At 44.0% G+C, this 52,164-nt stretch carries 50 protein-coding genes and 1 pseudogene; 38 read left to right on the forward strand and 13 right to left on the reverse strand.

Translation table 11 applies throughout. From position 1 onward, the window contains the following. Positions 1 to 285 precede the first annotated feature (285 nt). The 7 genes from gyrA to dnaA all read right to left on the reverse strand — a co-directional run bounded on the left by gyrA (position 286) and on the right by dnaA (position 9,223). The gene (gene gyrA, locus FS666_RS09225) at positions 286 to 2,781 is read right to left on the reverse strand and encodes a DNA gyrase subunit A (protein WP_144461606.1); all 2,496 of its coding nucleotides are present in this window, start codon (positions 2,779 to 2,781) and stop codon (positions 286 to 288) included. A gap of 81 nt (positions 2,782 to 2,862) precedes the next feature. Then, on the reverse strand, positions 2,863 to 4,788 hold the full coding sequence (gene gyrB, locus FS666_RS09230; protein WP_144461611.1) for a DNA topoisomerase (ATP-hydrolyzing) subunit B: 1,926 nt from the start codon (positions 4,786 to 4,788) through the stop codon (positions 2,863 to 2,865). A 47-nt stretch (positions 4,789 to 4,835) separates the two neighbouring features. Further along, positions 4,836 to 5,084 (reverse strand): extracellular matrix regulator RemB, encoded by a 249-nt coding sequence (gene remB, locus FS666_RS09235; protein ID WP_120073484.1) that lies wholly within the window; start codon positions 5,082 to 5,084, stop codon positions 4,836 to 4,838. 11 nt (positions 5,085 to 5,095) lie between these two features. Beyond that, positions 5,096 to 6,214 (reverse strand): DNA replication/repair protein RecF, encoded by a 1,119-nt coding sequence (gene recF, locus FS666_RS09240; protein WP_120073486.1) that lies wholly within the window; start codon positions 6,212 to 6,214, stop codon positions 5,096 to 5,098. Between the two features lie 14 nt (positions 6,215 to 6,228). Beyond that, positions 6,229 to 6,444 carry a ribosome maturation protein RlbA gene (yaaA, locus tag FS666_RS09245; protein WP_120073489.1) on the reverse strand — a complete coding sequence of 72 codons (216 nt, stop codon included), beginning with the start codon at positions 6,442 to 6,444 and terminating at the stop codon, positions 6,229 to 6,231. A gap of 119 nt (positions 6,445 to 6,563) precedes the next feature. After that, positions 6,564 to 7,700: a DNA polymerase III subunit beta gene (dnaN, locus tag FS666_RS09250; protein WP_120073491.1), complete on the reverse strand. Its 1,137-nt coding sequence runs from the start codon at positions 7,698 to 7,700 to the stop codon at positions 6,564 to 6,566. 173 nt (positions 7,701 to 7,873) lie between these two features. Further along, positions 7,874 to 9,223: a chromosomal replication initiator protein DnaA gene (gene dnaA / locus FS666_RS09255; RefSeq protein ID WP_144461604.1), complete on the reverse strand. Its 1,350-nt coding sequence runs from the start codon at positions 9,221 to 9,223 to the stop codon at positions 7,874 to 7,876. Positions 9,224 to 9,741: 518 nt separating this feature from the next. On the opposite strand from dnaA, the gene rpmH reads away from it, so the two are divergent. From rpmH to FS666_RS09310, 12 genes are all read left to right on the forward strand, one after another. After that, entirely contained in the window at positions 9,742 to 9,876 is a 135-nt protein-coding gene (gene rpmH, locus FS666_RS09260; protein ID WP_120073498.1) for a 50S ribosomal protein L34, read from the forward strand. A gap of 378 nt (positions 9,877 to 10,254) precedes the next feature. Beyond that, positions 10,255 to 10,389 carry a hypothetical protein gene (locus FS666_RS20470; protein WP_260842233.1) on the forward strand — a complete coding sequence of 45 codons (135 nt, stop codon included), beginning with the start codon at positions 10,255 to 10,257 and terminating at the stop codon, positions 10,387 to 10,389. Beyond that, complete coding sequence (rnpA, locus tag FS666_RS09265; RefSeq protein WP_144461601.1) at positions 10,386 to 10,772, forward strand: ribonuclease P protein component; 387 nt, start codon at positions 10,386 to 10,388, stop codon at positions 10,770 to 10,772. The genes FS666_RS20470 and rnpA overlap by 4 nt, the downstream gene beginning before the upstream one ends. Before the next feature lie 79 nt (positions 10,773 to 10,851). Next, positions 10,852 to 11,640 (forward strand): YidC family membrane integrase SpoIIIJ, encoded by a 789-nt coding sequence (gene spoIIIJ / locus FS666_RS09270; RefSeq protein WP_120073505.1) that lies wholly within the window; start codon positions 10,852 to 10,854, stop codon positions 11,638 to 11,640. Further along, positions 11,637 to 12,257 carry an RNA-binding cell elongation regulator Jag/EloR gene (gene jag, locus FS666_RS09275; protein WP_144461598.1) on the forward strand — a complete coding sequence of 207 codons (621 nt, stop codon included), beginning with the start codon at positions 11,637 to 11,639 and terminating at the stop codon, positions 12,255 to 12,257. The genes spoIIIJ and jag overlap by 4 nt, the downstream gene beginning before the upstream one ends. Before the next feature lie 777 nt (positions 12,258 to 13,034). Beyond that, positions 13,035 to 14,420: a tRNA uridine-5-carboxymethylaminomethyl(34) synthesis GTPase MnmE gene (mnmE, locus tag FS666_RS09280; RefSeq protein ID WP_144461595.1), complete on the forward strand. Its 1,386-nt coding sequence runs from the start codon at positions 13,035 to 13,037 to the stop codon at positions 14,418 to 14,420. Positions 14,421 to 14,439: 19 nt separating this feature from the next. Further along, positions 14,440 to 16,335 carry a tRNA uridine-5-carboxymethylaminomethyl(34) synthesis enzyme MnmG gene (gene mnmG, locus FS666_RS09285; RefSeq protein ID WP_144461592.1) on the forward strand — a complete coding sequence of 632 codons (1,896 nt, stop codon included), beginning with the start codon at positions 14,440 to 14,442 and terminating at the stop codon, positions 16,333 to 16,335. Positions 16,336 to 16,365: 30 nt separating this feature from the next. Further along, entirely contained in the window at positions 16,366 to 17,082 is a 717-nt protein-coding gene (gene rsmG, locus FS666_RS09290) for a 16S rRNA (guanine(527)-N(7))-methyltransferase RsmG (protein ID WP_144461589.1), read from the forward strand. Positions 17,083 to 17,179: 97 nt separating this feature from the next. Next, a complete protein-coding gene (gene noc, locus FS666_RS09295) occupies positions 17,180 to 18,055 on the forward strand; it encodes a nucleoid occlusion protein (protein ID WP_120073516.1) in 876 nt (291 codons plus the stop codon). 139 nt (positions 18,056 to 18,194) lie between these two features. Continuing rightward, positions 18,195 to 18,956, forward strand: coding sequence for a ParA family protein (locus FS666_RS09300; RefSeq protein ID WP_120073600.1), 762 nt, complete (start codon positions 18,195 to 18,197; stop codon positions 18,954 to 18,956). After that, a complete protein-coding gene (locus FS666_RS09305; RefSeq protein WP_144461586.1) occupies positions 18,949 to 19,803 on the forward strand; it encodes a ParB/RepB/Spo0J family partition protein in 855 nt (284 codons plus the stop codon). The genes FS666_RS09300 and FS666_RS09305 overlap by 8 nt, the downstream gene beginning before the upstream one ends. A 33-nt stretch (positions 19,804 to 19,836) precedes the next feature. After that, positions 19,837 to 20,556: a DUF554 domain-containing protein gene (locus tag FS666_RS09310; RefSeq protein ID WP_144461583.1), complete on the forward strand. Its 720-nt coding sequence runs from the start codon at positions 19,837 to 19,839 to the stop codon at positions 20,554 to 20,556. Positions 20,557 to 20,628: 72 nt separating this feature from the next. On the opposite strand, the gene yyaC is transcribed toward FS666_RS09310, so the two are convergent. Beyond that, positions 20,629 to 21,237: a spore protease YyaC gene (yyaC, locus tag FS666_RS09315; RefSeq protein WP_144461580.1), complete on the reverse strand. Its 609-nt coding sequence runs from the start codon at positions 21,235 to 21,237 to the stop codon at positions 20,629 to 20,631. A 178-nt stretch (positions 21,238 to 21,415) separates the two neighbouring features. Here yyaC and FS666_RS09320 point away from each other — a divergent pair, with 178 nt between their 5' ends. The 24 genes from FS666_RS09320 to rlmH all read left to right on the forward strand — a co-directional run bounded on the left by FS666_RS09320 (position 21,416) and on the right by rlmH (position 45,855). Then, positions 21,416 to 22,336 (forward strand): mechanosensitive ion channel family protein, encoded by a 921-nt coding sequence (locus FS666_RS09320; protein ID WP_144461578.1) that lies wholly within the window; start codon positions 21,416 to 21,418, stop codon positions 22,334 to 22,336. Continuing rightward, positions 22,333 to 22,536 (forward strand): DUF951 domain-containing protein, encoded by a 204-nt coding sequence (locus FS666_RS09325; RefSeq protein ID WP_425326480.1) that lies wholly within the window; start codon positions 22,333 to 22,335, stop codon positions 22,534 to 22,536. Before FS666_RS09320 ends, FS666_RS09325 begins: the two co-directional genes overlap by 4 nt. A gap of 160 nt (positions 22,537 to 22,696) precedes the next feature. Next, positions 22,697 to 23,797: a redox-regulated ATPase YchF gene (gene ychF, locus FS666_RS09330; RefSeq protein WP_144461575.1), complete on the forward strand. Its 1,101-nt coding sequence runs from the start codon at positions 22,697 to 22,699 to the stop codon at positions 23,795 to 23,797. Between the two features lie 120 nt (positions 23,798 to 23,917). Then, entirely contained in the window at positions 23,918 to 25,057 is a 1,140-nt protein-coding gene (locus FS666_RS09335; protein ID WP_120073530.1) for a thiolase family protein, read from the forward strand. A 24-nt stretch (positions 25,058 to 25,081) separates the two neighbouring features. Then, positions 25,082 to 26,635, forward strand: coding sequence for a fatty acid--CoA ligase (locus FS666_RS09340; RefSeq protein ID WP_120073532.1), 1,554 nt, complete (start codon positions 25,082 to 25,084; stop codon positions 26,633 to 26,635). A 112-nt stretch (positions 26,636 to 26,747) separates the two neighbouring features. After that, positions 26,748 to 27,092: a DUF378 domain-containing protein gene (locus FS666_RS09345; RefSeq protein ID WP_120073534.1), complete on the forward strand. Its 345-nt coding sequence runs from the start codon at positions 26,748 to 26,750 to the stop codon at positions 27,090 to 27,092. A gap of 251 nt (positions 27,093 to 27,343) precedes the next feature. Next, entirely contained in the window at positions 27,344 to 27,634 is a 291-nt protein-coding gene (gene rpsF, locus FS666_RS09350; RefSeq protein WP_120073536.1) for a 30S ribosomal protein S6, read from the forward strand. A gap of 62 nt (positions 27,635 to 27,696) precedes the next feature. Further along, complete coding sequence (ssb, locus tag FS666_RS09355; RefSeq protein ID WP_120073539.1) at positions 27,697 to 28,197, forward strand: single-stranded DNA-binding protein; 501 nt, start codon at positions 27,697 to 27,699, stop codon at positions 28,195 to 28,197. A gap of 24 nt (positions 28,198 to 28,221) precedes the next feature. Continuing rightward, a complete protein-coding gene (gene rpsR / locus FS666_RS09360; protein ID WP_120073541.1) occupies positions 28,222 to 28,458 on the forward strand; it encodes a 30S ribosomal protein S18 in 237 nt (78 codons plus the stop codon). Between the two features lie 332 nt (positions 28,459 to 28,790). Then, positions 28,791 to 29,729, forward strand: a complete 939-nt coding sequence (locus FS666_RS09365) for a YybS family protein (RefSeq protein ID WP_120073543.1) — start codon at positions 28,791 to 28,793, stop codon at positions 29,727 to 29,729. Positions 29,730 to 29,769: 40 nt separating this feature from the next. Then, a complete protein-coding gene (locus tag FS666_RS09370) occupies positions 29,770 to 31,743 on the forward strand; it encodes a DHH family phosphoesterase (protein WP_120073545.1) in 1,974 nt (657 codons plus the stop codon). After that, positions 31,740 to 32,189: a 50S ribosomal protein L9 gene (rplI, locus tag FS666_RS09375; protein WP_120073548.1), complete on the forward strand. Its 450-nt coding sequence runs from the start codon at positions 31,740 to 31,742 to the stop codon at positions 32,187 to 32,189. The genes FS666_RS09370 and rplI overlap by 4 nt, the downstream gene beginning before the upstream one ends. Positions 32,190 to 32,325: 136 nt before the next feature. After that, positions 32,326 to 33,678 (forward strand): replicative DNA helicase, encoded by a 1,353-nt coding sequence (gene dnaB, locus FS666_RS09380; RefSeq protein WP_390615258.1) that lies wholly within the window; start codon positions 32,326 to 32,328, stop codon positions 33,676 to 33,678. Between the two features lie 87 nt (positions 33,679 to 33,765). Further along, entirely contained in the window at positions 33,766 to 34,119 is a 354-nt protein-coding gene (locus tag FS666_RS09385) for a hypothetical protein (RefSeq protein WP_120073553.1), read from the forward strand. Positions 34,120 to 34,307: 188 nt separating this feature from the next. After that, positions 34,308 to 35,594: an adenylosuccinate synthase gene (locus FS666_RS09390; RefSeq protein ID WP_120073555.1), complete on the forward strand. Its 1,287-nt coding sequence runs from the start codon at positions 34,308 to 34,310 to the stop codon at positions 35,592 to 35,594. Positions 35,595 to 36,196: 602 nt separating this feature from the next. Next, positions 36,197 to 37,570: a vWA domain-containing protein gene (locus FS666_RS09395; protein ID WP_164876345.1), complete on the forward strand. Its 1,374-nt coding sequence runs from the start codon at positions 36,197 to 36,199 to the stop codon at positions 37,568 to 37,570. A gap of 349 nt (positions 37,571 to 37,919) precedes the next feature. Next, entirely contained in the window at positions 37,920 to 38,645 is a 726-nt protein-coding gene (gene yycF, locus FS666_RS09400) for a response regulator YycF (RefSeq protein ID WP_120073602.1), read from the forward strand. Between the two features lie 6 nt (positions 38,646 to 38,651). Further along, on the forward strand, positions 38,652 to 40,478 hold the full coding sequence (gene walK / locus FS666_RS09405; RefSeq protein ID WP_144461573.1) for a cell wall metabolism sensor histidine kinase WalK: 1,827 nt from the start codon (positions 38,652 to 38,654) through the stop codon (positions 40,476 to 40,478). Beyond that, complete coding sequence (locus FS666_RS09410; protein WP_186306556.1) at positions 40,475 to 41,800, forward strand: YycH family regulatory protein; 1,326 nt, start codon at positions 40,475 to 40,477, stop codon at positions 41,798 to 41,800. Before walK ends, FS666_RS09410 begins: the two co-directional genes overlap by 4 nt. Next, on the forward strand, positions 41,787 to 42,602 hold the full coding sequence (locus tag FS666_RS09415) for a two-component system regulatory protein YycI (protein ID WP_186306557.1): 816 nt from the start codon (positions 41,787 to 41,789) through the stop codon (positions 42,600 to 42,602). The genes FS666_RS09410 and FS666_RS09415 overlap by 14 nt, the downstream gene beginning before the upstream one ends. Beyond that, a complete protein-coding gene (locus FS666_RS09420; RefSeq protein WP_144461566.1) occupies positions 42,603 to 43,397 on the forward strand; it encodes an MBL fold metallo-hydrolase in 795 nt (264 codons plus the stop codon). It abuts the gene before it with no gap. A gap of 194 nt (positions 43,398 to 43,591) precedes the next feature. Next, complete coding sequence (locus tag FS666_RS09425; RefSeq protein ID WP_144461564.1) at positions 43,592 to 44,803, forward strand: S1C family serine protease; 1,212 nt, start codon at positions 43,592 to 43,594, stop codon at positions 44,801 to 44,803. A 299-nt stretch (positions 44,804 to 45,102) separates the two neighbouring features. Beyond that, positions 45,103 to 45,261, forward strand: coding sequence for a CxxH/CxxC protein (locus FS666_RS09430; RefSeq protein ID WP_144461561.1), 159 nt, complete (start codon positions 45,103 to 45,105; stop codon positions 45,259 to 45,261). A gap of 114 nt (positions 45,262 to 45,375) precedes the next feature. Next, positions 45,376 to 45,855: a 23S rRNA (pseudouridine(1915)-N(3))-methyltransferase RlmH gene (gene rlmH, locus FS666_RS09435; RefSeq protein ID WP_144461558.1), complete on the forward strand. Its 480-nt coding sequence runs from the start codon at positions 45,376 to 45,378 to the stop codon at positions 45,853 to 45,855. Positions 45,856 to 46,458: 603 nt separating this feature from the next. Here rlmH and FS666_RS20265 read toward each other — a convergent pair. From FS666_RS20265 to FS666_RS09455, 5 genes and pseudogenes are all read right to left on the reverse strand, one after another. Next, positions 46,459 to 47,580: pseudogene (locus FS666_RS20265) on the reverse strand (recombinase family protein); the annotation flags it as partial. Beyond that, on the reverse strand, positions 47,580 to 49,061 hold the full coding sequence (locus tag FS666_RS09445; RefSeq protein ID WP_244943885.1) for a recombinase family protein: 1,482 nt from the start codon (positions 49,059 to 49,061) through the stop codon (positions 47,580 to 47,582). The gene FS666_RS09445 and the pseudogene FS666_RS20265, both read right to left, overlap by 1 nt. Before the next feature lie 19 nt (positions 49,062 to 49,080). Further along, a complete protein-coding gene (locus tag FS666_RS19780; RefSeq protein ID WP_186306558.1) occupies positions 49,081 to 49,236 on the reverse strand; it encodes a hypothetical protein in 156 nt (51 codons plus the stop codon). Positions 49,237 to 49,790: 554 nt separating this feature from the next. Continuing rightward, a complete protein-coding gene (locus FS666_RS09450; RefSeq protein WP_144461554.1) occupies positions 49,791 to 50,531 on the reverse strand; it encodes a hypothetical protein in 741 nt (246 codons plus the stop codon). Then, positions 50,515 to 50,760, reverse strand: a complete 246-nt coding sequence (locus tag FS666_RS09455) for a helix-turn-helix domain-containing protein (protein ID WP_306463601.1) — start codon at positions 50,758 to 50,760, stop codon at positions 50,515 to 50,517. The genes FS666_RS09450 and FS666_RS09455 overlap by 17 nt, the downstream gene beginning before the upstream one ends. A 418-nt stretch (positions 50,761 to 51,178) precedes the next feature. Between FS666_RS09455 and FS666_RS20645 the strand changes: the two genes are divergently transcribed. Both FS666_RS20645 and FS666_RS09460 read left to right on the forward strand, forming a co-directional pair. Continuing rightward, on the forward strand, positions 51,179 to 51,688 hold the full coding sequence (locus tag FS666_RS20645; protein WP_390615260.1) for a DUF6431 domain-containing protein: 510 nt from the start codon (positions 51,179 to 51,181) through the stop codon (positions 51,686 to 51,688). Positions 51,689 to 51,774: 86 nt separating this feature from the next. After that, on the forward strand, positions 51,775 to 52,164 hold a 390-nt coding region (locus FS666_RS09460; protein WP_144461551.1), incomplete at its 3' end, for a helix-turn-helix domain-containing protein.

Here is a 52,164-nt window from a genome sequence, read left to right on the forward strand (position 1 = left end):
AATGGTTCAAAACCATTGTTACATCAAAATTATTGACGTTTCGTTTCGTTCAGTTTTCAAAGATCAAACTTGCTTTTGCTTTCAGTCGCTCTCTTGGGCGACTTTTATATCATATCAAACTATCTTTTAGGTGTCAACTGTTTTTTTGAAAAACTTTTTTCGGTTACACCCTGTTTGGACAGCGATTAATAATATATCACCTTTTACTTGCTCTGGCAATGCTTTTTTGAAACTTTTTTTCTCAATCAAAAAATAAGAAGCGCCGGTACTCCCGACGCTCCAAATTTAAGATTCATATAACTCTTCGCCTGTGATTTCTTCGTCACTTGGGGTAGTTGAAATTTCTTCGAGCCCTTCCGTTTTTTCCACTTTCGCCACGGTAGCGACGGATTCCTCATCATCCAGCCTGATCAATATGACCCCCTGAGTATTTCTCCCAAGTATCGAAATATCTTCAACAGACATTCTGATCAGGACACCGCCTGCTGTGATAAGCATGAGGTCCTCATCGCCTTTTACCGTTTCAAGGGCAACGACTGTTCCGGTCTTTTCCGTAATATTGCACGTAATGATTCCTTTTCCGCCGCGCGATTGAATCCGGTAATCCGCTGCAGGCGTCCGCTTTCCGTAACCATTTTTAGTTACGACGAGGACAGCATGATCTTCTTCAAGAATCTCCATTCCAATGACTTCATCATCTTTGGACAAGTTGATGCCCCGCACGCCCGTTGCCGTTCTTCCCATTGACCGCACGTCAGTTTCGTGGAAACGGATAAGAAGGCCGTCTTTTGTTCCTATGACGATATTTTTGCTGTTGTCCGTCAATTTAACAGAGATCAATTCGTCATGCTCTCTAAGATTAAGGGCGATTAACCCGTTTGTTCTAATATTGGCAAAGGCGGATACAGGCGTCCGCTTCACAATGCCATGCTTTGTTGCAAAGAACAAATACCAATCTTCAAGGAACTCTTCGACACAGATGATCGTGTTGATCCATTCGCCTTTTTCGATGCCAAGCAGGTTAATGATCGGCAGCCCTTTGGCTGTTCTGCTGAATTCAGGAATTTCATACCCTTTCGCCCGATACACCTTCCCTTTGTTTGTAAAAAACAAAATCGTATCGTGGGTCGATGTTGTGATCAGATGCTCGACAAAATCATCTTCATTCGTGCCCATTCCCTGCACGCCGCGGCCGCCGCGCCGCTGGCTCCTATATGTTGAAATCGGAAGCCGTTTAATATAACCATTATGGGTGAGCGTCACAACGATATTCTCTCTTGGAATGAGATCCTCGTCTTCCAATTCGCCGAGTCCGCCGGCGACAATTTCAGTTCGGCGGCCATCATCAAAGCGCTCTTTGATTTCAAGCAGCTCTTCCCTGATGATTTCAAGAATTTTTTCCTCGTCAGCCAAAATCGCCTTTAGTTCAGCAATTAGCTTCATAAGGTTTTGATATTCTTCTTCTATCTTTTCTCTTTCCAGTCCGGTTAAGCGCTGGAGCCTCATATCAAGGATGGCTTGCGCCTGCTTTTCGCTCAGGCTGAATTGCTCCATCAAGCCCGCCCGCGCGATATCTGTAGTCTTTGATCCCCTGATCAGGCTGATGATCTCATCAATATGATCCAAAGCGATCCGGAGGCCTTCAAGAATATGGGCACGCGCTTCCGCCCTGCGCAGTTCAAATTCGGTTCGCCTTCTGATAATGACCTTTTGATGCTCCAAATAATAGTAAAGGCATTGTTTAAGATTTAAAACCTTCGGCTGGCCATCTACCAATGCAAGCATGTTAATGCCGAAACTTGTTTGCAGGGCTGTCATTTTATACAGGTTGTTTAAAATGACATTGGCATTTGCATCTCTTCGGACTTCCATGACAATCCGCATGCCGGTACGGTCCGACTCATCCCGAAGTTCTGTAATTCCGTCGATTTTTTTCTCACGGACAAGCTCGGCGATCCGCTCGATGAGCCTTGCCTTATTGACCTGGTAAGGAAGCTCATTGACAATGATTGTCTCCCTGCCGTTCGCTTTTGTTTCAATTTCGGCTTTGCCACGCATCATGATGGATCCGCGGCCGGTTTCATAGGCCCGTCTGATCCCGCTTCTGCCGACAATCAAGCCGGCGGTCGGAAAATCAGGCCCTTGAACATGCTCCATCAATTCCTGGATGGTAATATCAGGATCCTTGCTCAATGAAATGATGGCATCAATCACTTCGCCAAGCTGATGGGGAGGAATGTTTGTTGCCATTCCGACAGCGATTCCCGATGAACCGTTGACAAGCAGATTCGGAAAACGAGAAGGCAAAACTATCGGTTCTTTTTCCGAACCATCGTAATTGGGTTTATAATCAATCGTGTCCTTATTCAAGTCTCTAACAAGTTCCATTGAAATCTTTGACATTCTCGCTTCCGTATACCGCATGGCGGCTGCCGAGTCACCGTCAATCGAACCGAAATTCCCGTGACCGTCCACAAGCAAATACCGGTAGCTGAAATCCTGGGCCATCCGCACCATTGTTTCATATACAGGAGAGTCTCCGTGCGGATGATACTTCCCGATTACCTCACCGACAATCCTTGCCGATTTCTTATACGCTTTGTCACTCGTCATTCCAAGGTCATTCATGGCATATATAATTCGGCGGTGAACCGGCTTCAGGCCGTCCCGGACATCGGGAAGGGCACGAGAAACAATAACACTCATCGCATAGTCTAAGAACGACGAACGCATCTCCTGGCTTAAATTTATTTCTTTAACGTTATCAGGCATATCTGTCATAAACTCACAACCTTCCTTCTTTAAAAAAAGCGAGTGAAGCAGCAAATTTTATTTCTGCATCACTTGCTTTCAACCGACCGGTTATATATCCAGATTTTTGACATTCAAGGCATTTTCTTCAATGAACAGGCGCCGCGGCTCCACTTTTTCACCCATCAGCATGTCAAACGTTTCATCCGCGTCAATGGCGTCCTCAAGGCCCACTTGTAAAAGTGTCCTTGATTCGGGATTCATTGTTGTTTCCCATAACTGCTCCGGATTCATCTCTCCCAAGCCCTTATAACGCTGCACACCCGGTGCCGGCTGTTTCGGCAGTTCCGCCAGGGCGGCCTCCAATTCATCTTCGGAATAGGTGTAGATATCTTTTTTGCCTTGGCTGATTTTAAACAGAGGCGGCTGTGCAATGTAGATAAAACCCGCTTCAACAAGCGGCCGCATGTAGCGGTAGAACAGCGTCAGCAGCAAAGTCCGGATATGGGCGCCGTCCACGTCTGCATCCGTCATAATGATGACTTTATGATATCTCGCTTTAGAGATGTCAAACTCTTCACCGATCCCGGTGCCAAGTGCCGTGATGATTGCCCGAACCTCGGCATTGGAGAAAATCCGGTCCAACCTTGCCTTTTCAACGTTGATGATTTTACCCTTCAACGGCAAGATCGCTTGGAAATGCCGATCGCGTCCCTGCTTGGCTGAACCGCCGGCGGAATCCCCCTCAACGATATATAATTCGCTGATCGATGCATCCCTAGAGGAACAGTCTGCCAATTTGCCGGGAAGATGGGAAACTTCCAGGGCGTTTTTACGGCGCGTCAATTCCCGCGCTTTCCTGGCCGCTAAGCGCGCTCTGGCCGCCATGGAGCCTTTTTCAACAATTTTCCTGGCCAAAGACGGGTTTTCCAGTAAAAATTTCTCAAAGTGTTCAGAGAACAGCGCATCGGTTATGGTGCGTGCTTCAGAGTTCCCGAGTTTCGTTTTCGTCTGTCCTTCAAACTGGGGGTCCGGATGTTTGATGGAAATGATGGCTGTCAATCCTTCCCGGACATCTTCCCCGGAGAGATTGCTGTCATTTTCTTTAAAAATTTGATTTTTACGCGCATAGTCGTTGATGACTCTTGTCAACGCAGCCTTAAACCCGGATTCATGCGTTCCGCCCTCATACGTATGGATATTGTTCGCAAAAGAGTAAATATTGCTCGCATATCCATCGTTATATTGCATCGCGATTTCAATCGATATGTCTTCACGCTCTCCCTCAATGTAGATGGGCTCTTCATGAAGCACTTCTTTGGACCTGTTCAAATGTTCAACATAAGAAATGAGTCCGCCTTCGTAATGGTACTCCTTCCTGACCGGCTCTTCCCCGCGCTTATCTTCAATGACCAATTTCAGCCCTTTGTTTAAAAAAGCCAGCTCCCGGGTACGGGAAGAAAGAACTTCAAAATCATATACCACTGTTTCCGTAAATATTTCAGGATCAGGCTTGAAATGAATCGTTGTTCCTGTTCGATCAGTGTCCCCGATGACTTTCAAATCAAAAAGAGGGACCCCGCGTTCATATTTTTGGTAATGGATTTTTCCATTCAAATGGACATATACTTCCAGTTCGCTGGACAGCGCGTTAACGACGGAGGCACCAACACCATGTAGGCCGCCGGATACTTTATAACCGCCGCCGCCAAACTTACCGCCCGCATGAAGTACCGTCAGGATGACTTCCACAGCGGGGCGGCCCATTTTTTCCTGGATGCCGACAGGGATTCCGCGTCCATTGTCCTCGACTGTGATACTGTTATCAGCTTCGATGGTAAGCACTATTTCATCACAATAGCCCGCCATGGCTTCATCGATACTGTTATCGACAATTTCCCACACGAGATGGTGAAGCCCTTTGGCACTCGTGGAGCCGATATACATTCCAGGACGCTTGCGGACTGCTTCGAGTCCTTCCAGCACCTGGATTTGATGTTCATCATACGTTTGTTCCTGCAATGCTCTATGTTCCATTGACATTGAGGATTCACCTGCACTTTCCATCTATTTCATCATGAACCTTAACCGTTTATCGGTACGCCGTTCAGCGCTTTTTTCTTTAAAGTGGCAATCGCAATGGGTGAGAGATACATACGGGTGGGAGTAATGACTAGAGATTTAAAGATGCCGTTTGAAATATTCACCGATTCGGACTTTCTTCTTTGGAGCATCTCCTGCATTCCTTCAGAATCCAGGATCGTCTGCTTATCTAAAATAGCAATGATTTCACTGGAGCGAATCATCACATCATCTCCCACATGGACATACACTGGTGTTCACCTCACTGCATTTTTGTAATAGTTCCGTTTTGCACAAAAAAACTGTCCGCTTCTTTGATTGTCTGATGGTCAATTCCGCTTGTCGTCGTTGTTGTGACAAACGTCTGGACTTTCCCCTGGATCGTGTTAAGCAAATGTGATTGGCGGTAGTCGTCCAGTTCTGAAAGTACATCATCCAATAGAAGAATCGGATATTCTCCAATTTCCGAATGAATCAATTCTATTTCGGCCAGCTTCACGGAAAGGGCGGTTGTCCGCTGTTGGCCCTGTGAACCAAATGTGTGAACATCGCGCCCGTTCACAAAAAAATTCACGTCGTCCCGATGAGGGCCGATAAGGCTGATTCCCCGTTCAATTTCCCTTTCCCTGATTGACGAAAGTTTTTCTTCAAATACGGTAATCATTTTGGACGAATCGAAAGTTTCTGATACGTCCAGAGAGGGTTTATATTGAATGCCCAGCGTTTCCAGACTTCGGGAAATGCCAGCATGAATTGGTTTGGCCCATCCTTGCAGCAGATGGATGAATTCAAATCTTTTTTGAATGATTTTGATGGCTGCACTGATAAATTGCTCATCCAAAATATCCAAAAACGTCCGGTCTGTCTGCCGTTTTGTCTGCAGCTGTTTCAAATAATGATTCCGCTGCTGCAGGATTTTTTGAAACTGTCCGATATCATAGAGATAAACCGGAGATACCTGGCCGATCTCCATATCAATAAAACGACGCCTTGTTTGGGGACTCCCTTTGACAAGACGGAGATCTTCAGGCGCAAACATGACGACATTCATATTTCCAACATAATGGCTTAATTTTCGCTGTTCTATATGATTAAATTTTGCCTTTTTCCCTTTTTTGGAAATAATTAACTGCAAAGGGACAGATCCGTTTGTCTTTTGGACCCTACCATCTATTTTAGCATAATCCTCATCCCAGCGTATCAATTCTTTATCATTGGACGTTCTGTGGGATTTCGCCATTCCCAGCACGTAGATCGCTTCCATGACATTTGTTTTGCCCTGGGCATTTTCTCCGACAAAGACATTTACTTTATTTTCAAAAGACAGTGAGAGGTGTTCATAATTCCGGTAATTTTCCAGTTCCAGTTCTACAATATACATCGGGTCAACAACCTCTAGCGGACAACAAGGAAACTTCCAACTCCTGTGATTTCAAGCAGATCGCCCTCTGCAAGCTTCCTTCCTCTTCTCTGCTCCTGCTCTCCATTCACGAGGACTGTATGCTCGCTTAAAAACCACTTGGCCATCCCTCCGGATTGAATCAGATCAGCAAGCTTCAGAAACTGTCCCAACGTAATGGTATCCGTTTCAATTTTGATTTTCGTTTCCACGTTCTCACTCTTTTCATATAAAGTAATCTGCTATCTTTATTTTACTAAAGATTTGCCTGTATGACAAAGTTTAGAAGGATTCACAATAGGAAAAAACCTGCCGAAAGCGGCAGGTTTTTTCAGGCAGTTCTTACAGGCAGAATCAGCTGCAGTACTGACGGATCTTCTTCCGAACGGATGATAAACGGCCTCATCGCACCTGTAAAACTGATCGTAATCTCTGTTCCATCCACCGCCCTTAGGGCTTCCATCATGTATTTTGCACTGAACGAAATCATCAGTTCTTCGCCTTCAAGGGATTCAATTGGAATCTCCTCTGAAACGTGGCCGATTTCAGGGGTGTTGGATGAAATCTCCAAAACATTTCTCCCTTGGGAAGTGAGTTTAACAACATTGTTTCTTTCTTCCCTTGCTAACAAAGAGGCACGGTCAATCGCATCGTTGAACAATTTTCCATCAAGGGTGATATTCGTTTTGTAATCGGTCGGAATCAGGCGGGAAGTATCAGGGTAATTTCCTTCCAGCCTCCTTGTGAAGAAATGGATGTTCTTCGTTTTAAAAAGTATTTGGTTTTCAGTAATAACAATATTCACGGGACGGTCGCTGTCATCCAATATTTTACTTAGCTCTATAAGGCTTTTTCCCGGAATGACCGTTTGATAGCTGACATCCCCAGGAACATCTATTGGCGAAGACTTTCTTGAAAGCCTATGACTGTCCGTTGCTACGCAAGTGAGATTCCCATTTTCTATTTGCCAGTTGACACCTGTCAAGATGGGGCGTATTTCTGAGGTGGACACCGCAAAAACGGTCTGCCTGATCATCGTTTTCAAAAGGTCACCAGGCATGGAAAATACATCCTCTTCCGATATTTGAGGAAGAAGCGGATATTCCGAAGGGTCGAACCCGTTCAAATTGAATTCCGCTTTTCCTGATTTAATCAGTATATGCTGGGAATCCTCCGCAACTATTTCCACTGTATCCATTGGGAGTTTCCTCACAATATCCCCGAAAAATCTTGCATTAAGGACGATGCTTCCCGTTTGTTTCATTTCGATTAGTTGATCGCCGTCTTCTTCAACAGGTATGAACGATTCGATTGATATATCGGAGTCACTTCCTGTAAATGTGATTCCGTTATTGTCGGCAACAATTTTTATTCCAGTCAAAATGGGTATTGTCGTTCTTGAAGAAACAGCCCTCATGACATGTTGAACACTATTGGTCAGCCGATTTCGCTGAATGGTAAATTGCATGATTCCTTCCCTCATTTCAGCCTTAATTTATTTATCTTTTTTAAAAAAAATCGTAGTAATAGTAGTAGGGGCTGTGGATATGTTGATAAGTATGTGAATGAGTCAAAATTTCGGGTTATTCACATGTGGGCAACATGTGAAGCAAAGAGACACACTTATACACACCGTCCCCATCACGGATTTTTTAATGAATCGCGGATGCCGTTCACGATGTTTTGGAATTCTGTATCGGATTCCATCATTTTTGATATTTTTTCATAGGCGTGAATGACTGTTGTATGGTCCCGCCCTCCAAATTCTTCCCCGATTTTTGGCAGGGAGAGATCTGTCAGTTCCCTGGAAAGGAACATGGCAATCTGCCTCGGAAAAGCGATTGATTTCGTTCTTTTTTTTGCTTTGAAGTCCTCCAGCCTGACATTAAATTCTGCACCGACTGTTTTTTGAATATCCAAAACGGTAATGGCCTTCGGCTTGGAACTGGGAATGATATCTTTTAATGCTTCGGCTGCCAGATCAGCGTTAATATCCTTATTGATCAGCGATGAATAGGCGACAACCCGGATCAGTGCCCCTTCGAGCTCCCTGATATTCGTATCGATCTGATTCGCTATGTACAGCATGGCTTCATTCGGGATGTCCAGGCCGTCCGCTTTTGCCTTTTTCCGTAAGATGGCGATTCTGGTCTCCAAATCAGGCGGGGTGATATCTGTAATCAATCCCCATTCAAACCGTGATCTCAGCCTGTCCTCCAAAGTCGGTATCTCTTTTGGAGGCCTGTCGCTTGAAATGATGATTTGCTTGCTTTCTTCATGAAGGGTGTTGAATGTATGGAAAAATTCTTCCTGTGTTTGTTCTTTTCCGGCTATAAATTGAATATCGTCTATTAAAAGCACATCCACATTTCGATATTTATCTCTGAAATCAACTGCTTTATTATCCCGGATCGAGTTAATAAACTCGTTTGTAAATTTTTCGGAAGATAAATAAACCACTTTTGCCGACGGATTGTGTTCGAGTACATAATGCCCGATCGCATGAAGCAGATGGGTTTTTCCCAGACCGACGCCTCCGTATATGAAAAGCGGATTATAAGCGTTTGCGGGCGCTTCGGCGACCGCAAGCGATGCAGCATGGGCAAAGCGATTGCCTGCACCGATGACAAATGTGTCAAATGTATATTTTGGGTTGAGCATGTTCTGATATGTTTCTTCCCTTTTTATTTTCTGGATGGCGCTTGTGCTGGGTGCCGGTTCCTTTTTCAACTCTTCTTCCGCATCAGGAGGAATAATGAATTTTATATTTAAGTTTTCTCCGATCAGTTCATATAAAATTTTGGAGATTAAATCTGTATAGCGGCCTTCAAGCCAGTCTCTGGCAAATTCGTTGGGAACAGCGATTGTCATTATATCGCCTTGAAGCTCATATGCTTCAGTAGATTTCAACCATGTATCAAAACTGGGCTTACTAATCTTCTTTTCTATTTTTTCAAGCACTTTCTCCCAAAGATCAGACAGGTTTTCCAATACTTTACCTCCTTTGCTTCACATTCATATGGGACATTGGATTTCCTTTTGAGGGTCTGGTAAATGTGGAAAAGTATATATATAGTAGAAAGGGTCCTTTTCGACAATATCCACTAAATGTGGACAATAGTATCCATAGCGGGTGAATAAACAATCCACATGTTATTCACAATATGTGGATAAACCAATGAATAAGAAATGCTTTCCACAGTAAAAACAATTTTATCATACCAAATAAAACATAGGACTGCAATGAACGGAGGGCATTATCCACATTATTAAATATTGCCATAAAATAAATTATCAACAGCTGCAGAATATGTGAAAAACTTGTCGATAATTGCTGTGAATATAAAAAAATGATTTCACAAATAATCCACAGGGAAAAATGAATCGGGTTCAGCAAGAGAATCGGCCAAAAAATAAAAATGAGAGGTTGACAATCAATGAATCGCATCTTTATAATTAGAAAGACTGTCTAACCTGTGATTGTTCAAATCCTCGAGGAGGTGTCATAAATGAAAAGAACATTCCAACCAAATAGAAGAAAAAGAAGCAAAGTTCATGGCTTCCGTGCAAGAATGAGCTCAAAAACCGGCCGTAGAGTTTTGGCAGCTCGCCGTCGTAAAGGAAGAAAAGTATTGTCAGCGTAGACCACTGAAACGTCTCAGTGGTCTTTTTTCTAATTAGAAAAGCACTGAATAACTGTCTAGCTCCAGCGCCTATCGACTAGCAGACTTCGCGCCTAATGTGCTCCTGCGGCGTAGCGTATTCGAGGATGTTAATCTCACCTCGTCGCAAAGCTGCACGAAGCTTACTCAAAGATGCTTCTCACGAGGTAATCAGAGTAAGCTGCTTTCCTACGATAAGTCAACATCGGCTCGCCTGCGGCTTCGCCGTGTTTCCTTTATCTCGTCAGAGGCACTCCAGTGTCTAGCTTCAGACGGCAGGGGCTCGAGGTCGCTTCGGTCAATCCAATGAAGTCAAAGAACGACTTCACTGGACTGCCCTCCGACGGACAGGATGTCCTAGTGCCACCGATGCCACAGGATGTGGCGTTTGTCGGCGGCCAGCGCTTGTCGCCCCTAAACGGCCGTCTTCCGCATTTCAGTCTGTACGTCGATGGACAGGCGCTTGCGCTTTTCTATGTTGAGGTGGATATATGAAAAAGGAATTTAGGATCAAGGAAAATGCAGAGTTTCAAATAGTTTTTAAAAAAGGGAAATCGGTGGCGAACAGGCAGTTTATCATATATATGCTGGAAAAAGAGGGACAGGCCCATTTCAGGATCGGTCTGTCTGTAAGCAAAAAGATTGGAAATGCGGTAACGAGAAATAGGGTCAAGCGCTATATCCGCCAAGTATTCCATGAGCTTGAGGAGCAAGTGAGCCACAATAAGGATTTTGTTATTATCGCCAGGAAACCGGCGGCCGAAATGGATTATCATTCAGTGAAAAAAAGCCTGGAACATGTCCTCCGGCTTGGAAAAAGTCTGAAAAAGACAAAGCATGCGAAAAATAAACATGATTTTAATCAACAGCGACTATGAAAAGTGTTAAAATAACCGTTAGACCATATCTAATTGCCCATACAGGGGTTATTTTCATACACAGGGAGGATATGAAGTTTTGAAAAAAAGAATATTACTCATGGCAGCTGTGCTTGCGCTTGTCGTAATTGCAGCCGGTTGTTCTACGTACAATAACCCTGTGCCGATTACATCTGAAAGCACTGGATTTTGGAGCAAGTATATTGTATATCCTTTATCATGGCTGATTACAACAATTGCCGAATTTTTTGGCAATAGCTATGGTTTGGGGATTGTTATCGCTACGTTATTGATTCGTCTTGCCATCCTGCCGCTCATGATTAAACAAACAAAGAATTCAAAGGCGATGCAGGTACTCCAGCCGGAAATGCAAAAATTAAGAGAGAAGTACAGCTCTAAAGACGCTCAAACCCAGCAAAAATTGCAGCAAGAAATGATGCAGCTTTTTCAAAAACACGGCGTTAACCCCTTGGCAGGATGTTTTCCATTATTAATTCAAATGCCGATCATCATCGGGTTTTACCAGGCAATTATCAGAACAGAAGCAATTGCTACCCATAGATTTCTTTGGTTTGATTTGGGTGCACCGGATCCTTTCTATATATTACCGGTCGTTGCGGGGATTACGACTTTTCTGCAGCAAAAGCTGATGATGGCAGGTACTGAAGGCGCCAATCCGCAAATGCAGATGATGCTTTATATCATGCCGGTCATGATTATGGTTTTTGCAATCAACTTTCCAGCAGCGCTTTCTTTATACTGGGTAGTCGGTAATATTTTCATGATCGTTCAGACGTATTTTATTAAGCCGCCGGTCGTTGAAGGGACAGCGGCCAACGATGGAAAGGTGAGGGGAGCTAAAAAGTGAGACAAGTCACTGCAACCGGATCAACCGTGGAAGAAGCAGTACAATCGGCTTTGGCTCAACTAGAGACTACAGAAGATCAAGTAGAAATCAAAATTGTTGACGAAGGAAAAAAAGGACTATTCGGGCTGTTTGGGTCGCGCCCGGTTGTCGTTGAAGTGACGGCAAAGCCGGGCGCTGTCGAATCAGCGGAACAGTTTTTACAAAACATCGTGAAAAATATGGGAATTGAAGCGGAGATCGACATTGTCGAAAAAGACGGGCGAAATGTCATGTTCAATATTTCAGGAGAAAAAATGGGGCTGCTGATCGGAAAGCGGGGGCAGACCCTCAATGCCCTACAATATTTGACGCAGCTTGTAGCCAACCGCCATTCATCCCATTACATAAGAGTGATACTGAATCCGGAAGATTATCGGGACAGGCGGAAAGAAACGCTCATACGTCTTGCCGAAAGGCTTGCATCCAAAGCAACTCAGCTGGGAGAGCCCGTTTCATTGGAGCCCATGCCCAATTACGAACGAAAAATCATACATACAGTGCTTGCTGAAAACGAAGATGTCGAAACGATTTCCAGAGGGGAAGAGCCGAATCGATATGTCGTCATCCAGCCGAAATGACATCTCCCATATGCGGGAGGTGTTTTTTTGTTGTTAGGAAATTATAAAATGCTCAGGTTGTAAGTAACTTATTTGTCACTTAGTGCTGCGTCCGGCTCCAGCGCCTATCGACTAGCAGACTTCACGCTTCTTCCTACGATAAGTCAACATCGCTCCGCTCCGCTGCGCGTGTTTCCTTTATCTCGTCAGAAGCGCTCCAGTCTGTACGTCGATAAACAGGCGCTTACGCATTTGTTCTGTTTGAGGGAACCCAATAAGTCCGGGCAAGCTTGGGAATGATGAAAGTTTAGAAGGGTGCCGTCCAGCAGAAAGAGGAGATCAATATAGGATATACGGAGATTATGACTGTCAGAGTGGCTGAACGCTGCTCTTAGTAAGGAATTGGAGGCAATTGGGCCTGAAAGAAAATAAGGCCCCCATCAATATGATGCTATTTTTTTGCTAAAACGTAACCGTGCTGCATTGTTATTCACATGTGGATAAGCTAAAATAAAGAGTACGGCTTTTTGGCTTGTGGATAAAACCTGATGTTTTGGACGAAAATTTTATTGTGGATTAAAGAAAAGCGCAAGCGCCCGTTTAGCGACGTACAAACTGGAGTACTCCGCAATGAGATAAAGGAAACACGGCGACGAAGGAGCCGATGTTGACTTATCGTAGTGGAGGAGTGCGAAGTTTGCTAGTCGCTGGGCGCTGGAGCTGGACAAAGCACAATAATTTTATACGAATATCTTTAAAAAAATTTGTACTTATTTTTTAAAAAAAGTGGTGAGCAAGATGGATTTTGATACGATAGCAGCCATTTCCACGCCGCTCGGCGAAGGCGGAATCGCCATCGTCCGGATCAGCGGGGAAGAAGCGGTTGATATAGCGGAAAAAATCTTTCGAAGCGCAAGCGGAAAGAGCTTGAAAGAAGCTGCCTCCCATACGATTCATTATGGCCGGCTCATCCAGCCGAAAACAGAGGAAACGATAGAGGAAGTAATGGTAAGCGTCATGAGGGCACCGCGGACTTATACGAAAGAGGATGTAGTGGAAATCAACTGCCACGGCGGGATGGTGTCCGTCAACCGCGTACTTCAATTAGTTTTAAACAATGGGGCCAGTCTTGCTGAACCTGGGGAATTCACCAAAAGGGCATTTCTTAATGGAAGAATCGATTTATCCCAGGCAGAAGCTGTCATGGATCTGATCCGGGCGAAAACGGATAAGGCGATGAATGTTGCACTTGATCAAATGGAAGGACGCCTTTCCAAATTGATTACTGCATTGCGCCAGGAAATTCTCGAAACCCTGGCACATGTGGAAGTGAACATTGATTATCCTGAATATGATGATGTGGAAGAAATGACGCACCGCATGCTGACGGAAAAAGCGGATCATATTCAAAAAGAGATAAACAAATTACTAAAAACGGCTGAACAAGGTAAAATATTGCGTGAAGGGCTCTCGACGGTCATTATCGGCCGCCCGAATGTCGGAAAGTCATCATTGCTGAACAGCCTCGTTCAGGAAAATAAAGCCATTGTTACGGATGTTCCCGGAACAACAAGGGATGTCATTGAAGAATATGTGAATGTTCGCGGAGTACCTTTGCGCCTGGTGGATACAGCGGGTATTAGGGAAACGGAAGATATAGTGGAAAGAATCGGTGTCGAGCGGTCAAGGAAGGTCCTCAAGGAAGCGGATCTTATTTTGCTTGTGTTGAATTCGGCAGAGCCGTTCACTCCGGAGGATAAGCAGCTGTTTGCAGCCGTTGAGGGCATGGATGTCATTGTCATCGTCAATAAGACGGACCTACCGCGGAAAATAGATATGGATCAGGTAAAACAAGCTGCCGGAAAGCATAAGATCATTACCACTTCATTGCTTCAGGAAGAAGGGATTGACGATCTGGAGCAGGGAATAGCCGATATGTTTTTCCATGGGGAATTGGAAGCCGGCGATATCACGTATGTTTCAAACAGCCGCCATATCGCCCTTTTGCATCAAGCGCTTCAGGCGATCGAAGATGTGCAGGCAGGCATTGCGGCGGGCACTCCGATTGACATTGTCCAAATCGATATGACGAGAACGTGGGAACTGCTTGGTGAAATCATTGGTGACACGGTACAGGATAGTTTGATCGATCAGCTATTCTCGCAATTTTGCTTAGGGAAATAATTTAAAGGAGGTAAGACGCATGCAGCAATATGAAGCAGGCCAGTATGACATCATTGTAGTTGGAGCGGGTCATGCCGGATGCGAAGCGGGCCTGGCGGCCGCCAGAATGGGTGCGAAAACTTTGATGATCACCATCAACCTGGACATGGTCGCTTTCATGCCATGCAACCCGTCCATCGGCGGACCGGCTAAAGGTGTTGTCGTCAGGGAGATTGATGCGCTGGGCGGCGAGATGGGAAAGAACATCGATAAAACTGCCATTCAAATCAGAATGCTGAATACCGGAAAAGGACCGGCAGTCCAAGCTTTGCGCGCACAGGCCGACAAGTTCCAGTACCAGCATGAAATGAAAAATACACTTGAAAATGAACCGAATCTGACATTGCATCAGGGAATGGTCGACAAGCTGCTTGTAGAAGACGGAGTATGCCATGGCGTTGTCACGATGACAGGCGCCGTTTACCGTTCAAAAGCTGTTGTCATCACAACAGGAACGTTCCTTCGTGGTGAAATTATTTTGGGTGAACTGAAATATTCGAGCGGCCCGAACAATCAGCAGCCATCCATCAAGCTTTCGGAACATCTGCAGGAGCTTGGATTTGACATGGAACGTTTCAAAACAGGGACACCGCCTAGAATTAACAGCCAGACAATTGACTACAGCCTGACGGAAATCCAGCCCGGCGACGAAGAGCCAAGGGCATTCAGCTATGAAACAACGAAAATGATCACAGACCAGCTGCCATGCTGGCTGACGTATACGAATGAACGTACACACAGGCTGATCGATGAAAATCTGCACCGTTCCCCGATGTTTTCAGGAATGATTAAAGGAACCGGCGCCCGCTACTGTCCTTCCATTGAAGATAAGGTCGTCCGTTTCAATGATAAACCGCGCCATCAGATTTTTCTTGAGCCGGAAGGACGGCATACGAACGAAGTATATGTTCAGGGACTGTCAACCAGCTTGCCGGAAGAAGTCCAGCATGAACTGCTCAAAACAATCCCTGCACTTGAAAATGCCCGCATGATGAGACCGGGATATGCCATTGAGTATGATGCCATCGTACCTACCCAGCTGTGGCCGACACTGGAAACAAAAAAGATCAAAAATCTTTACACTGCCGGACAGATCAACGGAACGTCCGGTTACGAGGAAGCGGCCGCCCAAGGTTTGATGGCGGGAATTAACGCGGCGAGAAATATTTTTGGAAAAGAGGAAGTCATCCTAAGCCGTTCCGATGCATATATCGGTGTCCTGATTGATGACCTTGTCACAAAGGGAACGAACGAGCCGTATCGCCTGCTGACTTCACGTGCAGAATACCGGCTTTTGCTTCGCCAGGACAACTGTGATCTCCGTTTGACGGATCTCGGTTATGAAATCGGATTAATTTCCCAGGAAAGATATGAGAAATTCACGAAGAAAAAAGCGGATATAGAAGCAGAAATCAAACGCCTGCAAAAGACAATTTTAAAACCGAATGAGCAAACACAGGCACTCATCCGCGAAGCAGGCGGAAGCGAATTGAAGGACGGGATCCGTGCATCCGATCTATTGAAGCGCCCGGAAATGAAATACTCCCATATTGTCCAGTTGATACCCCCGGAAAAAGAACTGTCTGAAGATGTGATCGACCAGGTGGAAATTCAGATCAAATATGAGGGGTATATCGAAAAATCACTGCAGCAGGTGGAAAAGCTGAAAAAGCTTGAGAATAAGAAAATCCCTGAAGATATTGATTATGATGCCATCCATGGCATTGCGACAGAAGCACGCCAGAAGCTGAACAAAGTGCGCCCGCTGTCCATCGCCCAGGCATCCCGCATTTCAGGAGTTAATCCGGCGGATATTTCCATCCTGTTGGTATATATTGAACATGGAAAAATTGCCAGAGTATCGGGAGATAACTGATTTAGTTAGTTCTTAAGAAAGGGTTAACCAATGAATATTGAGCAATTTACAGAGCAGCTGAAAAACAAAGGAATTGAGTTAAGCGCCCGCCAGCTGGAGCAATTCGAGCTTTATTACAAAATCCTTGTAGAGTGGAATGAAAAAATGAACCTGACAGCGATCACCGATCATGATGAAGTGTATTTGAAGCACTTCTATGATTCGGTGAGCGCCGCTTTTTTTCTCGATTTGAGTCAGCCACTGTCGCTTTGTGATGTGGGAGCGGGAGCCGGATTTCCGAGCATTCCGCTGAAAATCTGTTTTCCGGAAATCAAAGTGACGATCGTAGATTCGTTGAAAAAGCGGATCACTTTTTTGCATGAGCTTGCAAAAGAATTGAAACTTGATGATACATTCTTTTACCATGACAGGGCGGAAACTTTTGCAAAAAAAGAAGAGTTCCGGGAGCAGTTTGATATCGTGACGGCGCGTGCTGTTGCAAGAATGTCCGTTTTGGCTGAACTTTGCCTGCCGCTCGTCAAAGAGGGCGGATTGTTCGTTGCTTTAAAAGCAGCCAATGCTAAAGAGGAGCTTGCTGCAGGTGAAAAAGCGGTCAAGCTGCTTGGCGGAAAATTGGCGGATATCCATTCTTTCCAACTGCCGATCGAAGAAAGCGAACGGAACATCGTTATTGTGGAAAAGGTGAAAAAAACACCCAAAAAATATCCGCGCAAGCCGGGCACTCCGAATAAATTGCCGTTAGAATAATTTTATAGAAGATAGAGCAAAAGTTCGGCAGGAAAAATAGAAGAAAAAATAGTATGATGTATAAAAGGGAGTTACTATTTCAAGGTGGTGTAGAAGGATGAAACATCCTTTCTCGCGTTTTTTTGGGTTGGGTGATAAAGAGCTGCCGGCAGAGAATGAGATAGAGGCAGAAGCAGAGGATCTGGCAGAACGGGAAGAAGTAAGAAATATTTCTGTTTCCGCCATTTTTCCAAACCGGTTCCAGCCGCGGACTATTTTTGATGATTCAAAGATAGAAGAACTGGCCCGTACGATCCATACACATGGAATCATCCAGCCGATTGTTGTCAGGGAAGCAGGGAATGAACAATTTGAAATCATAGCAGGCGAACGAAGATTCCGCGCTGTCCAGATGCTTGGCTGGGAAGAAATACCCGCTATCATTAAAAATCTGAATGATACCGAGACAGCTTCCGTCGCTTTGATTGAAAACCTGCAAAGGGAGGAACTGACTCCGATTGAGGAAGCCATGGCATACGGAAAACTGCTGGAACTTCATAATTTGACGCAGGAAGCGTTGGCCCAGAGGCTTGGAAAAGGCCAATCCACTGTGGCAAACAAACTTCGCCTTCTTAAACTTCCGGAAGAGATACAGGAAGGCCTTCTAAAAAAGGAAATTACCGAGCGCCATGCCCGTGCTTTGATTCCATTAAAAGAATCCGATAAACAGATAAAATTAATGGAAATGATCATCGAAAAGAATTTAAATGTCAAACAGACGGAAGAACAAGTGGCCAGGATGCTTTCGGATGAAAAGCCCAAGCCGGCCAAAAGGCGGAAAGCCGTCAGCAAAGATATGCGGATTGCCGTCAACACCATCCGCCAGTCGCTTTCAATGGTGGCTGACACAGGAATTAAGCTGGATTCCACGGAAGAAGATTTCGACCATTACTATCAAATCACTATTAAAATTCCAAAAAACAAAGAAAAATAGATTATTTAACCTGGCCATGGGAAGCTTGAAAAAACAAGTTTCCCATTTTTTTAGATTACGATAAAATAATTGTTCATTATTTGATAAAATGGATGAGGTGCGAACAATCTTCGTAGGAAGTAAGGGGTAGGTGAAATTGTTGGGAAAGATTATTTCCATAGCCAACCAAAAAGGGGGCGTCGGAAAAACGACAACCTCCATCAATTTAGGGGCCTGTTTGGCTTACATCGGAAAAAAAGTATTAATTGTAGATATAGATCCGCAAGGGAATGCGACAAGCGGAGCGGGGATTGATAAAGGGGAGGTCAATGAATGCGTCTATGACGTGCTCGTTGATGATACAGATATTAAAAAAGTGATTCAGGAGACGGCAGTGGAAAATCTGTCGGTAGTCCCTTCGACCATTCAACTGGCGGGTGCCGAAATTGAGCTTGTTCCGACCATCTCAAGGGAAGTCCGTTTGAAACGTGCTTTGGACGAAGTAAGGGATCAATATGATTTTATTTTGATAGACTGCCCTCCGTCGCTCGGATTGCTGACAATCAACGCCTTAACGGCGTCTGATTCGGTATTGATCCCTGTTCAATGCGAATATTATGCACTGGAAGGGCTCAGCCAGCTGTTAAATACAGTCCGGCTTGTACAGAAACATTTGAATCAGGAACTGATGATAGAGGGTGTGCTCCTGACGATGCTGGATGCCCGGACAAATCTCGGTCTCCAAGTCATTCAGGAAGTGAAGAAATACTTTCAAAATAAGGTTTATCAAACGGTGATTCCAAGAAATATCCGGCTGAGTGAAGCGCCGAGTCACGGGCAGCCGATCATCATTTACGATCCCAGATCAAGGGGAGCGGAAGTTTATTTAGAACTCGCAAAGGAAGTGGCTGAAGTTGGCTAAAGGACTGGGAAAAGGCATTAATGCTTTGTTTGCGAACATAGATGTGGATGTGGGAACAGAGGAGACGGTACGGGAAATCCAATTGACTGAAATCAAGCCTAATCCCTATCAACCAAGGAAAAATTTTTCCGCCGAAGCGATTGCCGAGCTCAAGGAATCTATTAAAGAGCACGGGATTTTACAGCCGATCATTGTGAGAAAAAACGGGAAAAGTTACGAAATTGTTGCCGGGGAAAGGCGGTTCCGAGCGGCTAAAGCGGCCCATTTAAAAAGAATTCCTGCGGTTGTCAGAGAATTTAATGATTCTCAAATGATGGAGCTTGCAGTTTTGGAAAACCTGCAGCGCGAGGATTTGACGCCAATGGAAGAAGCGGCCGCCTATCAAACTTTAATGGACAGGCTCGGCATTACGCAGGAAGATCTGGCCAAAAGGCTTGGTAAAAGCAGGCCTTATATTGCCAATCATATCAGGCTGCTCACACTGCCGCCAAAAATCCAAAACTTGATTACAGAGGGGAAATTATCCATGGGCCATGGCAGGACATTGCTCGGGCTCAAACAGAAGAACAAGATGGTTTCCGTCGCGGAACAAACAATAAAAGAAGGATTGAATGTCCGCCAGCTGGAGAAGCTGATCCAGAGACTAAATGAAAATGTTCCACGTGAAACAAAAAAGAAAACGATTAAGAAGGATGTTTTTATAAGGGAACGGGAAGATCGTCTGAGAGAAAAGTTTGGAACAACTGTTACAATTAGCCAAACGAAGAAAAAGGGAAAGATTGAAATCGAGTTTCTTTCCCAGGAAGATCTGGAACGCATTTTGGAAATAATGGAGTTAAGAGAGTGATTGCTTCATTATTAGGAAGAGTCAGGTGAGTTCATGGTTTTAATGGGTACGATTATTAATGGAATCTGTATTATTATCGGCACACTGCTTGGAAGATTCCTGCAATCGATTCCGGAAAAAATGAAGGAAACAGTCATGTATGGAATCGGATTGGCGGTCATAGTTCTCGGGCTGCAGATGGGATTTAAAAGCGAAAACTTTTTAATCGTCATCATCAGCCTTGTTGTTGGTGCTGTGCTGGGTGAATGGTGGGCACTCGATGATAAGCTTGCCGCTGTGGGCCGATGGCTGGAAAGAAAGATGGGTGGTTTTGGCGGTACTGGGAGCATTGCTCAGGGCTTTGTCACTGCCACGCTCATTTTCGTGATTGGCGCAATGGCAATTCTTGGAGCGCTTGACAGCGGAATCCGGAATGACCACAATGTGCTGTACACGAAAGCGATTATCGATGGGTTCACTGCCCTTATTTTGTCGACAACACTCGGAATTGGCGTCATTTTTTCCGTCATTCCGGTCGTTCTTTATCAGGGAACGATCGCTTTGTTTGCAACCCAGATCAATCGGCTTGTACCACAGGAATTGATGGATGTTTTTATATTGGAAATGACAGCAACCGGAGGAATTATGATCTTTGCAATCGGCCTGAATTTGGTCGGCTTGACGAAGATCCGGGTGGCCAACCTGCTGCCAGGCATTCTGGTAGTGGCGGTAATCGTTACAATGATACATATTTTTCAAGTGAAAATAATGTAAAAGAAACAGGAAGAAGGCCTGGGGACAGGCCCCCGCCGCTTTAACGCGTTAATGTCTCGCCTTTCCTTTTTGCTATTTAGCCGATTTCCTTTTTACAAAGTTGAAACCGATTGACTGAAAGGTTCTTTTTTTGTCGTATATTCTGTCTGTCTCGACAAGGGCTGCAGCAATCTTTTTTGCCAGCTTCATGACAAGATTCAGCCGCGTATTTTGAAGCACGACAAATTCCAGATGGCCGGCCATATTGACGATACCAGTGATAAAAGCGTCGCCTACTTCCGGGAGCTTTTTATTTACCCCCGCTCCAGGCTTGACCGGGCCTGTTCCGACCTTGATTTCACCGATGTTTGCTATCCTGCCCAAACAGGCATCGATCCCGATGATGAACGGGTTTTTGTATGTTTTTTTCACATGAGCCAAAATATCCTTCAGGTTCATAGCATGAACGGGGTTCTCCAATGTTCCGTACACATGAAAAAAGTTCATTCCGGCTTCATGCAAGAAGGATCCGATTAACGGTCCGAGCGAATCTCCGGTTGACCGGTCCGTTCCGATGCATATGATGACGACAGGCTGATTTTTCTGCGAGGGAAGAAGGTCCAAAAGAGCGTCGGATATTTTATGGACAGCAGCTTGATCCTCAAAATGCACAATTGCATCAATTATATTCTGTTGCTCCACTCCAATCCCCCTTTAGCTCCGTCGTTTTAATTTCCATTTGATAAACAGTATACGAAGAACCGCCGTTTTCTATACATGGAGATGGGGTTAGGGAGGACTTTTTATGTGTCATTGGAAAGGGACATGAATTATTGATAAAATAAAGAAACGAATTTAAGAAACGAGTCAGGTGAACTCAATGGATGAACAACTTAAAGAACTTGAAAAACTCGAAAAAAATACGAACCTATTTATAGATAAGCTGACCGACCCTGAATTATGGATTAAATATGGATTTATAGCCTTAAAAATCATTATCATTATTATTTTGGCTTCTATCATCATACGAGTCGGAAAGGCTGCGATTGGAAGAATTTTTAAAAGAAGATCGAAGGTGCCGCTGCAATTTTCAGAGAGGCGTGAAGCAACCCTTATCAAGCTTTTGCAAAATATCTTGACGTATACGGTGTATTTCATTGCTATCGTCATGATTCTTTCGGCATTGACAATCAATGTGACAGGAATCCTGGCTGGGGCGGGCATCTTGGGGCTTGCCGTCGGATTTGGCGCCCAAAACCTTGTTAAAGATATCATTGGCGGCTTTTTCATCATCTTTGAAGATCAATTTTCCGTCGGCGACTATGTTCGAATCGGGGAGTTTGAAGGTACCGTCGATGAAATTGGCCTCCGGACAACAAAAATATTGAACTGGACCGGTGAATTATATATTCTTCAAAACGGCAACATTACGGAAGTGACAAATTTTTCCCTGCATAACAGTGTAGCTGTTGTAGATATTTATCTTGGGTATCAGGCAGATCTGAAGAAGGTGGAAAGCCTCATTGAAAATGTGCTGGAAACGATGCCGGAAAAATATGAACAGATCGTAGGGAAGCCCAGCGTACTAGGGGTTCAGCAATTGGGTGCTTCCGAAATTGTACTAAGGGTAACTGCGGAGACATTGCCGCTTCAAAATGCGTTTATTGCAAGAGAGCTGAGAAAGGCCATCAAGCTTGCATTAGATGCCCATCAGGTGGACATCCCGTATCAGCGCATTGTGATGATGCAAGGGAACGTACACCAGCAGGACAATCATTTAGGTGACCGACAAGGGGGATAAGAATGGAGAAAAAGGAATTTGACCTTCACGACGTTGTTGAAATGAAGAAACCTCATCCATGCGGAACCAATCGTTGGCGGATCATCCGGATGGGGATGGATATCCGAATGAAATGTGAAGGGTGCGGGCACAGCGTCATGCTGCCGAGGCGGGAATTCACAAGAAAAATGAAAAAGATTTTAGAAAAGCATGAGGAGTAACTTCATGCTTTTTCATTTGAATGAGCAGGAGGCCCTCGATGTCTCGCAGGCAAACACGAAACAGGCTTCCAGCGATTCATCTTGCGCTTTTTCCTTTCAGTCTCTATAATTATGAATGGATTGGGGGCAGAGTCTGCCCCGACAAAGAGGAGTGACCGAAATGGCCCTAACAGCAGGGATCGTCGGTTTGCCAAATGTAGGCAAGTCGACTTTATTTAATGCAATTACGAAAGCGGGAGCGGAAGCGGCGAACTATCCATTCTGTACGATTGACCCTAACGTCGGAATCGTGGAAGTTCCGGATGACCGTCTCCAAAAGTTAACTGAACTTGTCAAGCCGAAGAAAACTGTACCGACGGCTTTTGAATTCACTGATATTGCCGGGATCGTCAAAGGCGCGAGCAAAGGGGAAGGGCTCGGAAATAAATTCCTGTCCCATATTCGCCAAGTGGATGCCATATGCCACGTCGTTCGCTGTTTTGCAGATGGTGACATCACGCATGTATCGGGAAAAGTCGATCCGATTGACGATATTGAGACGATCAATCTCGAATTGATTTTGGCGGACTTGGAAACCGTTGAAAAACGCATTGGCCGCGTTGAAAAAATGGCGAAGCAAAAAGACAAGGAGGCTATGGCAGAATTTGAAGTGCTGAGCAAGTTGAAAGCTACGTTCGAATCTGACCAGCCGGCAAGAGCCATTGATTTTTCTGATGACCAGCTTAAAATTGTCAAGCAGCTGCATTTGCTGACAAGCAAGCCTGTTTTATATGTAGCAAATGTCGGAGAAGACGATTTGGCTGATCCATCGGGCAACAAATATGTAAAAAAAGTGATGGATTATGCGGAAAAAGATAACGCGGAAGTCATTATCATCAGTGCCAGAATCGAAGAAGAGATCGCTGTGCTTGACGATGATGAAAAAGCGATGTTCCTTGAAGAGCTCGGAATCGAAGAATCCGGACTGGATCAATTGATCCGTGCGGCTTACCATCTTCTGGGATTGGCTACTTATTTTACTGCCGGGGAGCAAGAAGTCCGGGCATGGACATTCAAAAAAGGGATGAAAGCCCCGCAATGTGCCGGAATCATCCATACGGATTTTGAAAAAGGCTTTATCCGCGCAGAAACGGTCTCCTATGATGATTTGCTGGATGCCGGCTCAATGGCCGCCGCTAGAGAAGCTGGAAAAGTCCGGTTAGAAGGAAAAGAATATTTAGTACAAGATGGGGATGTTATCCATTTCCGGTTTAATGTATAAAAGTACGAGAAAGTCTGTGAACAAGTTTGCAGGCTTTTTCTTTTTTATAGGAAGGAGAACAGCTGTAGTCTATCGAAAAAATAAAGTAAGCGCTTTCTGATGATTAAGGGGGAGAAATGGTTGAGGGAAGTTGTCATAGTTGAAGCTGTTAGGACACCGGTTGGAAAAAGGAACGGGATGCTAAGTCATATACGCCCGGACGAACTGCTTGCCATGGTTTTAAAGGAAGTCACTGAAAGGGCTGAAGTAGAAGCGAGCCACGTGGAGGATGTCATTGCCGGCTGCGTTACACAAACGAGTGAGCAGGCGAATGATGTCGCAAGGCTGGCAGCATTGATAGCGGGATTTCCTATAACGGTCCCGGGAGTCACAATCGACAGGCAGTGTGGTTCAAGCCAGCAGGCTGTCCATTTTGCATGCCAGGCGATTTTAAGCGGAGATATGGATGTGGTCATAGCTTGCGGAGTGGAAAGCATGTCCCGCGTCCCCATGTTTTCAAATTTGCAGGGAGCGAAAAACAGCAGCCTGTTAACGGAGCGTTATGAAATGATCAATCAAGGTCTTTCAGCGGAACGGATTGCAGAACAATGGGGTTTTTCCAGAGAAGAACTGGACCGATTTTCTTTGGAGAGCCATGAAAAAGCGGTAAGGGCGATCAAGGAAGGGCGATTTGACCGTGAGATCATGGAAGTCAGCACGAAAAATGGTACTGTGAACAAAGATGAAGGCCCCCGCGAAAATACATCAATGGAGAAACTGGCAGCTTTGGAACCTCCTTTTTTAAAAAACGGAAAAGTCACCGCAGGCAACGCAAGCCAAATCAGCGACGGGGCTGCAGCCATATTGCTCATGTCCCGAGAAAAAGCGGAGCGACTCGGACTGAAACCCCGCTTCCAGGTCATTTCCAGGTCAGTGGTGGGGTCTGACCCCACATTGATGCTGACAGGACCAGTAGCAGCAACGGAAAAAGCATTGGAAAAAGCCGGAATGAATCTTTCCGATATAGATTTATTTGAAGTAAATGAAGCCTTCGCCTCTGTCCCGCTTCATTGGCTGAAGGAAACAGGGGCGGACCCGGCAAAATTGAATGTGAATGGAGGTGCGATCGCATTAGGGCATCCGCTTGGAGCAAGCGGGGCAAGAATCATGACGACATTGGTCCATGAATTGGAAAGGCAAGGTAAAAAACACGGGCTTCAGGCGATTTGTGAAGGTTTCGGCATGGCGAACGCAACGATTATTGAACGATTAGAGCAGTAAATATCAATACAGGGAGTGGTATACATGGGAGGGCCTACACTCAGGGATGTATTTGAGCAAACTGTTGCAAAGTTTCCTCTAAAGGAAGGGCTTGCGGATCGGAGACTGGGAAAAAGCTGGACCTACAGTGATTGGGACCAAGAGGTAAATAAACTTGCCAATGCATTTAAAAATGCGGGAGTAGAAAAAGGAGACAGGGTATCCACTGTTTTATATAACACAGCTGAATTTGCAACTACTCTGTTTGCCTGTATGAAAATCGGAGCAGTTTTCAACCCCATCAATTTTCGCCTAATGGGAAAAGAATTGGAATTCATTTTACGTGATGCAGCCCCGAAAATCGTGCTGTATGAAAAAGCAACGGGCGGTCCGGTTGCACATGCCGCCAAGAACATTTCGGATATCCAGTTTTGGTGCATTGATGAGCCTGATTCGTTTGCAAAAGATTATTACGGGGAAATTTCCAAAGCAACGAGCGAGAGGCCGGATTGTGAGCTCGATGAAAATGATCCCTATGCTATCATGTATACTTCAGGAACGACAGGGATGCCTAAAGGTGTCGTCCATTCCCATCGTAATATGGTGGATCAAAGTCTGATTATGTCAGCCGTCATGCGAGTGACAAAAAATGAAAGGGGCCTGTGTATAGCACCTATGTTTCACTGTGCCGAGCTCCATTGTGCTTTCCTTCCGCGCCTTATGATGGGCGGCTCAAATATTATCATGCACCATTTTGATGCCAGGGAGCTTGTTCAGGCGATAAAAGAAGAGAAGATCACCCATTTTTTTGCTGCGCCGACAATGTGGAATATGATGCTGCGCGAAGATTTGACGGAGGCTGATTTTTCCAGTTTGCGTGCAGGGCTATATGGCGGTGCTCCCATGGCTCCGGCCCTTGTAAAAGAAGTAAATAATACTTTGGGTATCGATATATTCCAGGCATATGGAATGACCGAAATGGGCCCAGCTATTTCCGTTTTATATGATGATGAGCAATTATCAAAATCAGGAGCGGCTGGAAAAGCTTTGGTCAATCATGAAATAAGGGTAGTTAAGGTAAAGGAAGGAATACCATCCGATCCCGAAGATATTTGCGTTCCCGGGGAATTGGGAGAAATCATTGTGAGGGGGCCAAGTACCATGCTCGAGTACTTTAACCGCCCAGATGCCACAAAAGAAGCGCTGTACAAAGGATGGTACCATTCCGGGGATATTGGATACATGGACAACGAAGGCTATTTGTGGGTGAGTGACCGTGTGAAAGATATGATCATTTCCGGCGGTGAAAATATCTATTCGAGGGAAGTCGAAGATGTCTTATTCGAACACCCCGGCGTTTTGGATGCAGCTGTTGTCGGTGAGCCTGATGAAATATGGGGAGAAAGGGTTGTCGCTTTTGTGGTGAAGAAAGACCTTTCTTTGACAGCCGGGGAACTTGACAAGTTTTGTACGGAAAATAACCGGCTTGCCCGGTATAAAAGACCGCGCCGCTACGAATTCATGGATGAGCTTCCGAGGAATGCAAGCGGGAAGCTGCAAAAGTTCATGTTGAGAGAACAGGCTGCCGCTAAAAAATAAAATTGCAGCAACCCTCCTTGTAAAAGTATAAAACATCCCTTTTTTTCAAATAATAGTACGAAATCAATAGCAAAGCTGTTGGTTCCTTTGAAGAAAAAAGGGGGTGTGCCACATGAATACTTTACGGAAGATTGCTTTGGCCTTGGTTATTATTGGTGCCGTCAACTGGGGATTGATCGGATTATTCAGGTTTGACCTCGTGGCTGCCATATTCGGCGGACAAACTGCAGGGTTGTCGCGGTTAATTTATACCTTGGTCGGATTAAGCGGCCTTATTTGCTTGTCATATTTCTTTGATCGGGAAACAGTGGAGGATGATGAAAACTTTACAAGTCCGGTTCTGGATGAAAGGTCAGCCGTCCGGCCTAACTACGGAACGGAATTTGCCGAAGATCCGGATTTGGATCTTGCCTTCAATCCATCCCGGGATGCATACGAAAATAAGGAAGAAGAATAAATGGAAAGCCATGCAAGCCATGAAGGCAAGCATGGCTTTATTTTTTAATAAGGGATTGATTATTTGGAACGTGTGTTCTATAATGATAAAAAGAACCAATAAAGATTGTTGACGCAGCCGAAAAGATGAAAAATTGATATTTGTTTTATTGGGTCCTTTATGTTATAATTTTTCTCTGTGAGTAATGAAAGTTGCTCCTTGCCCTTAATTATTTTTGAGGGCCGCACAGACCATAAGGAGGTGGACCATTGATGAGAAAGTACGAAATCATGTACATCATTCGCCCTAATATTGAGGAAGAAGCGAGACAATCTGTTGTAGAGCGTTTCGATAATATTCTTGCTTCCCAAGGGGCAGAAATCATCGAATCGAAGGATTGGGGCAAGCGTCGCTTGGCATATGAGATTGAGGATTTCCGAGAAGGTTACTATCGCTTAATCCACACAAATGCAAGTCCTGAAGCAGTTCAGGAATTCGACCGTCTTGCTAAAATCAACGATGATATCATCCGTCATATCGTAATCAAAGAAGAAGAAAAATAAACAGAAATAATGTTCCACGTGGAACAATGTAAGAATAGTAAATCGGGAAGAGGTTGATTCTGATGATGAACCGAGTAGTATTAGTTGGCCGATTAACTAAAGATCCGGATTTGCGCTATACGCCGAACGGAGTGCCGGTTGCGAACTTCACATTAGCTGTTAACCGTACGTTTACCAACCAGCAGGGGGAACGTGAAGCAGACTTTATCTTTTGTGTTGCTTGGCGCCGCCAGGCAGAAAATATTGCCAACTACTTGAAAAAGGGAAGCTTGGCAGGGGTGGACGGCCGTTTGCAGACACGCAGCTATGATGATCAGGATGGAAAACGGGTATATATCACTGAAGTGGTTGCAGACAATGTTCAATTTCTGGAACCAAGAAGTGCTGCATCACAAGATCGCGGCGGCGACTTTGGCGGAAGCTCATTCGATGGCAGCGGCCAGCGAAGCCAAGGCTCCTCCTACGGCGATCAAAGGAACCAGGGCTATACTCGGACAGATGAAGACCCATTCTCAAATGATGGACAACCGATCGACATATCGGATGACGATCTTCCATTTTAATGAAATTGCGAAGGAGGGTTTTAAATGGCAGGTGGACGCAGAGGCGGACGTAGACGCCGGAAAGTATGTTACTTTACATCAAACGGCATTACACACATCGACTACAAAGATGTTGATCTACTTAAAAAGTTCATTTCTGAACGTGGAAAAATTCTTCCGCGCCGTGTGACTGGAACAAGCGCCAAATACCAGCGCAAATTGACAGTAGCTATCAAACGTGCTCGTCAAATGGCACTTCTTCCATTCGTGGCAGGGGAATAATAAAAAGGGAGCAGTGGGGAGAAATCCTTGCTGCTCCCTTTTATTGGTATAGAAAGCATAAAATTTTACCGAATTTTCTCTTCGAACAAAGGGTACGTAATGTCCAGTTCCAGCGCCTAGCCCCGCAAGGATCAAGCCGCTTCCCTGTTCGCTTACGAACTGCCTCCTCGGGAATCGTCTTGTTTGCCCGCGCTAATCAAGGTGCTTGCGCTTTTCTTTATTGCAAATATATACCTTGCCTTTTTCCCTTATAAACTGCCTCCCGTGTATCTTGGGACTTATCGGTTTTTTTTTGTTAAAATAGACTGGTACATACTTAATGAGGTGACAATGTGAAAAATACCCGCATGTTGACAGAAGGAGCGTTGCTGCTTGCTGTTTTTACGGTGCTTTTGCTCCTTTCTGTCTATGTTCCGGTGGCAACGCTCGTTACTCAGCTTTTTTTGATACTGCCTTTTCTTTTGTACAGCTCCAAATATCCTTTGAAAAACAGCATTGTTTTAGTTGTGGGTGCTATTTTTATGGCTATAATTGCAGGCGCTGTACTGGGGGCTCTGTTTGCTGTTTTATATGGTACAACAGGTACAATGATGGGGTATTGCATTCGGACTGGAAAAAGTAAAATGGTTGCCTATATGGCTTCGAGCCTTGTATTTTTGGGGAATCTTGTACTATTTTATGTGATAGCAGTCCAGTTATTTGAGTTCAACTTTCTAAATGAAACGGCCAAAATTTTATCAGCATCAGCCGAGCAGTATGCTGACTTAATGAGAACATTTGGACAGACTCCTGATCCAAACATGGCGCAGCAGCTTCAAGAAATGATCCGGTTGATGAAAACACTGGCTCCAAGCTTATTGCTGGGCAGTGCATTTTTATCCGTCTTTTTAGCTATGGCGGTCAACTTTCCGATCATCAGGAAGTTTGGGGTTGACGTGCCGAAATTCCCTCCTTTCAGGACGGCTAAATTACCGCAAAGCATCTTATGGTATTATTTAATTACCTTGATCGGGTCCCTTTTTCTTAAACCCGAAGAGGGAACGTTTTTGCATATGGCCATTATCAATGCCGCCTATATCTTGCAGATCCTGCTGCTGATCCAGGGGCTGGCCTTTATTTTCTATTACAGCCATGTGAAAAATTGGTCGAAAGCCATACCGATTGCTGCAACGGTTATGACTCTTTTATTGCCTTTGTTTTTCTCTCTTGTCAGGTTATTGGGTATAATTGATTTAGGTTTCGATTTAAGACAGCGACTGGCAAAAAAATAATGCCGGAAAAAACAATTATGGAGTAAAGGGAGCTGAAAGGATGCCGCCATATATAAATAGAAAGAAGAGCTTTCCTCCTATCATCGGGATTGTGGCTTTAAGCGCCGTTCTTCTTGTAATCATCAGTTTCCAATACTGGTGGGCAGGCGCGATAGGAGCTCTCTTGCTCGTAATATTCTTTGGTTTATTTTTAAAATCCCAAAAGGATAGGATAAGCGAAATCGAAAAGTATATTTCTACACTTTCTCACCGGGTGAAAAAAGTGGGGGAAGAAGCATTGCTGGAGATGCCGATCGGGGTGATGCTGATCAACGATGATTATATCATTGAATGGACCAATGCTTATATGGCATCACGGCTGGATGAAACTTCCCTTGTCGGCCGTTCACTCTATGAGATAGCGGAATCGCTCATTCCTCCCATTCAGCAGGAAAAAGAATCTGAAATTATTACATTGAATGAACGAAAATACCGTGTTTTATTGAAAAATGAAGAACGCCTTCTATATTTTTTCGATGTAACCGAAGAAATGGAAATCATGAAGCGATACCAGGATGAACGGCAGGTTATCGCTACAATCATGATCGACAACTATGATGATGCGACACAGGGAATGAATGACCAGGCGAAAAGTGAACTGAATAGTACAGTCACCGCTTTGTTGAATGAATGGGCATTGGAACACGGCATTTTTTTAAAAAGAACATCTTCCGATCGGTTTATCATTTTATTTAATGAAAAAACTTTGCGTGAGCTGGAGAAAGATAAGTTCTCTATACTGGATGTCGTAAGGGAAACGACAGCGAAGCAGCATGTGCCGATTACTTTAAGCATCGGTGTAGGGCTTGGCGTTTCGGATTTCCCTGAGCTCGGGGCACTCTCCCAATCAAGCCTTGATTTGGCCTTGGGACGTGGAGGAGACCAGGTCGCAATGAAACTGCCGAATGGAAAACTAAAATTTTACGGCGGGAAAACGAATCCAATGGAGAAAAGAACCCGTGTCCGCGCCCGTGTCATCTCGCATGCATTGAAAGATTTGATCCTGGGAAGCGACAAGGTCATCGTTATGGGGCATAAATTCCCTGATCTTGATGCAATCGGGTCTGCTATAGGAATCAGAAAAGCGGCAGAGATGAATGAAAAGGAAGGCTATATTGTCATAGACTTCAATGATATTGATTCAAGCGTCAAAAGGCTTGTAGACAAATTGAAAGAAGAGCCGGAGCTATATTCCAGGCTCATATCTCCGGAAGATGCATTGGAAATCGCAACGGAGAAGACGCTGCTTGTTGTTGTGGACACACATAAACCTTCTCTGGTCATTGAAGAAAAGCTGCTCGGCAAGACCGACCGAGTCGTAGTCATTGACCATCACCGAAGAAGCGAAGATTTTATCAACAAGCCGCTCCTTGTTTATATGGAGCCATACGCATCGTCCACAGCCGAGCTTGTGACGGAACTGCTCGAATACCAGCCGAAGGGCAAAAAACTGCACATGCTGGAAGCGACGGCCCTTTTATCAGGTATTATTGTAGATACGAAAAGCTTCACATTAAGGACAGGGTCCCGGACATTTGACGCGGCTTCCTATTTGCGGGCCCGGGGTGCGGATACGATTCTTGTTCAAAGCTTCATGAAGGAAAACGTCGGGTCTTATATTAAAAGGGCAAAACTGATTGAAACAATGGAATTTTACAAGAACGGTGTAACGATCGCCACAGGCGAGGAAGATGTGGTCTACAGTCCCGTCATGATTGCACAGGCGGCCGACACTCTATTAACAATGGATGGTGTAGCTGCGTCGTTTGTCATCTCCAAGCGGGCAGAAGATGTTGTGGGTATCAGTGCGCGCTCCCTTGGAGAAGTGAATGTGCAGATTATCATGGAAATGCTCGGCGGTGGGGGCCATTTGACGAACGCAGCGGCACAGCTTCCGGGAATCACGGTAGTAGAAGCGGAGCTGCAACTGAGACAGGTGCTGGATGAATACTTTGAAGGAGGTCAATCATCATGAAAGTCATTTTTTTAAAAGATGTAAAAGGGAGAGGCAAAAAAGGGGAAGTGAAGGATGTTGCCGTCGGTTATGCCCAAAACTTCCTGTTTAAACAAGGGCTGGCAGTTGAGGCAACGCCCGGGAATTTGGCCAATCTCAAAAACCAGCAAAAGAAAGAGCAGAGACTGGAAGAGGAAGCCCTCCAGGATGCTAAAGACCTGAAAGAGAAAATAGAGAAGCTTACAGTTGAGATCAAGGCAAAATCGGGAGAAGGCGGACGGCTATTCGGCTCTATCACAAACAAGCAGGTGGCAGATGAGCTGAAAAAGAAACATGATATCAAAGTGGACCGCAGGAAAATTGAAATGGACCAGCCGATCCGGACGCTTGGCGTGACAAAAGTGCCGGTCAAACTTCATCATGAAGTGACAGCAACCCTCAATGTCCATGTCGTGGAGCAAAAATAATATATTGCTATTGAACGATTCGTGATAAAATAGAATAAATGATAAAAATGTGATCTGGTTTTTTGCCGGTCACATTTTTTATGGATACGAAAAAGGTTTAGATTAAGGGGAGGTGACCTGTACATTGAATGAGTTGATGGTTGACCGTACACCGCCACAAAATATTGAAGCTGAGCAGGCGGTGATCGGTGCGATTTTTCTTGATCCTGCGGCTATTGTATTGGCATCGGAGATCTTGCTTCCGGAAGATTTTTACCGCAGTGCCCATCAGAAAATATTTGAAGTCATGCTCCATTTAAATGAAACAGGACATGCCGTTGATTTGGTTACCGTTACGGAACAACTGGCCGCCTCCAAACTGCTGGAGGATGTGGGCGGAATCTCCTATTTGAGTGAGCTTTCCGTATCTGTCCCGACAGCAGCCAATGTCGGCTATTATGCCAGAATCGTAGAAGAAAAGGCTTTGCTGCGGCGTCTGATCCGAACTGCTACGGATATTGCGACAGAAGGTTATACGCGGGAAGATGAAGTGGAAGCCCTGCTTGATGAAGCTGAAAAAAGCATCATGGAAGTGGCCCAGCGCAAGAATTCAGGAGCCTTTCAAAATATTAAAGATATCCTTGTCCGTACATATGACAATATTGAATTGCTTCATAACCGGAAAGGGGAAGTGACGGGGATCCCGACAGGATTCTCGGAATTGGACCGGATGACTGCCGGGTTCCAGCGTAATGATCTGATTATCGTCGCGGCCCGGCCTTCTGTCGGTAAGACGGCTTTTGCCCTGAATATCGCCCAAAATGTAGCGACGAAAACGGATGAAAATGTGGCGATTTTCAGCCTGGAAATGGGGGCGGAGCAGCTTGTCATGAGGATGCTCTGTTCTGAAGGGAATATTGATGCCCAAAATTTGAGAACAGGCTCCCTTACAGATGAAGACTGGCGAAAACTGACGATGGCGATGGGAAGCTTATCCAATTCAGGCATTTACATTGATGATACACCGGGAATCCGGGTCAGCGAAATCCGGTCAAAATGCCGGAGGCTGAAGCAGGAAAGCGGATTGGGGATGGTCTTGATCGACTACTTGCAGTTGATTCAAGGGAGCGGCCGCTCAAAAGAGAACCGGCAGCAGGAAGTATCGGAAATCTCCCGTTCACTCAAGGCGCTTGCGCGTGAATTGGAAGTTCCGGTCATCGCTTTGTCGCAGCTTTCCCGGGGAGTCGAGCAGAGGCAGGATAAACGGCCGATGATGTCCGATATCCGGGAATCCGGCTCCATTGAGCAGGATGCCGATATCGTTGCGTTCCTGTACCGTGACGATTATTATGACAAGGAAACGGAAAATAAAAATATCATCGAAATCATTATCGCAAAACAGCGGAACGGCCCGACAGGAACCGTACAGCTGGCTTTTGTAAAAGAATACAATAAATTCGTCAACCTGGAACGAAGGTTTGACGAAGCGGATGCTCCGCCTGGAGCATAGTTTTAGGCATCTCTTTTGGGGTGTCTTTTTTTTGATTTGAAACCTTGGGAGATTATGGTCATATCATATAGCAGGAGGAGAGTGACAGTGAAGAAGGTTTTTTGGATCATTGCCGGTGTACTGCTACTCGTAGTACTATTCATTGGTGTAGGAATCTGGTTTATCAAAAAAGAATTCAAAGAGGATGACCCGGAATTTGTCCTGGAGTTGATCAAAGATCAGGCAGCTTCAAAAAACGTTGGGGGTTCGACAGCTTTTGTATTAACGAATGCAATGTATGCCGAAGATAAGAAGGGAAATCGGACGGAGTTCGCTTTTTTCGCCAATGACCTGGGTATGATTGAGCAAATGCAGCTGACAAGAAAGTTGAACAGTTTTCAGCTGAAAATATTGACGGATCCTTCTTTCCGGTCAAAAGTGAAAAAGAAATTGGGTACATAGAATTCTGTTAATCGAACCAAATAATAGGTTATAATATGATTGGAACAAAGAAACATTTGTAAAAACGAACAAATAATGTTTTAATCGCCAACAATGTTCGTTTTTCGCTTGTCGTGTGGGAATCGCACTGCTAAAATGTATATGTTCCATATCAGGGTTCGAAACGAACCGTCGGAGGTGCTTTTTGCATGTCATCAGTAGTAGTTGTCGGTACACAATGGGGAGACGAAGGAAAAGGAAAGATTACAGACTTCTTATCCGAAAACGCAGAAGTGATTGCCCGTTATCAGGGGGGCAACAATGCCGGCCATACAATTCAATTTAACAATGTTACATATAAGCTGCATTTAATTCCGTCAGGGATTTTTTATAATGATAAAATCAGTGTGATTGGAAACGGGATGGTCGTTGATCCGAAAGCGCTTGTTCAAGAGCTTGAGTATTTGCACGGCCATTCTATTTCCACGGACAATTTGCGAATCAGCAACAGAGCTCATGTCATTCTGCCTTATCACTTGAAAATTGATGAGGTGGAAGAGGATCGCAAAGGCGCAAACAAAATCGGTACAACCAAAAAAGGGATCGGTCCCGCATATATGGATAAAGCCGCCCGTATCGGAATTCGGATTGCCGATCTTTTGGACCGCGAGGTTTTTGAAGAAAAATTGACACGCAATCTCGAAGAGAAAAACCGCCTATTGGAACGTTTTTACGAAACAGAAGGCTTCAAATTAGAAGATATCTTGGATGAGTATTATGAATATGGACAGCAGTTCAAAGACTACGTGTGTGATACATCCGTTGTCCTGAATGATGCGCTCGATGAAGGCAAACGCGTCTTATTTGAAGGTGCACAGGGCGTTATGCTTGATATCGACCAGGGAACCTATCCATTCGTTACATCATCCAATCCGGTTGCGGGAGGAGTCACAATCGGATCCGGTGTCGGACCAACGAAAATCGACCATGTTGTCGGTGTATGTAAGGCATATACATCCCGTGTAGGGGATGGCCCGTTTCCAACGGAATTGAAAGATGAAGTTGGAGATCAAATCCGCGAAGTCGGCCGTGAATACGGTACAACGACAGGGCGTCCGCGTCGCGTCGGCTGGTTTGACAGCGTCGTTGTCCGCCATGCCCGCAGAGTCAGCGGACTGACGGATCTTTCACTGAATTCCATTGACGTTCTGACAGGAATTGAAACACTGAAAATCTGTACGGCCTATGACTATAATGGAACATTGATCAAAGAATATCCGGCCAACTTGAATATCTTAAAAGAATGCAAACCAGTATATGAGGAACTTCCCGGCTGGAACGAAGACATCACAGGCTGCAAAACATTGGATGAACTGCCTGCAAATGCACGCCATTACCTGGAGCGTGTATCCCAGCTAACAGGCGTACCACTTTCCATCTTCTCAGTTGGGCCGGACCGTTCACAGACCAATATCGTGAAGAGTGTGTGGAGATAGAAAAGCGGAGGCCGCCTGCTCATCGGCGACAAGCGCTGGAGGAAAAACCAGTGAAGGCGTTCTTTGCCTTCATGGTTTTTCCGAAGCGACCTCGAGCCGATGGCGGCCGGAGCTGGACAATAGAAAAGCGGAGGCGCCTTGTTCAGCCCCGACAAGCATAAGACGATTCCCGAGGAGGCAGCTTTTCAGCCGCCACAGGGAATCGTCTTATGACCTCGAGGGGCTAGGCGCCGGAGCTGGACAATAGAAAAGCGGAGGCACTCGTAGAAAAAAATTAGTATGGCATAGGTTTTTTTAGACCTATGTCTTTTTTTTGGCGGACGCTGTTCAAATAAGTGTTTTGTGCAATTAAAGGCCCAGTTCGTGCAATTATCGCCCAAACCCGTGCAATTAACGACAGAACCCACAAACAATAGGGACAAATCCCAATGATTCCATCCGCCACCCCATAACACCTATTAAGTCCCATAAACATTGACTTTTATCCTAGCCCGCACAAGTTTATTTATGGTAAAAAAGGATGATTCCTTTCAGTTTCGCTATTTCTTTCGAAAATTCAAAGTTAGAATATGCTTAAGACTCCAATGGAAAGGAAGAAGACGGTGAAAAGATTACTCTTTGTGATTTTGGCTGCGGGGGTTATTGTCGGCGGCTGCGGCAAGGCGGAGAAGACGAAAAAGGAGCCGGAACCTGATCAATCTGTTGAAGGCAAGACTGCCAAAGAAGCTGAAGAAAAAGACGCCTGGTGGGAAAAAGAACCGGAAGTTTATGAACCGGCGGATTTGCCAAGAGAGATGACAGAAGACGAGAAGGACCTCATGAGGAAACCGGGTGAGTTCAGCGGTGACCAATATGACGAACAGGCAGCCATTGAAAAGCTCAAGGAGCTTCCGGATAATTTAACGGATGACCAATACGCGGAAGCGATTGTAAAGTTGGTTGCTGAAGATTATCACGAAGAAGTTCAGGAATTGATCAAATTTGATCCAACGATTGAATCTACAGGCAGCCGCCCCGATGAAGAAATCGACGAACCAGTCGTGAACGGTGTCCATTACGCCATTTTATTGGATGCGAGCGGCAGCATGAACGCTCAAAATAAAGGCGGAACAAGAATGGAAGAGGCCAAAAGCGCCATTATGAGTTTCATAGATGTCCTGCCGAAGGAAAGCACGGTGTCGCTTCGTGTGTACGGCCATGAAGGAACCGGGAGTGATGCGGATAAAGAACGTTCCTGTGCTTCAACCGAAATGCTTTATAATGGAGCAAACGATGCAGGCAAGGTGAAGTCCGCGCTGGATCGAGTGAATCCGGCAGGCTGGACACCGATTGGAAAAGCGATTGCCGAGACCAAAAAGGATATTCCGGAAGATGCCGGTTCCGCCATTGTGTATGTGGTAAGTGACGGCATTGAAACATGCGGGGGAGATCCGGTAAAAGAAGCCAAACAACTGGCAGCGGAAGGAATTGAACCGATCATCAACATTATCGGCTTTCAGGTGGACAACGAAGCCCAGCAGCTTTTAAAAGAAGTGGCCAAAGCCGGAAACGGCGAGTTCACGCTTGCCAATTCAAAACAGGACGTGGAGAAATATTGGCAGGAAGAGTACCAGCGCCTGATGGACGCATGGGAAAAGTGGCAACTAGAAAGTCTTAAAGAAGTGGATGCTAAGCAGCAGGATCTTTTGAAGAAAGCAGAAGGCTTGGGCCAGTCCGTCATGAAAAAATCTGAAAAGGAATTCAAACATGCTGAAGCCCTCCATGCCGCCCTTTCAAAAGAAGGGATCCAGGAGGAATACGATATTACTAGAAAAGTTTGGAACTTACTTTATGACCGCCAGAAAAAAATTTGGAGATACGGATATGAGACCGGAAATGATGTGTGGAGAGAGGCTTACGAAGGCGGCAATAAAGTATGGCGGGAAATTTATCATGAAGGCAATCATAAATGGCAGGAATATTATCATAAACAATAAAGCCCTGCATAGAATGTTTTTAAATAGACAAGACAACCGTTCAATTTGTAAACATTGTGTGACAATATGAAAAAACAGGTTTAATTTCACAAAAAATGTGTCGAAGCCTGTTGCACACTCAAAAACCCTGTGATAATATATGATTTATTACATTAACCATCAAAAAGCATTGCGACGACATCGCCTCTCGCAGTGCTTTTTTTACTATAAAAATAACATTATTTTTTAGGAAAAGATTGGTCTTTGCAGGCTTAAACCTCGTTTGGACCGGTCTCTTTTTTTATGATAAAATAGTGAGATTAAGAGAGAGAAATAAACTTCGTTTGACATATATGATCATTACATGGAGATGGGAGGAGATGGGGCTGTGGAAAAGAAGATTTTAGTGGTTGACGACGAGAAGCCGATTGCAGACATCCTGCAGTTCAACTTAAAGAAAGAGGGATTTACGGTACAATGTGCCTATGATGGCGAAGAGGCGCTTGAACTCGTTGAAGAAATGCAGCCTGATATGGTTTTGCTTGATATCATGCTTCCAAACCGTGACGGGATGGAAGTTTGCAGGGAAATCCGCAAGAAATATGAAATGCCGATCATTATGCTGACTGCCAAAGATTCCGAGATCGACAAAGTCCTTGGACTTGAGCTTGGCGCGGACGATTATGTGACAAAGCCTTTCAGCACAAGGGAATTGATTGCGAGGGTGAAGGCGAATCTGCGCCGCCATGCACAAATTGCCGATCAGCTGACGGAAGAAGAGAACGATGAAATCACCATCGGTTCGCTGACTATTCATCCAAATGCCTATGTTGTGTCCAAGAATGGAGAAACCATCGAATTGACACACCGGGAATTTGAGCTTCTCCATTATCTGGCAAAACATAGCGGGCAAGTAATGACCCGTGAACATTTGCTGCAAACGGTATGGGGCTACGATTACTTTGGGGATGTCAGGACAGTGGATGTTACGGTAAGGCGCCTCAGGGAAAAAATAGAAGATAATCCAAGCCATCCTACATGGATTGTTACAAGAAGAGGAGTAGGCTACTATTTACGCGTACCTGAACAGGAGTAGTCCCATATGGAAAAAGTAGGTTTTTTTCGATCGATACATGTAAAGTTTGTAACAATCTATTTATTGCTTATTCTGATCGCCATGCAAATCATCGGCGTTTACTTTATAAATAAACTTGAAGACCAACTGATCCGGAACTTCCAGCAATCTATCGAAGGAAGGCTGTCTTTGCTGGAATACAGCCTTGTCGAGGAAATGATGAAGGACCGGACGGACGAAAGCGTTCCGCCGCTTGAAGAGGAAGTCGGCAAACTTCTTGCGGACTTTTCAGCCCAGGATATTTCAGAAGTCCGTGTCATTAATAACAGAAGCTTGATCATCGGAACCTCCGAACGGAACAATCAGAGCATTGTCGGCCAGAAAACAACCGATGTCATGGTAAAAAGGATTTTGGCCGGCGGAAAAAAAGAAGATAAAATTTTTATAGATACACAGTCCAAGAACCGTGTCTGGATTTTGGCGACGCCTATTAAAATCGGCGGGGAAGTGGCTGGGGCCATCTACCTTGTCGCCAAAATAGAAACAGTTTTTGACCAGCTGGAAGAGATCAACCAGATTTTCATATCTGCCACGTTGGTCGCTATGGCGATCACCGCAGTACTCGGCATCCTTGTGGCCAGGACGATTACAAGGCCGATCTCTGATATGAAGCGGCAGGCAGTGGCCATGGCAAAAGGAAACTTTTCACGGAAAGTCCGTGTCTATGGAGATGATGAAATCGGCCAGCTCGCCCTTTCATTCAACTACTTGACCCGGAAACTGCAGGAAGCACAGGCCATGACTGAAGGGGAACGCCGGAAACTTTCATCGGTCCTTTCCAATATGACAGACGGCGTCATTGCGACAGACCGGAAGGGGCGGGTCATTTTAATCAACGAGCAGGCTTCCCAGATGCTGAATGTTTCACGTGAAACAATGATTTCACAGCCGGTGACAGAGCTGCTTCTCTTTGATGACCAATACAGCTTTGAAGACCTTCTCGATCAGCAGGAACCGATTATCCTTGACTACGGCACGGATGATTCTCCGTTTATTTTACGTGCCAATTTTTCCGTCATCCAAAGGGACACAGGTTTCGTAAACGGGCTGATTGTCGTTTTGCATGATGTTACGGAAGAGGAAAAAATTGAAGCGGAGCGCAGGGAGTTTGTGGCGAATGTTTCGCATGAATTGAGAACACCGCTGACTACGATGCGCAGCTATCTTGAGGCGCTTGCTGATGGAGCAATCCATGATAAAGAGCTGGCACCGCGTTTCTTAGATGTAACACAAAATGAAACGGAGCGGATGATCCGCCTTGTGAATGATCTTTTGAAATTGTCAAAAATGGACAGCAAAGACTATGAAATCAACAGGACGTGGGTTGATTTTGTATCATTTTTCAATCATATCATTGACCGATTTGAAATGACGAAAGAGCGGCACATCACCTTCAAACGGGAGCTGCCTGACAAGGCTGTATTCATCAAGGTTGATGAGGATAAGCTGACGCAAGTAATAGACAATATCATTTCAAATGCGCTCAAATATTCTCCGGAAGGCGGCCGGGTGACATTCAGGCTGAAAATGCTCGATGACCAGATTGAAATCAGCATCAGTGACCAAGGCCTTGGTATCCCGAAAGAAAACCTGGAAAAAGTATTTGAACGTTTCTACAGGGTGGACAAGGCCCGGACGAGACGCCTCGGAGGAACAGGGCTCGGACTTGCGATTGCAAAAGAAATGATCGGTGCCCATGGCGGAGATATTTGGGCGAGGAGCGTGGAAGGCAAAGGGACGACAATACTCTTTACGCTCCCTTACGATCCGGAACAAGAGGATGATTGGTCGTGAGATATGAAACAATTAAATCAGTGCTGCTTGTTTTTCTTGTCATCACCAGCGGTGTTTTAACATGGAATCTATGGACTTTTCATCCAAAATATGAATTTAACGATGAAAAACATGTCCATGAAGTCTCCATATCTGATCCGAAAGATATTGCGGATGTCATCAGGCCGGTCAAGCTCCTGCTTCATACGGACAGCGGCCACTTTGGCATTGTGGATGAAAAGAAAGTCGGAGAGACGCTGCAGGAACTGAGCAGCTGGAATTTTTACGATCTCGGCAATGAAAGAGTTTATTCGCAGGATCAAATCATGGCTCTATCCCAAAGGGAAAAGTCGCTGGAACTCATTTTTCCTGATCTCGTCCCTTTCGATCTGTATAAAGGTATTCTCAAATTTGAGTCAGAACGCCTGCCGGCTGGATCATTTGACCGCTTGGTCATTTATTGGGAGGACGAGTCCAAAGAAGACGGGACTGCCTATTTCATCGCAAGCAAAGAAGGAAAAGTCTATGAAAGCCACGTCAATCATGACTATATACAAGCCCTTTTCACGCGCTTGAAAAACCAGGAAAGCCAGTTTCCTGAATTCGAACGGTATGAGCTGCCGGATGGCAGAGTAAAGTATCTTCCGGCGAAAGAGACGGTCATGTACAGATATAATTATTACGCGGATTATATTGATCCGAATAAGTTTACTAGGGCATTGTTCAAGGATCCCTCCTTGGTAAGAAAAACGAGCGAGGATTCCGCTACTGAAAAATTCAGAGATAGTACAAGCGAGATGAATGTGGATAAATCGACCAGCACAATCTTTTATGTCAATCCGAGCCAGGCAATCGACCCGGCGGCCGGCCAGGCTGATATGGATCTCCTTAAGAGAAGCATCGATTTTATTAACGAGCATAAAGGGTGGACAGATAACTACAAATATTTCAGCGTGGACCCATCCACTCAGAAGGTGACTTTCCAGTTGTTTCTGAAAGGATACCCGGTTTTTAATGTTGAAGGCATGTCTGAAATCAAATTGTACTGGGGCAAGGAAGAGGTTTACCAATACCGCAGGCCATATTTCAGCCTCGATATTCCGCTGCCTCACCCTGAAAAGGTCAATATGTCCTCAGGGGAAGAAGTGATGGATACATTGCTGGCGGATCCGAGTATCGATATCAATAAGCTCCAGGAGCTGATTCTTGGCTACAGAATATACAAAAACCCGGAAAATTCGAAAGTGATTATCCTGGACCCTTCCTGGTATTATTTATATGATGGCACCTGGGAAAGATTTGAAGCGAAGGATGTTAGGGGGAATTTACGTGGATTGGGGTAGGCTGAAGTCCATTTTCATTATCGCATTCTTGATCCTCGACATTTTCCTCCTGACTCAATTGATGAATAAGCAAAAAGATAACAAGCTCGAAGAGAAGGCCGATGTCTCTTTGGAGGAAAACCTGAACAACGCCGGCATTGATTACAGCGGCATTCCGAAAGATCCGATAAAGGACCAATATATGAGTGCCAATACGAAAGTTTTCAGTGATAAAGAGGTCGAGAAACTGAAAAAAGACCAGTCAGTGACCGTCGTGGACGGGTCCATCATATATTCTGAACTGGCGCATCCCGTCAAATTGCCGGACAAGCTCAATATTCAAGAGTTGGAGCAGTATGTAAAAAATAATGTTCTATATGGAGACCAATACGGTTTCGGAAACTATGACGAGGAAGCGGGAACCATTACCTTTTACCAAAAACATCAAGACAAATTCCTATTTAAAAATAGAAGCGCACACCTCATCTTTTATGTGAAGGAAGATAAAGAAATCTATTCATATGAACAGACGATGCTTGAAAAGATCGAGCCGATCAGCGAAATGGAAGAAGTATTGCCGGCCATCCGGGCGGTGGAAGTCATTTTCCGGAATAGGCTTCTGAAGCCGGACAGCAAGATCGACAAAGCTGAACTGGGATATTATACGGTTGTCAATATGGAGGCTTCCCAGGTACTGACACCAACCTGGCACGTGGTGGTTGAACATGATGGCGAGAAAGAATCGGTGCTTGTTAATGCATTTGAAGGACAGGTTATCCAGGAAAACACGGGAAACCAGAAAACGGTATTAGAGGTGAACTGAATGTCGATGCAATTCAGCGTACTAGCAAGCGGAAGCTCGGGAAACGCTTTTTATATAGAGACAAAGGACCATTCCTTTCTGGTGGATGCCGGGTTGAGCTGCAAAAAAATCGGGGAGCTGATGAAACAGATTGACCGCGACCCTGCCAATCTGGACGGGATTTTCATCACCCATGAACACAGCGATCATATCAAGGGCCTCGGTGTCATGGCAAGAAAATACAAGCTGCCTATTTATGCCAATGAACGGACGTGGAAAGCAATGGACGGCCTTGTCGGGGAAATTGCAGTGGATCAAAAATTCACGTTTGGCATGGAGACGGTAAAATCCTTTGGCTGTCTCGATATTGAATCGTTCGGCGTGTCGCATGATGCGGCCGAACCGATGTTTTACATTTTCAGATCCGGAGAAAAGAAGCTTGTCCTGATCACGGACACGGGATATGTCAGCGACCGGATGAAAGGTCTGATTGCAGGCGCCGATGTTTATATTTTTGAAAGCAATCATGATACGGAGATGCTGAGGATGGGAAGGTACCCCTGGAATGTCAAAAGGAGAATTTTGAGCGATGTCGGCCATGTTTCCAATGAAGATGCGGCGCTTGCTATGAGCGAGGTCGTCGGTGACCGGACAAAGCGGATTTATCTGGCCCACTTAAGCAGGGATAACAATATGAAAGATCTGGCAAGAATGAGCGTGACGCAGACGCTCGCCGCAAGAGGAATAGAAATTGGCGCCCAGTTCGATCTTTTTGATACAGATCCATACATACCGACGGAGCTGTCCGCTGTATAAAATGGTTTAATTTTTCGCCAATAAGGATAAAGAAATGAAGATAAACGGTTAAACGTCCGCTTGTTTTCATTTCTTTTTTTACATTTTCTTGAACAGGAAGGCTTTTTTATGTGCTTTCCGGGCAGACGGATTATAATTATTCATATAGAAGGGAAACTTATCTTCATGGATGCTAATGAAAGGAATGGTGAGCAGTGGGATTATACGATGATCACAGTCCGAACCGTTTCAAAAACCGAGGCGGAAGGGGAGGCTTTTTTACGGGATTGATCGGCGGGCTGATCGGGGCATTGATTATTGCCATACTAGCTCCATCAGTTTTTGGGGGAAACAACAACGAAAATCCGAACAGTCCGGCAATCGAGCAAAATGAAGGAAAGACAACGAAAGAACAGGTTTCACTGGATGTGACGACAGATGTCACGAAAGCTGTAGAGAAGGCCGGAAAAGGCGTTGTGGGCATAACGAATATCCAAACAGCCAATTTTTGGGCGACAGGCGAGGAAAGCCAGCAGGCGGTAGGAGTCGGTTCCGGCGTTATTTATAAAAAGCAAGGGGATAAGGCTTATATCGTAACAAACCACCATGTGGTGGAAGATGCCACGCAGTTGGAAGTGACGCTGTCCGATGGAAAAAAAGTTCCGGGTAATCTGCAGGGAAGTGATGTATGGACAGACCTGGCTGTCGTTGAGATCAGCTCCAAAGATATTGGAGAAGGTTTTGTGAATGAGTTTGGAGACTCTGATGCATTACATATCGGAGAGCCTGTCCTGGCAATCGGAAATCCTCTTGGCCTGGAATTTGCTGGCTCTGTGACTCAGGGGATCGTTTCCGGTGTGAATCGAACTGTTCCTGTCGATATCAATAAAGACGGCATTCCCGATTGGAATGCGGAAGTCATTCAAACCGATGCGGCCATCAACCCTGGAAACAGCGGCGGGGCGTTGGTCAATATTGCCGGCCAGGTTGTCGGCATCAACTCAATGAAAATTGCCCAAAGCGCCGTTGAAGGCATCGGTTTTTCCATACCAATCAATTATGTCATACCGATCATCGAAGACTTGGAAAAATTCGGCGAAGTGAAACGTCCGGCGATGGGTGTCACGCTGCGGGATGTCGCTGAAATCTCGGCCTACCACCAAGAACAGACCTTAAAGCTTCCAAAAGACGTAACATATGGGATCATGATTGAGAAGGTGATGCCAAATTCACCGGCAGCGAAAGCCGGATTGAAAGAGCTTGATGTCATCGTTGCGCTGGACGGGGAAAAAGTTGAAGATGTCGTAAGTCTTCGCAAATACTTGTACAGCAAGAAGAAGGTCGGCGACACCATGAAAGTCACATACTACAGGGGCGGCAAAAAACAAGATGCAGACGTCAAACTGACGGACGATACAAGATTATAGTAGGGAGCGGGAAGGCTTGGGAGGCTTTCCCGCTTTTCTATTTAATGTGGTAAAATAGATGTGGATAAGTTGTGTGCCTGCTGGCATTCTTTCAAAATATTGGCGGGAATCGTGCAATTAAAGGCTGAACTCATGCAATTGATGGTAAGGCCCGTGCAATGAAAGGCCGAACTCATGCAATTGATGGTAAAGGTTCGTGCAATGAAAGGCGGAATTCATGCAATTAATGGTAAGGCCCGTGCAATGAAAGCCGAGAACCGTGAAATAAAAATCAGGAACTTGTGAAAAGGAGACAAAGTATGATCTATTGCTGCAAAGAGCACGTCGAATTGGCGTTGGATATCGTGGTGGACGAACACGAAACAGCACCTGTGTTGGAGAAACTGGAAACAGAGAGCGAGTTACCCACACCCTGTAAATTTTGCAAAAATGCGGCAGAATATATTGTGGGGAACTAATATTCCCACACAAAATGTGGATGAATAATGTGGATATGTGGATAAGTACTGTGGATAAAATGTTTGTTATGTGTTTGCAACCTGTGTGTAATCTAAAGGAAGGAATCGGACATCATGAATATCACCATCATATCAGTCGGAAAAATAAAAGAAAAACATATGAAACAGGGCATTGATGAGTACCTCAAACGCCTCTCCGCCTACACAAAAATCAACATTCTTGAACTCCCCGACGAAAAAGCCCCAGAAAACCTAAGCCAAACCCAAATGAAGCAAATCAAGCAAAAAGAGGGAGGCCGCATCCTCGATAAGATCCATCCCGATGCCTACGTCATCGCTTTGGCCATTGAAGGAAAGCAGGCAAGCAGCGAACAATTCGCCGAACACCTGGGCCGCCTGTCTGCATCCGGGAAAAACAGCGTTGTCTTTGTTATCGGCGGATCCCTAGGATTGAGCGAAGAAGTCATGAGACGGGCGGATGAAGCTTTGTCTTTTTCGAAGATGACATTTCCGCACCAGTTGATGAGATTGATCCTGGTGGAGCAGGTGTATCGGGCGTTTAGGATATTGAGGGGGGAACCGTACCATAAATAGAGGCAAAAACTGTTGTAAATAAGGTGGTATTTTGTTGTCGGAAGCGGGTAAGGGTTGTGAAAATGCAACGTCTTTATCCGTTTCACGATGTAGCAAATGAATAAGTGTAAAAGTCTTTGATATATTGACCTCTGTAAAATCGAAGTCAAGTTCAACCTGATGAATAGATCTTGAGCGATTCTCCAATTGTCGTATTGTAATTCTACCTATAAGTTGCTGGAGCAACTGCTTTTTTACTTCTCTTGAGGAGAGTTGGTAGACTTCTACAAACCTTTTTAATAGAAAACGAACCAATTCATGTGGAATGACTCTTGTATCTGATGAACTTAGCTGTATACTGAGTTCATTTTGCATCTGTTCCAATTTCGTTTTTTCCCTAGCAACCTGTTGTAGTCGTTCTTGTAAGATTGCGACAGGGAAAAGGTTTTGTTCAAATGCTTCCAAATATTTTTCTTGAAGCTGTTCTATCTCTAACAACCTTTTTTCTATACGCTCTAAATCCCTTTTTAGTTCGGAGGTGGCATGAAAAGATTGATTATTTAAAGATTGAATGGTTGAGATAAAGTATTCCCCGTTGGTAAGGAAATTTTCAATTCGCCCAATTACTTTGTTTTCAGCTTCATAGGCTTTGATTCCATTAGATTTACAGGCAGATGAGCCTTTATTATGAAAATCGGAACAGACATAGTAACGATGCTTTCGTTTTGTTCCATCTTTGCGTGTATAAGAAGTAATGGAAGGAACCATACCCTGTCCGCAATCAGGACAACGTAGAAGACTGCTTAATAAAAATGGTTCATTTGATTGCCGTTGTTTAAATGACTTGCTCATTCGTCTCGTTTGTACGAGATGCCAAAGATCATTAGCAATAATAGCTTCGTGCTTGCCATCTACAAGAATGGGATTAGGATTTTTCCCTTTTCGACGCTTTGTATCCCAGTTCTCGACTTTGAGCCAACTAATTTTTCCTTTGTAGATTGGATTATCTAAAATTTGAGCGACACCATTAATGGAAAAGTATTTGTTTCTTTTTGTGCGGTAACCACGCTTGTTTAAGTGGTTAGCAATTGCTTTTAGCCCTTTCCCTGATAAGTACAATTCGTAGATAAGTCGTACCACTTTTGCTTCATCTTCATTTATAACAAGTTCCTTTTCAACAGAATTGTAGCCAAAGACAATCCCGCCGTTCCAAGAGCCTTCTGTAGCCCTCTGTTTCATACCCAGCTTTACGTTTTCTGATAAGGTATTTCGTTCCATTTCTGCAATTGAGGCCATTAATTGAACGACAAGACGTCCTATGGGGCTTCCCGTGTCAAAGTTCTCAGAGTAGGAGATAAACTTTACATTGTTTTCTTCAAATTTATCCAACATGACGAGAGTATCCAACATATTTCGTGATAATCTTGAAATTTTCCAAACAAGCACTGCTTCGAACTCATCATTCTCAACATCGGCCATTAATTGTTGTATTGCAGGACGACTAGAAATATTTTTGCCACTAATTCCTTCATCAACATACTCATTTGAGATGTGCCAATTATAAAGTTTTGCGTAATGACGTAAGGTTTGTAATTGAGCTTGAATACTATATCCCTCGTTAGCTTGTTCCTCTGTACTCACCCTGCAATAGAGTGCAACTTTTCTGATCTCCTCCATTGAATCTCCTCCTTTTGAAAATAATATCACATGAAAAAAAATAAAGGAAAGGATGTTCTCCTTTCCCATCAGGCACACTGATTCGGTTCTGCTAAATAATCTAAATCAAATTTGAACTTAATTTCTTTGATAGTCCTTTCTTTTGTTGTGTTGCCATGATTCACATAGATACTATCAATAAAAGAATGTAAAACCTTTTTCTTATCTTCATTAGACAAAATATCAAAAAACATTTCTAGCTTTTTAAAAACAATTTCGATACTCTCTTCTAAGTTGGATTTTTGTCGCTGCTTCAGTTGTTTTTCCAATGTTCCAATAAATTTGTTTAAGTCACTTTCTTCCTCTTGAATATTCTTCATTTGTTGTCTAAAAGTTGCTTCGTCAAAAATATTGTCACTTCTCCATGTTATAATATCGTCCTTTCTCTTAGAGAGACGTTGAATCTCCTTTTCCATCATTTTTATTTTATCTTCAATGGGTTCTACTTCACTATTTATAGTCGACAATGTAGCATTTACAATAAGAGGTGTAAGGTTTAATGATTTTATTATATGGAAAAGTTGATTAAATACAAACTCTTCTGCGTATTCTTTAATGACGAGGTTGGATGAGCAGGCATGTTTACCACTACTCTTGTTTTTGTTGCATTGATAGTATTTATATTTTTTGCTGCTGTTTCCTTGGACCATCGAAGAACCACATTCTGGACACTTGATAAGACCCGACAAAGGGAATGTTCCAGGGTGGAGTTTTTTAGGCATATCACTTTTGATTTTGAGTACTTTTTGAGTTTTGTTCCAGAGAATATCATCAATTATTCTCGTGTGCTTTCCCTTTCGATAATTATCTCTCCATTTAACCTCACCAATATAAATCCTGTTATTCAAGATTGTTTTTACAGCTGCGATAGACCAATGTTTTCCATTTTTTGTTCTTATGCCTTGTTCATTGAGATTAGAAGCAATTTTGCGGTATCCCCATAGATCAATAGCATATTTTTCAAAAATATACTTTACTATCTTTGCTTCAACGGGATCCACTTTAAGTTCCTTGTTTTCAGTATAGTACCCATATACTTTGCCACCATTGAAATTTCCATTCTCATAATTCTTTTCCATTCCCGTAAAAGTACGAAATTTGATCATATCCCTTTCAAGCTCAGCAACTAGAGACATGAATTGATATAATAGCTTTGCTTTTGGGTCTCGTGTATCAATATTGTCAGCGATACAGATTAAGTGTTTATTTGATTCTGTTAGTCTTCTGTAAATGTATAAAGCATCTAGATTGTCTCTAGAAATACGATCAGACTTAAACACTATTACATAATCGATATTTTCCTCCTTATCCAATACTTGTTGGTACATCTGTTTAAAAGACTTTCGATCTTTAAAATTTTCTGCAGAGTAAGCTCCTTCATCATAAATTTTAACTAGGGTTAATTGATGACTTTTACAGTACTTAATAATCTCCTCTTTTTGCTTATCAATGGATGTGTTATCTAATTGTTTATCTGTACTTACACGTACGTATCCAACGGCTTTTGGCATATATAAGATCCTCCTGATATTAGTTAAATGCTTTTTGAATTTCAGTTTCATATTTTAGGAACAATTCAGCCATTAAGTTAATGAATGATTTTGCATTTACTTTTTCAAGTTCTTCTTCTGTTAACAACTGGAGTTCAAATTCCTCATTGTAATCAAATATTGCTGACTCCTTCATAGTGGATACTTCCTTTCATGATGAGGTTTGAGGTCTAGACCTATTAATATATATCAACAAATTTACTTATCTATATGATTTATAGTGATTTCAGCTGATTTCTAATATTAATTCTAGTTTTGATCCGAAGTCTTGTCACCGTGCGTCAGGCCTGGTGATATTAGGTCCCAGCTAATGTGCAGTGTTCTATTAAAGCTTCTTTTTACAATATATAAAAATGCTCCTAATTTCTGCATTAATCTTAGTAATTCTCGAGTTGTTAAAAAAACACCTATAAGTACAAAAATAATAAAAAAAATTTGTAGGGTAGTACCATCATTTAACCCCTTCGGGAACCTGGAGTTCCGTGCCCCACCCCATCCCATCCGATCAAAGGAAACCCCGTTTCCTTTACTATTCTATGCTTCCACCAGGTGAAGGAGGGCTTTTTATAATGTCGAGATTGACGAAGACATTTCTTAGGATTAGGGGTTGATAGAATTGCAGACTATTATAGAAAGCAAGGAGTAAATATATCACTCCTTGCTGTAAACCTATGGTAATCTTGCCTAGTCTCAGGGATAATACGGGGCCAATTCATCTTCAATGGGGCTAGTGTTATATCGGGAGTATTCATTCACAATTACCCAGCCCGCAGCTCCATCAAAGAACTCTTCCGATCTATGATAAGGATAAGAAAGTAAATTTTGCTCTTTTATTACCTTATCAGCATCTCCATTCCAATATACTATTGGTTGGCGGAGCCCACTTCTAAATAAAATTTTTGGATGTTTAGTGTATGCACTGCTAGTGATTGATTGCTTATAAGCAGAATCAAAGATATCCAAAACTCCCATATCATAAGCTACATCAATTAAGAGCTCATCCCCCCATATATTTGAAAAATAATCGTCTTGTTTTTCTTCGGGGATTTCCTCGTCTAAAGTGCGAGTTAATAAGTGAGTCTCAAGGTCCGTGACAAGATGTAAATATACAGTAGATCCAGAACTTTCCGAAGGAAGTTCTGCAACAGCTAAATGGTTTATCCGAGAAACTCCACTGGTTTTACTAAGCTGATTTATAAAAGAACTTAGCCTAGTTTGGGCATTCTTGTACTGGCTAATAGGCATACTCAATGTAAACATTGTAAGCAATTCATCCCTCACAAAGTTAGTTAGAATTAATTTTTTCAGATTAGTTAATGCGCCCAACGAAGGGCTCTTTTCAAAATTCATCGTGGCGGCTTTCCGACGGTGATGAAAATCATAAACGAAAACGCAAGCTCCGCAATCGACAAGTTTAGTTTGGTTTATCACGATTATTTCTCCCTTCAATCCAATTAATCAATCCACACTTGGATACTTTGATCCGTTTGCCAACTCTAATTACATGAAATTCTCCTGAATGAACCAATTCATATGCTTGCTTTCTGCCGATTCCTAGTAATGCTTGAATATCTGATACATCTAACACATCTGGATAATCGTCAAAATTCCTGTACATAATCCATAAGCTCCTTTGTATTTTTAATATAGTAATTTTCATATTTAAATTCCCCGGAGAAGGGGCTATTAAAAGTGTTACTATCCAATAGAGTTGGACAACACTCATAGAGGTTATTGTAGAATTCTTCTGAATCATTGATTTCTAAAACAATAGGTTGTTTAAGGCCTTGTGAGCTTAGATATCTCTTTCGACCATTTAATCTTTGATCGGTAATTCCTTTTTTCAGATAATCAGCAATCTTACTATTCTCTGTGACATCTGTGTAAAGAATCACTTTGTTCCGTCAAAAACAGGCCTTCTTTATTCAAATTCCTTCAGCGTGATTTCTGTACTTCCCTGAAATAATATGCTAAATTTTTTGCATATTACAAAGGGGAGTTTTTTTATGATCGTTATCCATGATTTTGGAATCGGACTTGAGGAATATGGATCAAGAGGAAAAGGGAATGAATTTCCCATGTTTGACCGATGTCCCGACTGTCATTGTATTGCCCAAGGGAATGTTCATCGAAATGGCTATTACTGGAGGTACGCAATTGATGAGGCGGATCAGGCAGTGCATATACCCATATGCCGGTTTAGGTGCCTGGCTTGCGGGGTGAATATCTCCATTTTGCCAGATTTTCTTATTCCCTATTACCAACATACATTACATACGATTGTTGAAAGGGTCCATCTGTTATTAAGGGGAAAGAAAGCCATTGGAAGCCGCCAACAGTTAGCCCAGCATACCAAGCGCTTCTATGAGATTCTTCATTGGACACATAGTTTCTTGATGGATCTAGGACATCCATTGGGGTTTACACAGGACCAAAAAAAAGAAGCCCTAAAATATATGAAAATGATCCAGGATATTGGCGTATCCACCTTCTTTCGAAGGAGCTGGGGTCATTTATCAACATATTTTATGGGCAAATTAATTCTACCATATTTATCGCGAGAAAAAAATAAAGTAAGTCCCACATAAATCTTGCCTATGAAACAATGGACGAAAAAAGTAGAATAAAAGCAATGGATAACCGGTTGTCCTTCTGATCAAAGGAGGATGTTTCGATGAATGAAAAAACAAGGGAAGACATTGCTTTATTTCGCTACGGGCTGATTGCCCCACTTTTGAACGGGCAGATGGAGCCAAAGGAATATTTCGAACAGCTGGAAGGGAAAGTCCATCAGATTCCATATTACGGGGAAAGAACAATCGCAGCCAAGACCATACAGGAATGGCTTCTTCATTACAGAAGGAACGGATTTGATGCCCTGAAGCCCAAAAGGCGTTCAGATCGAGGGGACTCCAGAAGACTGTCCCCGGATGACAAGGACCATATTCTGGAAATAAGAAAAGAATCCCTTCACATGCCGGTCAGCGTGTTCTATGAACAGCTGATCAAGCGGGGAGAGATTCAACAAAATCAAGTATCTTATTCCACTATAAACCGTTTATTG

This window comes from Siminovitchia fortis (assembly GCF_007681465.1).
Classification (GTDB): Bacteria; Bacillota; Bacilli; order Bacillales; family Bacillaceae_C; genus Siminovitchia; species Siminovitchia fortis.

What these genes read in the sequence shown, in the direction of transcription:
- FS666_RS09445 (WP_244943885.1), bottom strand. Translation starts at nt 49,061, where the DNA reads ATGCCAAAAGCCGTTGGATACGTACGTGTAAGTACAGATAAACAATTA.
- rpsR (WP_120073541.1), top strand. Translation starts at nt 28,222, where the DNA reads ATGGCAGGTGGACGCAGAGGCGGACGTAGACGCCGGAAAGTATGTTAC.
- FS666_RS09370 (WP_120073545.1), top strand. Translation starts at nt 29,770, where the DNA reads ATGCCGCCATATATAAATAGAAAGAAGAGCTTTCCTCCTATCATCGGG.
- rpsF (WP_120073536.1), top strand. Translation starts at nt 27,344, where the DNA reads ATGAGAAAGTACGAAATCATGTACATCATTCGCCCTAATATTGAGGAA.
- FS666_RS09455 (WP_306463601.1), bottom strand. Translation starts at nt 50,760, where the DNA reads ATGAAAATTACTATATTAAAAATACAAAGGAGCTTATGGATTATGTAC.
- FS666_RS09430 (WP_144461561.1), top strand. Translation starts at nt 45,103, where the DNA reads ATGATCTATTGCTGCAAAGAGCACGTCGAATTGGCGTTGGATATCGTG.
- FS666_RS09310 (WP_144461583.1), top strand. Translation starts at nt 19,837, where the DNA reads ATGGTTTTAATGGGTACGATTATTAATGGAATCTGTATTATTATCGGC.
- dnaN (WP_120073491.1), bottom strand. Translation starts at nt 7,700, where the DNA reads ATGCAATTTACCATTCAGCGAAATCGGCTGACCAATAGTGTTCAACAT.
- rsmG (WP_144461589.1), top strand. Translation starts at nt 16,366, where the DNA reads ATGAATATTGAGCAATTTACAGAGCAGCTGAAAAACAAAGGAATTGAG.
- rlmH (WP_144461558.1), top strand. Translation starts at nt 45,376, where the DNA reads ATGAATATCACCATCATATCAGTCGGAAAAATAAAAGAAAAACATATG.
- yycF (WP_120073602.1), top strand. Translation starts at nt 37,920, where the DNA reads ATGGGAGGAGATGGGGCTGTGGAAAAGAAGATTTTAGTGGTTGACGAC.
- FS666_RS20645 (WP_390615260.1), top strand. Translation starts at nt 51,179, where the DNA reads ATGTTTGACCGATGTCCCGACTGTCATTGTATTGCCCAAGGGAATGTT.
- FS666_RS09390 (WP_120073555.1), top strand. Translation starts at nt 34,308, where the DNA reads ATGTCATCAGTAGTAGTTGTCGGTACACAATGGGGAGACGAAGGAAAA.
- recF (WP_120073486.1), bottom strand. Translation starts at nt 6,214, where the DNA reads ATGTATATTGTAGAACTGGAACTGGAAAATTACCGGAATTATGAACAC.
- rnpA (WP_144461601.1), top strand. Translation starts at nt 10,386, where the DNA reads ATGAAAAAGGAATTTAGGATCAAGGAAAATGCAGAGTTTCAAATAGTT.
- noc (WP_120073516.1), top strand. Translation starts at nt 17,180, where the DNA reads ATGAAACATCCTTTCTCGCGTTTTTTTGGGTTGGGTGATAAAGAGCTG.
- FS666_RS09340 (WP_120073532.1), top strand. Translation starts at nt 25,082, where the DNA reads ATGGGAGGGCCTACACTCAGGGATGTATTTGAGCAAACTGTTGCAAAG.
- FS666_RS09420 (WP_144461566.1), top strand. Translation starts at nt 42,603, where the DNA reads ATGTCGATGCAATTCAGCGTACTAGCAAGCGGAAGCTCGGGAAACGCT.
- mnmE (WP_144461595.1), top strand. Translation starts at nt 13,035, where the DNA reads ATGGATTTTGATACGATAGCAGCCATTTCCACGCCGCTCGGCGAAGGC.
- ychF (WP_144461575.1), top strand. Translation starts at nt 22,697, where the DNA reads ATGGCCCTAACAGCAGGGATCGTCGGTTTGCCAAATGTAGGCAAGTCG.
- ssb (WP_120073539.1), top strand. Translation starts at nt 27,697, where the DNA reads ATGATGAACCGAGTAGTATTAGTTGGCCGATTAACTAAAGATCCGGAT.
- walK (WP_144461573.1), top strand. Translation starts at nt 38,652, where the DNA reads ATGGAAAAAGTAGGTTTTTTTCGATCGATACATGTAAAGTTTGTAACA.
- mnmG (WP_144461592.1), top strand. Translation starts at nt 14,440, where the DNA reads ATGCAGCAATATGAAGCAGGCCAGTATGACATCATTGTAGTTGGAGCG.
- gyrA (WP_144461606.1), bottom strand. Translation starts at nt 2,781, where the DNA reads ATGACAGATATGCCTGATAACGTTAAAGAAATAAATTTAAGCCAGGAG.
- FS666_RS09320 (WP_144461578.1), top strand. Translation starts at nt 21,416, where the DNA reads ATGGATGAACAACTTAAAGAACTTGAAAAACTCGAAAAAAATACGAAC.
- rpmH (WP_120073498.1), top strand. Translation starts at nt 9,742, where the DNA reads ATGAAAAGAACATTCCAACCAAATAGAAGAAAAAGAAGCAAAGTTCAT.
- FS666_RS09345 (WP_120073534.1), top strand. Translation starts at nt 26,748, where the DNA reads ATGAATACTTTACGGAAGATTGCTTTGGCCTTGGTTATTATTGGTGCC.
- gyrB (WP_144461611.1), bottom strand. Translation starts at nt 4,788, where the DNA reads ATGGAACATAGAGCATTGCAGGAACAAACGTATGATGAACATCAAATC.
- dnaB (WP_390615258.1), top strand. Translation starts at nt 32,326, where the DNA reads ATGGTTGACCGTACACCGCCACAAAATATTGAAGCTGAGCAGGCGGTG.
- FS666_RS19780 (WP_186306558.1), bottom strand. Translation starts at nt 49,236, where the DNA reads ATGAAGGAGTCAGCAATATTTGATTACAATGAGGAATTTGAACTCCAG.
- rplI (WP_120073548.1), top strand. Translation starts at nt 31,740, where the DNA reads ATGAAAGTCATTTTTTTAAAAGATGTAAAAGGGAGAGGCAAAAAAGGG.